Below are 57,671 nucleotides of genomic sequence, written 5' to 3'. Positions count from 1 at the left end.
TCATTTAAGTAAACATAATTATCGGTAACCACGTTACCATTTCTTAAAATAACATACCCTTTTTCCGAGTTTAATAAGTCCTTTCCAAGTACATAAGGTGCTTCCAAGTCCATTAGGTTGGCAATGGTAGGTAAAAGGTCAATACCTCCTCCTGTAATGCTTACCCTTTCTCCATTTTTAAGACCTGGATAATGTATTATACATGGTACTTTCTGGAGTTTGACCCATTGGACTTCACTATATTCAAGCCCTAAGAATTCCATCAATTCATCAGCTTTATGCTTGGGCACTCCCGAATGGTCCCCGTAAATAACAAGTAGAGAATTATCATAGAGTCCTCTCTCCTTTAATTGGTTAATAAACTCTCCTAAGCATTTATCTTCATAGTTAATGGCCTTTATAAAATTGCCAAGAAAAGTCCCTTGCCACTCTCCAACATCAAAGTCATAATCCTCAAAATATGTGAAGGGATAGTGGCTGGAAAGTGTTATAAAAAATGAATAGAAAGGTTTTGACATATCTATTTTATCAAAGGATTGCCTGAAAAACGACGAATCACTCAATGCACTTCCTTCCCAACCTGCAAATTCATCCATTACGTAATAATCTGCATCAATGAATTTGCAGAATCCCAGGGCTTTATACATTTCCGTCCTGTTCCAAAATTTTGCTGTAAATGCATGTAAGGCATAAGTGTTATATCCCTGGTTTTTTAGTATCTTCGGTAATGAATGGTACGTGTTTTCCGGATACCTAATATATACGGCTCCCTCTTTCACAGGGAATAAGGAAGTATTAAACACAAACTCGGCATCTGAAGTATTACCTCCTGCAACCTGGTAATATATATTATTGAAATACAGGCTTTCTTCCAGCAATCTATTTAAATTTGGGGTTATTTCTTTACCATTGACTTGGGCATTAATCATAAATTCTTGTAGCGCTTCCACCTGTACCACAATTAAGTTTTTTCCTTTTGCAATACCTCTGAACTTTCTGTCTGTTTTAGGTTTTTTACTGAAGTATTTTTGGATATAAGCCTTTTCTTTAGGTGTTAGTTCCTTATCCTCAAATATGCTTTCTTTTACGAATATTTTTGTGTTATCATAGTGGGAATAAATTACCCCAAGCTTTTTAGCTACATAATTACTGCTGTAAACAAATGCCTCCATATCTATCTTTCTATATACTGATAAAAATCCCGAAAATCCTATTAATAAGGATAGAAAAGAACCTATTGCCCTTTTAGCAAATTCTATTTTTTCTACTCCCTTTTTATGAAAATTTATAAACCACAAAAATAGAAAGGGAAGGTCCACAATATATACTATATCCTTTATGTTAAACAGGCTCATTATGCTCTGGTTAATAGAGCTCAAAAGCTTTAAATCAACCTGCAGGATTACAGGTACAGTCAATATACTGTAATAGTAACGGAAGAAGTTGGTGTCACTGGTAAGAAGTACGGATATAATAAAGTTACAAACAAGAAGGGCTGTCAACCGTCCTTTATTAAAAAATAGAATAATAGGTGAGGTTATAATAAGCAATATGAAAAACGATACAAGGAACATGGTAATATTTGTCGGTGAAAAAACCGGCTGGGTATTTATTTTGGTAGTAAATTGGAAATACATGCATTTTAGCATTATTGACAACATAAAGTATAGCCAATAGGCATATTCTTTTGTCAATAACTTCTCTGATACTTTTTTCTTACTATCATCATCAATAGCTTTTTTAAAAGCTAATTCCTCCATAAAAATTCCTCCTGAAACTATCAATCCAGTAATATTAATCCAGTAATATTATCTAAAGAAATAATAATATATTTTTGGTAGTTAATGCAAGACTTATTCCATAGTGTGCCTAAAAAGTATGTCTGAATATCCTTATTTCATTTGTATGTCCGGTTGTATTAAAAAAAAAAGAGAAGGATGCCTCCTCTTATTTTTACCAGGTAATTATACTATGCTGTTTTCTCAGTACTATTTTCCCGATATTCTCTCAAGCATCTTTAATATCAACTGTCCATGTTCATTTCTTTCAAAGCTAAACTTAACCTTTTCGTCGGTTTTAAAATTCTTGAAGTTTTTACTTTCGGGGTCAAAGTATTCTTTTATTTCTCCTTCAAGTCTGAAGGCAGTGGGCTTTCCTGCCTCATCAATGTCCATGTTTTTATCAACAAAAATTTCTATGGAGTTGCCGTCTATTTGCCCTACATATGTGCCGGTATACTCTTTTAAATCCTCGTCAAGGGAAATAAACTCAAACTTTTCTCCTTTTTCGTTAACAACCTCAAACTTTTCTTCTATGCCCTTTACTTTTATCACTGCGTAAGGATAGGTTATAACCTGTATTACTATATCGTCCTTTTTAGGAGATGTTTCTTCTACAATAATCTTAACTGTCCCTTCAACATCTTCTACCGAAACAATTGAAATACTATAACCTCCGGTGTTTTTCTCACCCATACTTATAAGTATAACATATTCATCCTCAATTTTGAAATAAGTGTATCCCCTTTTAACCTTAAGTTCCTCTATCTTTTCCTGTATATCCTGAGGAAGAGTACCTATATCTTCCACTGTTTCATACTCTACTTTTTCATATGAGGCCTCTTTATTACCGTCGTTTTCGGTATCATTATTTTCAGTATCTTCTGTATGATTATTTCCGGCATCCTTGTTTCCGGTTTTATTCTCATCTCCCGATTTATCTCCGGTGTTTACTGTACCTACATTACAAGCTGATAAAATAAAGAGAATAAAAGCACATATTATAAATAATATTAATGATTTAAATAATTTTTTCATCTAGCTCACTCCCGTAATTATTTTAATTATTAATGCGCAGCTGCTGTATATTATTAGACGACGAATATAATCTAAAGTTCCTTAAAAACTTCTTAAAAATTTATAAAAAAAGAATAGCTCAAGGAATTCCAGAAATTCCCCTTTAAGCTATTCTTTTTCAATTGCTTTATTTACATGGCGTCAGGTGAAAAATTGCCGACTTTCAGCCAATACCACTTCCTTGATTTTTCCTTTAGCTGAATTTACAGGCTTTAAGACTCATAGCGGCAGTCTTTGAATAGAACTAACACAATGAGTCAGCTAATGAGTCAGCTTAGGTACTTCTTCAATGTTTCTCTCACGGCATTTCTTCCTGAAACCATTTCCCTGAAATAATTCTCGATTTTTTCTCCAAGGCCGACTTCATAGAGGTCCAATCCAAACAACTCACTGTTTGACAATATGGGTCTTAACTTATCTCCCACACTTTCTGTGTCACCTAAGTTTATCCCGGCCAAATAAGGCTTTAATGTATCCAGCATCGGATCCGGACTTAAGCTCATTTCATTTCCGGAATCGTCAATTCCCATCAGGTACCTGCACCAGGCCGCAATCACCAGCGGTATGTATTTCAAGCCGGCAGGGTCAAGGTCCGGCCTCTCACGGTATAACCTGATTGTTTGGCCAAACCTTATTTTTAACTTTTGTGACGTATCAGTAGCAATTCTCTGGGGCGTATCAGGTATATACGGGTTTGGCAATCTTACTTCTATAACTTCCTTTGCAAAAGCTACGGGGTCAATAACACCCGGGTTGACAACAACCGGCATACCCTCTTCAAGTCCTACCTTTTCCACCAGTTTTCTTAAAAGGTCATCCTGCATTTCCCGGGCAATAGTCTCATATCCCAATAAACACCCAAATATTGCCAGGGCAGTGTGGAGAGGGTTCAAACAGGTGCCTACTTTCATTTTCTCTACTCTATCAACTGTTTGCCTGTCAGTAAATATTACACCTGACTTTTCAAGAGACGGGCGTCCATTGGGGAAACTGTCCTCAACTACCAGGTACTGGGGACCTTCAGCATTAACAAAGGGTGCAATAAATGTATTTTTATTTGTTTTGACAATATCCATCCCGTTAATCCCTGCATCATCCAACATTTTTTTTATTTCCTCGGAAGGCCTCGGGGTTATTTTGTCTATCATGGTCCACGGGAAGGATACTTTCCCAGGGTTACTCAGATAATAAATAAATTCTCTCTCCACCAGGCCTTTTTCAGCCCATGCGTTGGCTATAAATATAACCGACTCATAAAGCCTCTTCCCATTTTCAGCGCAATTATCCATACTTACAAAAGCTATGGGAAGTTCACCGCTCTTAAACCTGGTATACGCCAGTGAAGCTACTTTTGACATAACATTTGCAGGTTTTTCAGGACCTTCTTCCAAATCTTTCTCTACTTCCGGCAGCAAATCACCTGAAAGTTTTCGAATATTGTAACCCTTTTCTGTAATTGTAAAGCTTGCCATCTGCAAAGAAGGTTTTGAAAAAATTTCTTTTAATCTTTCCCAGTCTTTTTCCCTGGAAGGGTCTCCGACTAAAGCTTCAGATATACTTGCAACAATTTTTTTGGAAAAACTTCCATCAGGATAAAGGATTACCAAAAGGCCTAAATTATCGTAGGGTATGTAAATTTTATCGATAATTTCAAAATCATAGGTCTCAACTGCTATAATACCCTTTTCCGACTGCCCGGATTCAAGCAACTCCTGTTGGAGAACTGCTATAAAACCCCTAAAAATATTGCCGGCTCCAAAATGTACCCATATGGGGTTTTCTGCTGTATTGGAAATCATAGTATCCACATCAAAATTCGGTACTTTTACACCGGCTTTTTCAAATAACTTTTTATCTTTTAAGTTTTCCTTATTTAAACCAACCATTGTAAGCCTCCTGTCCACAATTTATTTTTTGGCATATTTTTATTATACACAATAATGCAACTTTTTCAAAATAATATTATATCATATTATGTAGCTATCTCGTAAATTGCCTGGGTACATATTTTCCCATGTCTCATCAGGTCTTCTATGGACACATGTTCATCAGGCTGGTGGGCTCCTGTCCCTGCTCCGCCAAAAGCTACTCCGTTATTTTTTAATGTCCTTGCATATGTCCCCCCTCCCATGGAAAGAAGATTTGCTTTTTCGCCTGTTATTTTTTCATAAGCAGTGCTTAATTTGATTATAAGGGGATGGGTTGCAGGTACATACAAGGGTGGTGAATGCCCTATTATCTCTACATGTATACCCTCTTTTTCAGCCTGTTCTTTTACAGCTTTAAGTATTTCTTCATGATTGCAGGTAACAGGATAACGTATATCCAACATGGCTCTCTTTTCGGCCTGGTTATATATTATTTTGCCCAGGTTTATTGTCAACGCTCCTGACTCTTCATCCTTTAAATCGATTCCTAATGAGTGTCCAGTAGTATCGGAACCTATTTTCTTCTCATAAAGAAATTTAAGATAGCTATCCAGGTAAACCCTATTTCGTACACTACCATTCTTTGCATTGTTATTTACAATACCGCCTATGCCGCTATTATTTCCCATGCTACCATTTTCTGCGTTGTATAGAAAACTCAGCAATTTGTAAATAGCATTGATCCCGCTTTGAGGGCTTGCTCCGTGAGCCGATTTGCCTTTTGAAAGTATAATAAGCCCCTTGCCTTCCTCAAATAATACTGCAATGTTTTCTCCGTCTATTTCTCGGGCCAGTTCCTGCAAATACAGAACTTCTCCAGGCTTTATTTTTTCAGCCGGAATATGCGCCCTGCACTCTGCCGGCACCATATTTACGGCTTCTCCGCCAAAAATTTCTTGTATCGGTAATCCGCACATATCCTTATGCCTGCACTCATCTTTACGTCCGCTTTCATCCTTATGTCCATATTCATTCACCCCATGCCCTAGTTTTACAAGAGCCAGGTGTAAAATTCCTTTTTCCCTGTTAGTTATGGGATATCCTGCATCAGGAGAAAACCCCATACCAGGTACAGGCTCCTTTGTAAAATAATATTTCATGTCCTGCATTCCGCTTTCCTCATTGGTCCCTAGTATAATCCTTACCTTTCTTTTGGGAATTATTCCCAAGTCCTTTAAGACTTTCAGCCCATAAACAGCAACTATTGCCGGACCCTTATCGTCAGACGCGCCTCTTCCGTATATTTTTCCCTCATGAATTACTCCCTCAAAGGGAGGGAAGGTCCATCCTATGCCCTCAGGCACAACATCCAGGTGGACAAGTACGCCTGCAATTTCATCTCCCTCACCATACTCGATATGACCTGCGTATCCGTCAACATTCTTTGCCTTCAGCCCCAGGCGTTCACCGAGGCCGAGTACATATTCAAGAGCCTGATTCACACCTTCGCCAAAAGGCTTTCCTTTACCTGGAGCGCCAGTAACACTCCTTATTTTTATTAGTTCACAAATCTCCCTTATAATATCTTCCCTATATTTTAGTATTTCATTACCGATTATCACCTTAATACCTACCTCCTCCTGGTAACCCTTAAGGCAACTATTAATACAACAACAAATTGTATTTAAGCCGGGGTCGCCGAACAACTTTATTTTAACAATCATTTTACCTAAATACAACCATTTAAATTTTGCACCTGTTTTTGCACCTGTGTTTTAATTTTATACATCGAGCGCTGCATGAATATTTAGAAAAGTATTAATTTTTTTAATAAATTATTGTTTACTCTTGTCGGTTATTATATGATGTTTTATATAATATTTTTAATATTTTTACATAATGTTGTTATATTATAATTACCACAGGTTATAGATGTTTTGGAGGAAAAACATGAAACATTTGTTTATTATAAATCCGGTTGCAGGAAAAGGTAAAACAGTGGAGTATATTCCTAAAATCAATGAATATTTTTCCGGTAGAAATGACATATACTTTATAGAAACTACAAGATACCCCGGGCATGGTGTTGAGTTAGTTAAACAGTATGTAAGCAGGGACACTTTCAGAGTTTATTCGGTAGGAGGGGACGGAACCCTTAACGAAGTCCTCAACGGGATAGTAGGAAGTAACAGTTCATTGGCTGTTATCCCTGCCGGCTCAGGAAATGATTTTTTCAAAAGCCTTACAAAATATTTTGTCAACAAGGATTTGTCAGGAAAGCAAGCTTTAAAAGATAAATTACTGGAAAGACTGGTTAACGGCAAAGAATTTATAGTTGACATGGGCAAAATAAACGGTAGATACTTTATAAATATATCTTCTTTAGGTTTTGATGCGGAAGTGGCCTATAAATCCCATAAAATAAAAAAACTTCCCTTTATATCCGGTTTATTTGCTTATATTTTAAGCGTTTTTGCAACACTGTTAAGTTATAAAAGCAACCAGTTAAAAATAACAATTGACGGTAAAACCATAGAAAAAGACACTCTCCTGGTGGCTGTTGCCAACGGGAAGTATTATGGCGGCGGGATGCAGCCTGCACCTTCAGCCGAGATAAACGACGGTTTTCTGAATATCTGCCTTATTGAATACGTAGGAAGACTAAAAATTTTAAAATTTCTCCCCAGGTTCATAAGGGGTAACCATGCAGAAATAAAAGAGGTTTCTTTCCACAGGGGTAAAAACGTAAATATTATCAGCAAGAACAAGGTTGCAATGAATGTTGACGGCGAAACCAGTATAATTGAAGGAAAAATTGATTTTGAAATAATACCTAGCGGTATAAAAATAATACTTCCTCTGTAGTGTCCGTGGTATCCGTAGTACCTTCATAGTCCCCTTCAAGATACCTGTACTGTTCGGTATAAAGCCTCCAGTATGCACCTTTTTTGGCTAGAAGCTCATCATGGGTTCCCTGTTCAATTATTTTGCCATTATCTATATACATGATTCTCGAAGCGTTTTTGATGGTAGACAGCCTGTGGGCAATAATAAAGGATGTTCTTCCCTCAAGAAGCTTTTCAAGTCCCTTTTGCAAGGCAATTTCCGTTTTCGTGTCAATGCTTGAAGTTGCTTCGTCCAGTATAAGAATTTTAGGATCGGCCAAGAGGGTCCTTGCAAATGAAATTAACTGCCTCTGTCCTGCAGACAGGGTTGAACCCCTTTCACTTACCTCGGCATAATACCCGCCTTCCATCTCCATAATAAAATCATGGGCCATTACCGCCTTTGCAGCTTTTATTACCTCCTCTTCTGTCGCATCAAGCTTCCCGTACTTAATATTATCAATAATATTGCCAGAGAAAATAAAAGTATCCTGGAGCATTATGCCCATTTGTTTTCTTAAAGATTTCAGAGTTACTTCCTCTATATTAATTCCGTCAATAAGGATTTCCCCTGAGTTGATATTATAAAACCTGCTTATTAGATTGACGATTGTAGTTTTACCGGCACCGGTAGGACCTACTAAAGCTATTGATTCGCCGGGATTTGCAGTAAAACTTACATTATCCAGAATCAACCTTCCGCCTTCTTCATAGCTGAAGCTCACATTTTTAAATTCCACTTTCCCTTTTATGGGAGGCATTTCATAAGCACCTGGAATATCAGCTACCGTCGGCTTCTCATCCATAGTTTCAAATACCCTTTCCAGGTACGCCATTGCAGTAACAATCTGGTTGTAAAAGTTACTGAGGTTGTTAATAGGCCCCCAGAACCTCCCGGTATAACTTGTAAATGCCACAATTACCCCTAATGATACGCCCCCTGCAATCCATGATATCCCTGCCATATATATTAAGCATGTAACCAACACCGATATGTTTTCTACAATGGGCCCCAGAATAAAGCTGCTGCTTACTGCCTTCATCCATGATGTTCTATACTTCTCACCCAGTTCCTTCAATATATTAAGATTCATATCCTCACGGATATAAGCCTGGGTAACCTTCACACCTGATATACTCTCATGAATATAGGCATTGAGGTTTGACTGCTTGGTACTGACATCCTGCCAGGCTCTCCTTTGCCTTCCTTTTATAAGGAAAACCGCAAGCAAAAGTACCGGAAGTCCAAGCAGGCTAAGAAGGGTTAGCCTGACATCAATAGAAAACATAATGACAACTATAAATGCCAGGCTTATAACATCTATAATTACCTGGATAAGCCCGTTGGAAAGCAAGTTTCCAATATTATTTACATAGTTTATAACCCTTACATATATCTTACCATGAGGCCTGCTGTCGTAATAAGAAAAGGGCAGTGTTTGCAAGTGGGAAAACAAATCCAGACGGATATCCCGTATAATGCTTTGACCCACATCATTAATAAGCTCAATTCTAAACCTTGAACATACCGCTATAATAACAAGTGTAAGGGTAAACAAAGCCGACAGCAATATAAGCCCCGGCACATCCTTCTGCGGTATTCTATTATCCAGGGCATCTTTTATTAGATATGGACCTAAAAGGGACGCCGAGGTGGTAAGTACCATAAGGAATAAAGTTAATACCATCTTTTTTTTATAAGGCTTAACATACCCCGAAATCCTTTTCAAGTAGTTTATATTAAATTCGCCTTCAAGCTTTTCATCAATATCATATTTATTTCTAGCCATTCCAACCTACCCTAACTTCACTAAAGAGTTATTTAAAGTTTCACTAGAGTTTCATTTAGAGTTTCACTTAAATTTTCGCTTATATTTTCATTTAGGTTTTCGTTTAGGTTTTCGCTTAAATTTTCGCTTAAAGCTTTGCTCTTTCCGCTTTGAATCATAAATACGCTATAGTAATACCCCTTCTTTTCCAGGAGTTCCCGGTGAGTTCCCTGCTCTATGATTTGTCCCTTATCCAGGACAAATACTATATCCGCATTCCTAACAGAAGATATCCTATGGGATATTATAAAGGTGGTCTTACCACTGTAAACAGATTTAAGAGACTCCTGGATCTTCTGTTCTGTTTCAACGTCCACACTGGAGGTAATATCGTCAAAAATCATAATAGGGGCATCTTTCAATAAAGCCCTTGCAAGAGATACCCTCTGGCGTTGGCCTCCAGAGAGTCCTACTCCGCGCTCTCCTACTATAGTGTCATACCCATCCGAAAGCTCCAATATAAAATGGTGCGCGCCTGCTGCAGCTGCCGCACGTTGGACGCTTTCAATTGCGGCATCCGGCACGCCGTATGCAATATTTCCTTCTATTGTATCCGAAAACAGGAATGTGTCTTGCATGGCAATTGCTATATTTCTTCTTAAACTCTTTTTTCGAATTTCCTTTATGTTTAAACCGTCAACTAATATTTCCCCTTCAGTGCAATCGTAAAACCTGCAAATCAGGTTAACCAGGGTAGACTTGCCTGAACCTGTAGGGCCTATAATACCCACAGTCTGTCCGGGTTTTACGTGCATATTAATATTTTTTAAGACTCTCTCCCCATTATAACTGAAAGACACATTTCTAAACTCTATTTCCCCTCTGTATTTTTCAAGCGCAATACTGTTTTCCGCATCTGCGATTTTGGGTTCGACAGTCATCAGCTCAATAATTTTTTCTCCTGATGCAAAAAACTTCTGCACCTGGTCACTTAACCAGTTTGCCATATTTATAGGCACGCTGAGAGTACCGGAAAGGCCGGTAAAGACAACCAGCTGACCATAGGAAAGCTTACCGTTTATTACAAGTATTCCACCCACCAGAATAATAACTACAGTCATCATACCGCCCAGAAAGTTTATAACGGGTAAATACTTTTTCCATATATCTACCCATTTTCCATACTCATTTTTGTAACCCTCGTTTTCCTTTGTAAATTTCCGTATCTCAAAATCCTCATTACAAAATGCCTTTACAACCCTGTTCCCGCTAATGTTTTCCTGCACAACAGAATTTAACCTGGTAACCTGTTCATGCCATTCGGAATTTAAAGGCTTTGTCTTCTTTGTCATATCGAAAGTAAAATACCCAATAAATGGAGTTACCGCCAATAGCAATATTGTGAACAAAAAATTCATCCTTACCATTAGTATCATAACAAATACAAAGCTGAACAAGCTTTCAAAAACTACAGTTGCGGAACCTGCTATAAAATTCCTGACTACCTGCAGGTCCCCGCTTATTCTTGTCATTATATCTCCTGTCTTGGTCCTATCAAAATAAGAAAAATCCATTTTTTGCATTCTTGAATACATTTCATTTCTTACATCAAACTGGAAGTCCTGTGTTGTTCTTTCTATCAACATAAGCGAAAAATAGCGAGCTATGGATTTGAATAAAACACCAGATAACAGTAACACCAATAGTTTAAGGAACAACTCTCTTTTTTTGTTAACAATAACCTCATCTACTATCATGCCGGAGATATAAGGAGTAACCAACCCCAGCAGTGCATTTACCATCATAAATACAAATATTGTCACTAAAAAAAACTTGTATTTTTTTAAATACCGCCAAAAAAATTTAAGCACTCTCATAATTTATCACCATAACATTAAAGGCATTGTATTATTATGAGTGATTATATTTTCTAATAAAATGTAGTTTTTTAACCTTATGATGTATATTCTTATACAAAATTTATCAGTTGCCAAGATATAATTAAATGGTATAAAATTAAGGTGTTATAGAGATGGGATGTGATTTGCTTGTACGATTTGGGTATAGATGAAGAAAATTTCAACCCCAGAGTATTATATATATTTAAAAGAAAATATGGCGAACGGAATAGTACCAAATATCATTGCCATGACTTTATTTCAATAATATATTTTCTTTCCGGAGATAGTACCTATAATATAAACGGTACTTTCTACCAATTGAAAAAGGGAGATTTGATTGTCATTAACCCGGGAGTATATCATTGCCGGTTAATGAATCCGGGGCAGGAATCAATGGAATTCCATGCAGGTTTTACCAATATATGTATAGAAGGTTTGCAAAAAGACTTTTTAATTCCTGAAAACATAAGCCCTGTATTTAAATTTGCCAGGTATGAACAGGATTTTCTAAGGTGCTGCAGTGAAATTATTGCAGAACAAGAAAAGGACGAACCGGGGTGTGGGCTTCTTTTAAAATCACTGTTAATGAAACTAATTATTATTTTCCTCAGGGAAACATCCATGATTGCCAAAGATGTTTCCCTGCGCGAGACTTATAATGAAAGTTACATGTTTAACTTTGAATCGTATGATAGAGTAAATATTGTCAATACAATTGTATCATATATTAATGAAAATTATATGAATGCAATATCTCTTGAAAAAATATCCAGGAATATGTACTTAAGTCCCGTATATATATCAAAAATATTTAAAGAAGAAATCGGAGAATCCCCGATTAATTATTTAATAAAAGTGCGCCTGTCAAAAGCACTAAAACTGCTTGAAGAGGGTAACCTACCTGTAAAAGCCGTAGCCAAAAGCGTAGGTTATGATGATGTTTATCATTTCAGCAAGCTTTTCAAAAAATACTACGGCAATCCACCCTCAAGGTTCAGAAAAAATAAACCGGAGAGTAATCCACAGGGTAATCCACAGGATGAGCCACAGGAACAGACCTCTTTAACTTGAGAATTTCAAAAGAACTGTTCCGAACAGTTCATAGAATTACCCGCCATTGAAACGACATAGCGCCTGCACTTCAGTACAGGCGCCGTTAAGATTGCCGTTAAGTTTTAAGTTTATATAAACTGTTCCAGGTGTTTTTTCCCCAGTATAAGACCTTCTTTTACTTTTTCAATACTTCCTTCGTATAACGGGTCCTCATGTTCAATACTTATAACACCATCATAACCCGCTCCCTTAAGTGTGCTGATAAATTTGCCCCAATCTACCTGCCCCAAGCCCGGCATACGGAACATCCAATATCCTTCACCATGTTTTTTGTTCAATTGTTTATTGAAGACACCATACCATTTCAGTTTATCTTCAAAAACCTGCGCATCCTTTGCATGTACGTGGAATATCCTATCAGCAAATTTTGATACCGGCGCATTATAATCTATCAATTGAAATAACAGATGCGATGGATCATAGTTGAGCCCGAAATTTTTACTTGGTATTCTTTTAAACATTTCTTCCCATAATTCCGGAGTAAAGGAGATAGTACCGGGAAGGCCGGGTACTTGCCACCCTTGCATTGGGCAGTTTTCAATTATTATCTTTATTCCCCTGTCTTCCGCATAACGCACCAGTTCCCCGAATACTTTTTCATACTCGTCAAAGTTATCCTGGATGCTTTTATCAATGTTTCTGCCTACAAAAGTACCTACCATTGAAGTTTCAAGCATTACTGCAGCATCAATACACTTTTTTACATGGTTATTGACAAAAGACCTTTTTTCCAAGTTATTGTGAAGGTTATTGTCATAGTAAGCCAACGATGAAATAGTAAGCCCGTATTCTTTAAAACATGCTTTTATCCTTTCAGCTTCCTTCTCGGTAAGATTTGCTACATCTATGTCGCTTGAAGAATAATCCCTGTCATTATCCTTTGGCCAACATGCAACTTCGAGTGTTTGAAAGCCGTTTTCGGCAGCCCACTTTACCTTTTCCTCGAGAGGCATATTTCCTAGACATACTGTTAAAAAGCCCAGTTTCATATTTAACTCAACTCCCTTATTAATTTACTAAACAAATTATAAACTTACTTGTTAAAATATACCGGCTCTCCTGTCTTTGAGGATGTATATATAGCCTCCAATATCTCTGTAACTACAAGGGCCTGTTCGGGTTTTACAACAGGCTCGGTATCGTTAAGGATGGATTCAACCCAAAGCCTTGCTTCTTTATCTGAAGCACTTTCAGCTTTTCCTTCATAAAAAGCAACTCCGCCGGCGCCAAGTTCCGGTTTCTTTGTGTAGAGACTGCTGAATTCCTCACCGTTTATCCTAAGGCCATCCCACATATCGGCTCCACCTTCAGTACCACACAGAGTTGTTTTAGCTTCACCTACTTGGAGAGTATTTAAAGCCCAACTGGATTCCAATATTATGGTTGCGCCGTCCTCCATTACAACAAACCCGAATGCGGAATCCTCAACGGTAAATTTCTCTGGGTCCCATGGCCCCCATGCATTTGCAGCATTCTTTCTCTTGCCCAATTTATGGTATGTAGTACCCATAACAATCCTTGGCCTATAATTATCCATCATCCATAATGTAAGGTCAAGGGCGTGGGTCCCGATATCGATTAGAGGTCCTCCCCCTTGCTCTTCCTCATTCAGGAACACTCCCCATGTAGGTACGGCACGCCTGCGGATTGCATGGGCCTTTGCAAAATAAATCTCTCCAAGGTCCCCTCTACGGCATACCTTGTAAAGATATTGAGCTTCGGGAGTAAAACGGTTTTGGTAACCAATGGTAAGTTTCTTACCCGTCCGCTTTGCAGCTTCCACCATCTTGCGCGCATCTTCGGCAGTTTTAGCCATAGGTTTTTCACACATCACATGCTTACCGGCTTCCAGTGCATCAACAGTAATAAATCCATGGGATTTGTTGGGAGTACATATATGTACTACATCAATGGACTTATCTTTCAGTAAATCCCTATAATCCGTACAAACAAAAGCATCACTGGTGCCGAACTTCTTTGCCGCCTCTTCGGCCCTTTCCTTTACAATGTCGCAAAACGCAACCATCTCTACGATATCCAGCTTTTTAAGACTGGGCATATGTTTACCGTTTGCTATGCCTCCGCAGCCGATAATCCCCACCTTAAGTTTTTTGTTGCTCTCAGTACATTTACAACATGTTGACATACAACAACCCCCTTATTTTTTATAGTGATTTTCAATATAATACTTATTTTTATATTTTAACAGCAACAGCCAGCTTCATAATATTTGGCCTATTGTGCCGGCTATTCTGTTATATTCCTAGTATTCTCCTGTTATTCACCTGTTACACTTCCTTACATTCTATTAGCCTCTTTACGTTCGGTTATGCTTCGCTCGGTTACGCTTCTTTATATTTAGTTACACTTCTTTATATTCCGTTAGCTTCCCCGTCATCCTTGTTAATACTGGAAACCTTTCCGGTAGATTCTCTAATTATTAGTTCATGTTCCAGTATCACATTTCGCGGTTCACTTACCTCCCTCCGTATATGCATTAACAAAAGCTTCATTGATTCACAGCCTAATTCGTACTGGGGCTGTGAAATGGTTGTAAGGGTTGGGTTATACATTTCAGCATAACTTATACCGTCAAATCCTATGACAGAAATATCATCAGGTACCTTAACGCCTTTTTCCTTAAAGCCCCTTATTGCTCCAATAGCCATAACATCGGATATGGCAAAAACTGCAGTAGGAATATTTCCGTGCATTAATAAAAACTGTTTTGCGGCCTTTATTCCACTCTTGAAACTATAATTGCCGTATTTGATCAAACTGGGGTCAAAAACAAGCCCTGCATCTTCTATTGCTTTTTTATAACCTGCTTTACGCTGGATTGTTGACACAAAGTTGTTTTTACAGGTTATCATTCCTATCCTTTTGTGCCCTAACCCTATAAGATGCCCAACAGCCTTATATGCTCCCCTAAAATTATCTATTGAAACCTGTGATACCGAAGCCCCTTCCTTATACTCACAGCATTGTACAACAGGGAAATTTCTGCTAATATCCGATAACTCCTCTGGTCCCAATTCCGGTGCCATGAAAATAACTCCATCCGCAAGCCTGTTCCGTAATATTTGAAGATATACTGACTCCCTTTCCGGTTTGGAATCCGTATTACATAACATGATATTATAACCGTTTTCACGGGCAACAGCCTCAATACCCTTAACTACCCTTGAATAGAAAGGATTAGATATACTTGGAAGAAGAACAAGTACCATTCTGGTTTCGGTCCGCCTTAAATTCCTTCCAAGGAGGTTTGGCCGGTAATCTAAAATTTTTATGGCTTTCATTACATTTTCCCGTGTTTTTTCAGATACCAGGGGACTATTGTTAAGCACCCTGGATACTGTAGCAACAGATACACCTGCCATTTTGGCCACATCCTGAATTGTTGCCATTGCTACCCCCTTATAATGTAACGGATTACATTAACTATTATAAAGGAAGTTTAGAAGAAAATCAAGTATAATTAATTACTCTAACGGCTCATAAGGGCGGCAATTACCATTATAACTCCCGTAAGCATGTAAACTTGAACTGTCCTTGCGTTGGCTTTTATCAAACGGGGTATATCATTATAATATATTTGCGCTGTTTTAACAGCCTGGAGCGCCAATGGTACAGTTGAGAAACCCAGAAGCCAGGACCAATTCCTCAAAATAATGCTTATTAGTGGAAAGAAGGCATATGCAAGTATAAATAGCAGTTTATATATCTTAAGGGCCTTTTTTTTGCCAAGGCGTACAACCCAGTTCATTTTTCCGCCTTGCAAATCCGCTTCATAATCCGGGTATTGGTTTATCCAGAGAACATTAGCTATTAAAAGGCCTATTGGAATAGAAACAACAATAGCTCTTAAATCTATACTTCCTGTCATTACCAGATAAATTCCGCACAATATTAACGGGCCGAAAGTAATCCCAACTGTTACCTCCCCAAGGCCGCGGTATGCAAGCTTGAAAGGCGGAATACTGTAAAACACGGAAATTAAAACACCCGTTATGCCTATCCAAAAAACAGAAAATTCCTTGAATAATATGATATAAAACCCTATAAGGCACGCCGCTCCCATGGTAAGGAGAGCAACTACCCCTGCTTCAAAAACAGTAAGTTTCCCGTCAATAATGGACTTTTTCCCGCCGCTGAAAGGAGTCCTTTTTTCCGGGGAGACATACCTGTCAACTCCCGACTTATAATCTACAACTTCATTTACCGCATTTTTTCCTATTTCAATAAGGTAAATCCCTACAAGAGAGACAATAAACCAGTATACACTGAATTTTCCGGTTATGCCATAGGCAAGAGCACCACCTACAGCCATGGGGACTGTTGATGCAATCCATATTTTAGGATCGGCAATTTGCCAGAACCCTCTCCATAGTCTTTTAATTTCCGTTTCTTTCACAAATTACCCTGCTTTCCCTTTCACTTTTCCTTTAAATTTTTTAATTTTTAATTTAACTTATACATATTATATACACTATATTATATACTACCATAGTTCAATACACTACAATTTTATGGGGTGCATTGGTGTATTTTTATATGAATCTTCATTTTCATCTCCATCTCTATACAAAACCATACCCGGCTTATAAAAGGATAAAAAGATAACGAAACCGGCAAATACAAATGAGGCTAAATAAAGCACCTGGAACTTGCTGATAGGAAAAGCAAGCCCGCTAAAATCAGGCATTACATTCATAAGTATCTTTCCTATAAAAGGCGCTAAAAGCACACTTATACCATATATTGCCTTAAACCATCCTTCATAAATAGACTTACCGCTCTCTGGCATTATTTCGAACCTGTATGCCATTATGGCAATGTTAAAGCCTCCATTTCCTATCCCTGATATAATTGAAGAAAAATACATTATGAAAAAAGTTTTTTCAGTTAAAAAGAAATATATTAAATAATCTAATATGGCAATAATCGCCGATATCTTAAGGACAAATACCGTCCCTTTCCTGCCCTGTACCTTCCCCCAAAATCTTGTAGATACTATCATCAATACATATGAAACGACATTTATTGTGGATATAAATCCGTAATCGAAGTCCAAATACCTTATCAGGTATATTGATGTAAAAGATGTGGAAATTGTGAGGCTTAAATAATATAAAAATATAAAAATAAGAAAATTTCTGAATTCAATACTCAAAAAGGGTTTAAGAAATGTTGCCATGCTGTTTTTTTCATTTTCCTGGACTTTATACTCCGGTTCTTCAACAAATAACAGTATAATAACATCTACTGTCGAAAGTATTAACGAAGTAATAAAGGCTATAAGAAACCCGGTATAGGTTTTTTTGTAGAAATCCAGTACATAACCCATTATTATTGTGGAGATTGTAAAAGCAATTCTTACAATAAACATCCTGAAATATATATAATCATTCTTTTTCCCCTGGGGTACCACCTCCATGTACCAGATCATCCAACCAACCTGGTAAAACCCCCATAAAAAATTGGCAGTTATCACCATTATAGTCAATAATACAATTATTAATTTTTCATCATTGAATATTAAAGGCAGAAAAACTATGGCACTGGATAAAAACCTTGATACAATATTTGATGAAATAAGGAGCTTTTTACGTGCCCTGATCCTCTCAAATATGAGAAAAGAAAACACAGTAAGGATGGAAGCCCAAATAACTGAATTATTTAATAAGGCTACTATAAAATCCGAGCCTTTGAGATGGATAACAAAACCCGATAAAAACACTCCACTTGTCAATACATAAGCCGCATTTATAAAAGCCGCATCTATAAGAAACAAAATCTGGCTTTTTCTATACTCTCCGCAACAAATTCTATTGTGAGGCATAAGCTTTCTTTTTAGCGCTTTTATGGCTGATCTCTCCTTATCCAATAATAAGATAATATATATCCCGATAACGCAATAAATCCCGCAAAAATAAAACCTCCCGGCAGTCCCCACACCTCATTGAAAAGTCCGGCAAAAAACGGCCCTCCAAATACTCCAAGGGCATACAGTGCCTGGAAAGCACCCATGGCTGCAGCTCGTTTATCCAAATTGTATTTGTCACCTGAAAATTGGACCTTTTTATAATTGAATTTTACCTCACTTTAAAAATACATTAGTGTATGTTACCATATCCCACGCAAGACTCGGTACACGGCTGCTGGCTAGGCATTGCCATGATGACTATCTCAAGTCACTTGTATCTCACCAACTTTCACGGCGCAATCTTCACACAATCTGACTGCTGCGTAATAAAAGCAATTCTTATACCTCGGTTTTTCTAATCAATCGAATCTTCAGTTCACGTAATCGTGTTCGACAATACATTTCAGCCTGCCCGAAATCAGTTTTCAGATTCATTCTACGTTTCCCGAACCCTGCTTATCCTTCGGTTTCTATAGTACAACGCCACATCTGTTACTACCATAATGCTGTTTAAAATATAAAGAAAAATAACTGCATCATAACTGTAGATGAATTTGTGCAGAATACCTGCAATATATCCTGTAAGGATAACAAACAAAAATACTATGCTTTTACCGGCGTTTTTACGCGATTTATATGATTTGTAGATCGAAAACGGCCAAGCTGCTCCGAAACAAATCAGCATTATGGATTCAAATATACTCATAACAGCATTCATTCCTTCCGTTTGTACCTTTTCACAACCGGATCTTTACCGGCAGTCTGCCATAAGCAGGCTCTCCGGACAGTACCTTTATGACACTGGATATTGAAAGTGGTGAATATTCATATGCAGCTATGCAGGTTTCAGTATCACGGATAAAGCTGATATCATAAGGGCTTTTCAGCAGTACAGCAATCACATTTTTGTTATTGCGCTGTATTGCATTGTGAAGCTCGATTTGGCCCGGATTCAATCTGCCGTTGTACACCCCGAAAATGATGAGATCCTTGTCCGCACTTTTCCGGCAGATTTCATCAATTATGCCTTTATCCGGGTTTTGAGGAATGACAATACCTTCTCCGCCCAGGGCTTCCGTAACCGAAGCGCAAAAGGAGACCTGCAGTTTTTTTCCGTCTTCTACATTGGTTGTTAATGCCGGTTCCGCAGATATCGAAAGGATATTCTTACTTTTTACGGGCAGCAAGGAATTTTTATCCGTTATAAGAGTAATGCTTTTCCGACTCACGTCTGCGGCAAATAAAGCTGACGACTCGTCGGAAAAAAGTCTCTCAAGCTTCCGGATGTCGAGGCACAGGTCTTGCATCAATCCGTATTTTTCTTTCAGCCGCAGGATCCGTCCTATCGATTCATCTATCCTTGATTCGCCTAATTCACCGCTTTTTACCGCATTTTTTATTGCTTCCAGACTTCTGATTTGAAAGTCAAGGGTATGGGATATGCAAATCATGTCAGCACCAGCTTTGATGGCTTCTACTGTTGTCTTTTCCACTCCGTAGTTGTCAAGCACAGCCTTCATTTCGATGCAATCAGTTATTATAATGCCCTGAAAGCCCATCTGTCCGCGCAGAAGCTCTGTCAGTATCGGGTATGACATAGTCGCCGGGCGATTTTCCCCATCGAGGGCCGGAAAAATTATATGTGCAGTCATAACAGCATCAACACCGGCCTCAATTGCCTTTTTAAAAGGATAGAGCTCAACTTTTTCAAGCCTGTCGCGTCCATGAGATACAATGGGTAGTCCAAGATGGGTATCAATATCCGTATCGCCATGTCCGGGGAAATGTTTGGCGGTAGCTACAACACCTTTGTGCTGCAGTCCCTCTATATACGCGCAGCCCAGTCTTGCTACTTCATCCGGATTATCTCCGTATGAACGTGCACCAATAATAGGATTTTCCGGATTGGTGTTTACATCCAGCACAGGTGCAATATTCAAATTAATCCCCATTGCCCTCAGCTTCTCTCCCGTAAATAAGCCCTGCCGCCTGGTGCTGTCGGGGATGTCGGCAGCTCCGAATGCCATATTGCACGGAAACATCAAAGAGCGGTCACGGATGCGTGAAACATTTCCGCCTTCCTGGTCAAGTCCTATGAATGCCGGAACCTGATTATATTTAATCATATTTGACTGTATCAGGCATAAGAGCTCGGCAGTCTCTCTGACAGATCCTATGTTTCGCGAAAAAAGGGCGATATTACCGACATGATATTCTTTGATCAGCTTTTCAATATGCGGATCAAAGCCCGCTGATGGAAATCCTGCTATAATCATCTGTCCGATCTTTTGTTCCAACGTAAGATTGCTTGCTTTCATTAAAAACCCCCCAATGATAAGAAATAATGCTTTTATGTATCCTTTTATGTATCACAGGAACCTTATTTTTTGCCTATATTTATCGATAAAGCTGCGATTGAATTCCTCACCTCCATCCAGGTTGCTACTTATAAATACCGGTGGAATTATGCCCTTTGCGAGCAGTTTTTCAACCGTATTTATCACAATGATATTAACTATTGTCAGATCGGCAATGGATGATGTGGGACCAACCTTCTGATTAAAACTATCAAACTGAATGACCGCATCACCTGGAATACCACAGTTGTCTATAACATAATCAGTGACTTCATATAGTTTTTTACCGCTTTTATGACGGGATTCCACCTCCCTTGAATGGCTAATGGATGTAATCGCTACAGTAGTTATCCCCATCTTTCGCGCTTCTATGGCAGCTTCTACTACTACACTATTTCGTCCGGAATTGGATACAAGAAATAATATATCGCCACTTTGAATGCCGCTTTCTTCCAGAAGTATTTCTGCCATGCCTTCAAGTCTTTCCATAAGGGTCCCCTTATAGGCGCCGCAATGGAGCATGAGCGACGGCTCAAGAATCGGATAGATTGGTACGAGTCCTCCTGCCCGGTAGAACGGCTCCTCGCACACCATGTGGGAATGTCCAGTCCCTAAAAAATATAAAAAATGATCTTCCATTATACTCTCTGCACACAGGGAAGAAACCTTTTCAAGCACTTCCGACTGCTGGTCCGCAATTTTGTCAAGAATACCTTTTACGATTTCTAGATATGTGAAATTCATCAAACCACTCCTTGTGTAATTTTTTGTATAATCCTTGCGACAAGCTCTGCTTTGAAAGATAAGCTATCCACAAGTATATATTCGCTTTCGGTATGAGAGTTTTCACCCTCGGGTCCAAGACCATCAAGCACGGGAATAGGATAAATTCCGGCAAAAGCTGCATCTCCACCTCCGCCTGTTTTTCTGGGATGAAGCTGTCGTCCAAGTATTTCAGCTTCCTGCCGTGCAATTTCAAAAAGACGTATACAGCCGTCGTTTGCCACTAATGGAGGCCTATCCGAGAAAATACACACCTCAGCTGATGTATAGAGAACATCTGCCGCGTTAACAATTTCCGAAAGACGGTTTAGAATTCTTGAACGGTCTTCTCGAGCAAAATACCTGATCTCACCTTCTATCTTTACGAGTGGTGCAACAATATTCCGTGCACTTCCTCCGTTTATCTTACCAATGTTTACTGTTATTTCTCTCTCATTGTCCCTTAGAGCATAAAGTTTTAGGATTTTATAAGCTGCTGCTTCTATTGCGCTGCTTCCAAGCATGTAATTAACACCGGAATGTGCGGCTATGCCGGTCACTTCCATATCGAAAGATATGATTCCCTTTCTTTCGGTGGTCAGCGTTGCAGGTTTTGCACCTTCAAAGCTCAGGACTGCCTCGGATGTTAAGGCATGTTCCTTGATGTATTTTTCACTGCACCTCGAACCGGTTTCTTCGTCAGAGTTCAGAAATGCGGTAACCCTGTACCCAGCGGGAATATCAGCCGCAATTCGTTTCATGACTTGCACAATAATACTCAATCCACCCTTCATATCCAGCACTCCAGGGCCATAAACACGGCTGCCGTCGCATCTGAAAGGCCTGTTTGCAGCGGTTCCGGCAGGGAAAACCGTATCCATATGTCCCAGAAGAAGAATTTTCTTTTGTCCGTGCCCTGCAGTGAGCTCCAGAAAATCTCCCACTGCATTCTGCCGGTGGCGTATAACTGTAAAACCGACCTCCCTGCATTCTTTTTCAATAACCTGTGAGAATCGGTCTACATCTGTCTTACAATAAGTGTTACTGTCAATGTTGGTGTAGATTTCCAACCTCTTCAGCAATTCATCTATATCTGCATTCAATATAAACACCTCATATTGCCTTTCCGGCTAAATATTCAAAAGCTTCAAGCAATTCATGCTCAGAGTCGGATTCGTACGGACATGCAATGCTTTCATAATCGTACTGACCGGTTTTTGCTCCTGCGATGTACCCTGAATATCCTCCGCAGTAACCGAAGATAAGAGACCTGCCTCCGCCTGGATCCACAATGGCCGAGATTTTCTGGCCGGTTTCGAGACTTATCTCAAGCGGCACACACGCAATAGAAAGACTGCCGACTTTAACAAGTCGGACTACCACTTCTTTATAACAGTCGTCTCCGGAAACAACGGTATTGGGCAGACTTTTGACATCTCTGTCCGGACGTTCGAGCACTAGAAGTGAAGATTCATAATTCCTTTTCAAAGGGCTGTCTCCGACTTTTGCGAGAAGTCTACGGATTTCACGTTTTTTAGCTTCCTTTTCATTGAATGAAAGATTTTTTTTATATCTCAATAAAACGCTCCTTTTTTCGGCGAAAAAGACCGGATTATGAATCAACTTAAAGGACAAACCGGCTTCAAGCACACTCCCGGCTATTATCCGTCCCAGCCTTTCTGCTTCTGCAAAGGTAGCAGCAGTCTTAAAATGACGGGTGGAGATATCTCCTGCCGCACCATTTATAAAAATGTGTCGTTCCATCCCTGCATCCTTTAATCCCAGCTCCAGGCCATATAACAGGTCTTTGGAGATAAAGAAATTATTTTCATCTAAAACCGTCGGATGACAGGGAAGATTTACAAGCATGACACATCCGTCATCACGCACAGCCTTAACGATACAGGCCTTGATTTTATATCCTGCAGGCTCCGGTACCTCATTCCTTACCGAAGCTAGATCTCCGATCTCCGTGCATGCCAATTGTAAAAATGCCGCTCTGGAATCTCTTTTCGCTGAAAAAAACGCTTCTTTACATGATTTAACAAGAAGATCAAAGTATTCCTTATTGAAATCAGCTCTTCCGGTAAATATCCCGGATGGACCGCTGTGATTGTGAGTGGCGCATACAAGCATCCTGTCGTCGGCAATCTTTTCTCCGCATGCCAACAATGCTTTTATAATCTCATCGGTAAGGTTCTCATCAATCCCCAATAAATCTAAAGAGAATATTGCAAGGTGTTCTCCACCGTCTTCCAACAGAAGGCATTTTGCATACAGGTCATCGTGAATGCCTTTGAACGGTATACATCTTTTATCGTAGCCCGCCATCGGCATGGTTGTAAACGGGGTTATAATTCTCTGTGCAAAACCGACCTGCATATCTCATCACCTCTCTTCATCGTGCGTCATCCGGCACTTGCATATGATTCTTTCAACGGAATTATTGTAGTTATTACCGTCGGGAACATTGTATGAAAGCAGCAGTGCGGCTGTAGCAGGGGAAACCTCAGGCCAGGTGATACGGAAATTGTGCGAACCGCCTTCAGTAAGTTTTCTTTTGACCAGTTTTGATATGCATTCGCACTTTTTCAAAACACTTCCCGAAAATACTACAACTGTTTCATCATCTGTAACATTCATAGCTTTATAAACCGCAACAATGGAAGCTACTATCGCATTTGCAGCATCCTCAAGTATTTCAGCTGCTATCCGGTTTCCTTCCGAATAAAGTGCAAATACGCAATTTGCGGCGGAGGCAATTCTGACTCTTGATAAAGACGGATCCGCGTAAATAATTTTTATAAGCTCCCTCATGGAGCTAATGGAGAAATGCTTTAGTACGGCGTTTTCAAACGGTTTGTTTTCTGCAATCCCGTCAAAGGATTTTACTGCAAGCCTGATTGCTTTGTTGCCAATACTATACCCGGAACCTTCATCTCCGATGAGATGACCCCAGCCATCAACTTTTACCCATGAGATATCCTCCCTAATGCCGTAGGCAACTGCCCCGGTGCCGGACACCATTACAATACCGGGTTTACCAAAGGTAGCGCCATAAAAAGCTATATATGCATCATTGTTAAAGCGTATGTATTTAGCAGGGACGCATCCTTCAAAAAAGGCCCGTACCTTTTGGCTTTCGGAAAAAAACTCCACCGCAGCCGAACCGAAATATGCGCTATAAAGTGTTTCGTCTTTAATACCGGCACAGGACAGCGCTTGTTTTGTACTCTCTTTTATAGAAGCTGATGCTATGGAAAAACCGCAAGAAAGAAAGTTCGAAGGACCTCCTGTACCCTTGGCCAGCACTCTTCCATATTCGTCGGCCAGTATGCATGTCGTCTTTGTGCCTCCGCAGTCGTATCCTGCAAATATCTTCATGTTTTTACCCCTTTACTGCGCCTACGGTCAGGCCACTCAAATAGTATTTCTGTAATGCGATGAATATGATAATCGGCGGCAGAATAGCTATGGTCATACCGGCCGACAGCAACCCCCACTGTGTCACATTAAGACCGCGGAACATGGTAAGTGCCAGCTGCAGTGTCTTCATTTTCAGTTCCGATATGATAATGAGGGGCCAGAAAAACTGGTTCCAGGCCCACATGGATTTTAATATGGCCATCGTTGCAAGAGCCGGCTTTGAAAGGGGGAGCATTACAGTGAAGTATATCCGGAAATTCGACGCTCCGTCTATCTTTGCCACTTCCTCAAGCTCTATAGGTAATGTTTCAAAATACTGCTTGAACATGTAAATACCCAATCCTGAGGATAAAAACGGGACTATCAACCCGGCATAAGTATTTGTCCAGTGGAGGCTTCTCACAATGATGAACATCGGTACAACAGTCACATATATCGGTATCATCAACGTTGAAAGCGCAAGATAAAAGAAAAGCTTTCTGCCTGGAAATTCTTTTCGCCCAATGACATAGCCTGCCATTGAATCAAACAGGAGGCCTGATATTGTTATGATAACGGTCGTAACGAGGCTGTTCTTGAAAAAGGTTCCCATAGTGACGCTCTTGTTGAATACCCTGGGGAAATTCCATGATTTTATGTAGTTATCCAGTGTAAGATTCTTAGGTATCAGACTGGATGACGTTATAATCGAATCATTCGTAAGTGAGGTGGAAAGTGTCCACAAAAGCGGAAGGAGCATAAAAACTCCTATTCCGATCAATGCTATATTAACAAGTACTTTCTTCACAACCTGCGCTTTGTCCAAAAATTTTCACTCCCTCCAAGTTATTTTTCGTCAAATCCCTGTAATATTTAACAGATAAACGATTCGGCAATGCTTTACTCATTCTGATTTAGATATTTTATTCTGAATCATCGTCAGAAGCAGAAGCATAACAAAAAGCACATAGGCTACTGCACTTGCGCTACCCATGTTATATTCCTCAAAACCTTTTTTGTATAGATAATTTACTATTGTCATCGTACTGTAGCCCGGTCCTCCGCCGGTCATGACATTGACGGGGGTAAAAACCTGGAAGGACGCAATAACTTGTGTGATCAGGAGGAATATGATGGTAGGCTTCAATAGGGGCAGTGTTATATAAATCAATTTCTTAAATGTGGAAATCGGGTCTAGTGCAGCAGCTTCGTATATCTCACCAGGAATGCTTGCAAGCCCTGAGAGGTATATTATCATAATATATCCTATTTCCTTCCAGATAACAAGAAGCATTACGGTGGGAAGCGCCAGTTTACTGTCGGAAATCCAGCCTAAAGGCTGCATGCCGGCTTTAATAAGCAAAGTGTTTATTAAACCGTTAGGAGTGGGATTGAATATTATTGTCCAGATAATTGAAACGGCAACCATCGAAGATACATATGGAATATAAAATCCTACTTTATAGACAGTTTTTAACCTGACGAAGCTGCTGTTTATTATCAAGGCTATTAATAAGCCCAGCACCATTTCAAACGGTATAGTGCCAATCACAAAATATACTGTATTAACGACACTGACGGTAAACACCTTGTCATGCAAGAGAGATAGGTAGTTTTGTATACCGTTAAACTGCGCCACTTTGATAGTCATCATATTGTACTTGAAAAAGGATAGATATAATGAATGAATAACCGGCCAGAAAATGAATACGGCGAATATGATATAAGCCGGGGCAAGAAATAGATAGTAACCCGCCTTTTCCTTCCTGGTACTGACAATCATGAATATCACCTCCTGTTAAAATATGTTTTCGGGTGTACTGTAATTGTACACCTAAATTGTACACCCGAAAACCATTCTGTTATTTACTGCTTGAGTGCATCGTTTATTGCCGTGTCAATATCCTGGAGGGCTTTATCAATAGTTTTTTGATTTGAAACTGCAGATTGAATCTCACCCCTCAGTATAGTAGTTATGGTGTTTGATTTTTCGGTTTTGACATAATACTTGCCATATGAAACAGCCTGGGTAAAAACCTTTTTGATTGGATCTTCAGTAAATGCGGGATTGGACGCTGCCGATTTGAGAGAGGGAATAAACCCTACAGTTTTGCAGTAGTCCACCTGATTGTCTGTACTCACCAAAAATCTGAGCAGTTGCGCTGCTTCGTCGGGATTTTTGGACAGAACCGGGATAACAAACACATCCGCTCCTGCAAAAGCCGTCTGCTTTTGTTCGTGAGGCATCTGACCGACTCCGATTTTGTCTTTCATAGCCGGGTCCTTCATGAGCTCCTTCACATAGTCCTGTGTTGTAACAAACATAGCCACCTCACCATTTGCAAACATTTTCTGTATATCAGCCAGATTAAGATTCACCGAACCGGGAGGAGTTATATTGTTATCAAAGAATTTTTTATAGTATTCGATAGCTGCCTTCCAGCTTGGCGTATTTACTGTTGACTTGGTCATATCCTCATTCAGGATTTCACCACCCAGATTCCAGACGAACGGCAGGTACTGGGAGGCATATCTCGCAGAGGTGCCGAAACCATAAACCTGAACGCCGTCAATCTTCTTTGTCAGTGCGGCGGCATTATTGTAAAACTCTTCGTGTGTCCACGAAGTGGTAGGCTCAGGGACACCTGCTTTCTGGAAGAGATCTTTGTTGTAAACTATGGTCCTAGCATCGCCGAAAAGGGGGACGGATATTAATTTCCCTTTGAGTTTTTCATTTTTGCCTGTATAAGTACATTCATTTACAAACTGCAAATCATTTTTGAATGTATCGTCTATGTACTTATCCAATGAAATGATTTGATCACTGTTGGCAAGTACAAAGTCAAAAGGTGATCCAACAATTAGCAAATCCGCAATATCATTTCCTACGATAGCTGCCTGAAACTTGGCATGTGGATCTTCAGCCCAAGAAATAGCTTGGTATTCAACAGTGATATTCGGGTATTTCTCCGTGAATTTGTTGATTAATTCGGACATTTTCTCCGAAGCCCCAGCTGTATCGCCTCCGGCCTGCCAAAATCTCAAGGTGACAGGTTTAGACGGCTTAGGGCTGGGAGTAGTGGGAGCAGTATTTTCCACTGTTGTTTTTTCTGTTGTTGACTTTGATGAGCCGGATGAACCGGTACAGCCTGATAACATTACTGTCGTTAAAATGATAGTTAGAAGAAGTGTAAATGCTTTTTTCATTTTGATATCCCCTTTCATGTTTTGTTTTTATATTTCCGCTTTTTAGAGCGGTTAAAGCTTTTAAAAATTTCATTTTATCTTCTTAAGGACAATATATTTATTTATTTTGCATATTAAAATTATAATTACTTGTACGAATGTTATTACCAGTTAGATAAAATAAAAAATAGTTATGTATCTCTCCCAAGCTTGACGTGGTAACGGAATTTGTCGCCGCGGACGATACTCTTTGTGTATTCGATGATCCTGTCGTTTTCATATGTAATTCTTTCTATTTTCATACCGGGAAGATTAGGCCCATAGTTTAAAAGCCTTGACTCCTCTTCTCTGATAAGTACCGGCTCGAAGCTTTCCTCCGCATGGGTCAGCTGTGCCCCGAATTTTTCCGTAAATACAAGGTACATGGAATTATGCTCAAGGTCTTTTTTTTCCAAGCCGAGAAACCGGTCATACAATACAAAGTTGTTTTCAATCATAATCGGCTCTGAATTTATCAGCCTCAGACGTTTAAAGTTATATATTTTTGTACCTGTCTCGACCCGGAACTTTTTTGCTATTTTTTCATCACAAGCTGTTTCCCTAAATTCCAGCACAACTGAAGTCGGATTTTTCCCCAGCTGTTTCATATCTTCCGTAAAGCTGTAAATCTTACTGAGATACTGGTTGTACTTCTTTGGTGCTACAAAGGTTCCCTTGCCCTGGCACCTGTAGATATAACCTTCTTTTTCAAGCTCCTGTATAGCCTGGCGAACAGTCGAACGGCTCACTCCATACATATTGCACAGTTCACGCTCCGAGGGAAGCTTATCATTTTCCAAAAAATACCCGGATTCTATTTTATTCTGGATTATATCGCTCAATTGGTAATACAATGCAACTCTGCTGCTTCTCTTTATGCCAGCGCCTTCTGACATTTTGACATCCTCTTGTCTATTATAATTTTAAAAGTGGTACGTACCATCCTTATTAAGTATATTATATTTGTTTTATAATGTCAATAGAAAAGTATTTAGATTTTACATTTTTTCTTATAGACTTAGCTGATTCAGATCATTGATGTCGGATACCTTTTCCCTGCCTACAAGTCCTACAAGGGCATACATCTTGGAAATAGGGTTATATCTCAATTCCTTGATAAGCTGAAAATTTTCAATATCTCCGGTGTTTTTAACGAGGATCCTGGGACCAGTACAGGGGTATATGGTATCTCCGTCTATGAGGATATGATTCTCGTCATGATAGCAAATATCGATTTCACGGTTGATAATCGCCTTAACTCTGTTTTCGAGGTCATAAATATCTATATCGGGTTTTTCCGCAAATTCCAGCACAAAACCGTGTTTTACATCACTGTGCACAATTGAGTGAGAAAAGTGAAAATCCTTCTCCAACACCATACAGGTCAGATCTTCGGCTGTGTGTACCATTTTTCTATACTTGATGGATTTGAAAACAATGTCGGCGATATCTTTGGGCTGTGGTCCGAATATATTGGGACGTGTAACAATTACTTCCTCACCGATGCCCACAAGAATTTCTGCGTTCAACCCAAGAATCCGGCAAATGAGGTCGAAGTGTTCGACGATGACGCTTTTGTCCTGGTCGATAGCCCTTTTTATCGCATATGCCATCACATGCATCTGGGTAAAAGCAGATTCGAACCTTACATCTATATGATATGTGTGGCTGCTAAAGAAGCCCGAGTCAATATTTTTTAAAAGGGGCAACGGCCTTATATTGATGCCCTCATCATCATTGGAAAGCTCCAATCCCGGAAACATTCCCTTGATCAGCAGAGATTTCCCGGCGCCTGCGTCTTCGATAAAGCCTATCAATCTGTCCATCGCGCTCAAATGATGTTGAGCGAGCTGATGTCCCAGGTTTAGGAACCTCTGCTCTTTCCGTCTCCTGTTTATACTCCACCTGCGTAATGTCCCGGATGCCTCCCGGACCGGGAAGGACGTAAGAGTTTGATTTTTCGTAGAGAGTGTGCGCCGCTACCGACAGTGTAGTACATTTCCGGGCTGGATTCATGGGTTCTACACCAAAACAGTCTTCCGACAGGTACCCCATCATGCAGTCGCTTCCGCTTCCGGGAACTGCTGCGATGCACGCGCATTCGAGAATCTTTCCCATATGTACCGCAAGTCCCGCATCATAGCCCATTTTAATGGCCATTGCTGCAAAAACGGCAGGATCGTAAGCCCTTCCCGCAACAATTACCTGTGCACCTTCTTCAAGCGCTTTAATAAAAGGTTCAACTCCCATTTGGCCTACAATTCTGACCGATTTGTCCAATTCCCCGGCTGTCAGCTGAGGAACGGGCCCGAGCGGGGAAATTTTACCCTGTGCAAGCTTTTCAGCGACAATACTTTTGGGTATTTCGGCATGGATTACCGCCATTTTGAAATTAAGGTTCAGCTCGCGGCTAATTTCCTTGATTATATCCACATTCCACTTCAGATGAGGTTCCCCTCCGCAGCCTCCGGCTGAACCTATAATTACGGGTATACCCTATTCCAAAGCTGCGGAAATCATTATTTTCAGGTCCCTTTTGACAGCCAGCCTTTCGGTAAAGGATACCCCGGCTCCAAGGTAGTAAGGCCCGGGGTCTGTCGAACCCGCATCTACGGCTATAACATGCGGGTGCCTTTTTAATCCTTCCTCGAAGGACTTCAAAGGAAATCCGTATCCTAGTATGGCAGTGGGGGATATCACGCGCAGTTCTTCCAAGTTCATTCCTCCTTTTAAATAGAGCTGTTTTTCTTTTCATAAAAGCCAGGATCCTCTGCATTTCGTTATAAACGATCATGAATCCTTCATCTCTTTATCTGTATCATATGTCCGGCCCTGTTGTCGGCAAAGTATTTTATATCTTCCAGGGTGTTGCACCATTCGTCGGCAACTATCTGGACGCCAAGACCCTTTTCGTCAACCAGGCAGGTCAATTCCTTCAATGCAAGCATCTGCTTTTCACGTTCTTCAACGTCAACGTGACCTTCTATCCTCAGCTTCAAAGGACGGGTAGCCTTTTCAAGCTCCTGCAGATATTCTGTAATCCGGGCATAATCACTGCCGAAAGCCAGTCCCAACGTACCGTATACATCCAGATGAAGTACCGGTTTATAGTCGCTACGGGGCTTAAGCTCGTCAATCCTTTTAACAAGCCACCTGACATATTCCAAGAGCAACTCGCCCCTTTCGCCAAGCTTGCTCTTGACGTTGTTGATAAGACCATGAGGCAGGAACTGGGCACCTTTTATTATCATCTTATCCATGGTATGAAGCTCCGTCAGGCACGGCATTCTTCTTAATAGCCCTCTGGTCGTCGAAAAAAAAGTCCGTCCTTCCTTTTGAACAAATCAGGTCTATTATTTTCATTTTCCCACACTCCTATTTTGGCCTTCCTACAAGTCTTTCCTTGCTGATTGCATAGATGTCGTCTATAACCATCTGGAAGCTTATATCCTGCTTTTCATACCTTGCCCGCTCTTGCATCTTCCGCCGGTGAAAGTCCTTTATTTCCTCATTGAACGGAAGATCGCCGAAATCCAGAAAACGTACGGCTCCCGTATTATCCCTGGCCGGAAGGGTCTTGCCCTTGTTGTATATGCTAGGAGCAAAGGGCACGTCGATCACACCCGCTTCAAATGCTCTAACCGCACCTAAGGCAATGTCCTCGTCCCCCAGTTCGAAGGGTTTATCAAGTATGCTCCTCGTTTCCGCATATATTATTTTCATCTCGTTATCAAGCTCGTTGGTCAGCGGCATGCATTGATCACGGAGCATGGTTGCCAGCTGCTTCGTAGCCTTCAATCCCTGGGCATTTGCTTCCTTGGTGGGAATTCCTATGGCTTCGTGAGGTGTTTTGACTATTACTTTTGTTGCTCCTGCCAGTGAAGCAGCTGCAGCACCCCAGGATATGACTGCGAAGGCTTTCGATTCATCCTGGGGGAAGCCACCCATCCACTGGTGCAGTACCATTGTTACAACCACATCGTCATGCCCGGATTTTTTCAGATATTCCTCTGTCAGGACTTCCAGTGTCCGTATTGCAGAGATGTCCTGGAGCAGATTTCCGCACTGGCCGTAGCCTACGGTTATACTTTGAAGGACGTAAAGCCTCCAGCAATGGTAATCTCCGCCAGAAGCCTTGCATCGGGTGTGCCGTGTCTTATCTGCACAGGGGCCTTTACCGATTCATTGACGCGCCTGCAGACCTGAACACCGTAGTTAACCGCCGGAAAACCGTTCAGCATCGACCTGCCTGTTTCAATGCTTTCCTTGATTCCGGCCTCTGCCTCTTCATATCTGTTGTGCCTCGTATAGCTGTCAATTGTAGTAGGAAGCAAATCGGCCTCTTCTTCATCCGGCGGCACTGCTGCAGGCAAACTTTTCTTCAATCACAATTGGCCCCAGCTGCTGCCGCAGTTTTTTTTACAGCATTGTCCAGGCCTTCGTTCACATCGGTTTGGAGGGTGGTCGATGCGTTTGCACAGCCCAAAACTACCTTTTTTCTAATGTCGATGGCCGTTATTTTTGTAAAGGTGCTTCCTATATCTATCAAAAGAATGCAGGGCATGTCTATTCAACTCCCAGGTCTTTTTTCAGATCCGCAATGGCCACCTCGGGAGGCGTGCCGGGAGGGTATACCCTGCTGAAGCCCATCGCTTTGAATTTTGCTTCTACCTCTTCAAAAGGGGTTTTACCTACGACCAGATTGCCAACAACATATAGCGGTACATCTCCGAGCCCTGCTTCGTCGCACTTTCCCCTCAGCACCCTGCAGTCAATCTCTCCATGCCCATAAAGTGAGGAAACGACAATGGCATTGGCAGCAGTTTCTACCGCAGCTTTTACGAACTCTTCCTGCGAAACCATGACTCCGAGGTTTACCACATGAAAACCTGCCTGGGTAAATGCATATGCCAGTATCCTGTTGCCTGCTGCGCGAACATCTGCCCCGATGACCCCAATCACAAGCGTTTTTTTATTCATTACCAAAACCACCCTTATATAAAATTACAATTGCAGATTTATCCTTTTCATATCGTATTTGATATCTGTTCTTCTATATACATCATCGAACCTCTTTCAATCTGGTATTCAAACAGTATGATTCTGCCTCCTCCGGCACTGAATAAGTCAAATAACGGCTTTTGCACAGAACCGGCTTCCCTGATGAAATCGGGTGAAATGATAAATGTCTGCTTCAGAAAAGCATCAAGATTCAGTTCAGGCCCTTCAAAAGCATATTTTACTTTATCTGTATCTATCTCCAGTGATTTAAGGCTGTTCATGATTATTTCGAGGAACTTTCTGCTGCGGCATATTATCCCTATGGTACTGCCCTGAGCAATAGTTACCAGGTCAATGATAGTCTGCCTGTTGGGTGATACCGTCGCTTGTATTATTCTGTCCCTGAGTGTCGAATGCAAGCCTGTCAACTTACCGTAATGGGTCGAAGTGGTCAATATGATGCCAAACTCGGTGAAAATATTTTCGGGACTTGAGCTGGAATCGACTTCATCCAGCAAAAATATGAAAATTTCTACATTGGATATATACGAAAGCTGTTTTTTAAAGATTGACAGGGCCTCGGGATTGCAGTCCACCGCCGCAATCCGAACCTTTTTCTGAATTTTTTCTCTCTCCAGCATCCTGATTTCGAACAATGTATGGATCTCTTTTGACTTAAGCCTGAGAATTTCAAGCTCATCAATAACGCGGTTAATCAGCTCGACAGCCTTTCCCTTACAACCTTCCTCCAGTATGTCCTGCCTTTTTGAGACAAATGTACCCCCGCCCTGAACGGTTTCCAGGATGCGGTTTTTTTCAAGTTCTACGTAAGCTTTGTTAATAGTCCCTCGGGCAATATTCATCATTCTGGCGAGTTCCCTTTCCGGAAGAAGCCGGTCTCCAGGTTTGAGAATGCCTTTTTCAATCAAAAGCGTGATCTGTTCTATTATCTGCTTATATATAGGGGTAGTACTCTTTTATCGATTTTTATGTTCGGATTCATATCGTTCTATTTATATTTATCACGTAATAATTTGCCATAAAATACAGCGGAATGCAACTGTTTTTCAAGTTTTTTTCCGTTTCCTGTTGAATCTATTTATTCTATTGCCTTTCAAGACTACCCTTTCTTATAGCAACTTTTCAGGACATGTGTGTGATTATTCTGTGATAATTTAAATACATCAAAGAAGCTCTTTGAATTTACCATTCTTAATTCATGCTTTTGTTGCGTCCAAATAATTATCCTAGTTTGAAGTTAACCAATTGCAAATTGGATTAAAAATAAAGAATAAATCCAGTTTAATTTTTTTTGTGTTACATAAAAAATTTATAAAATAAGCTAAATAATTTAAGTTGAGATATAATTATAGTTTAAAATCTATGTTAATTCACAACAACTATTTAAATTGTTTTTTCAATATTGTAAAATAATACATGATAAATCTTCCGAAAGAGGTCGAATATGGAATATGGACAGTATTGATATCAGAATATTAAAGCTCCTTCAGAAGAATGCGCGGATTACTGCATCTGATATAGGCAGCGAAATAGGCCTTTCTGTTCCTGCTGTGAGCGACAGGCTTAAAAAGTTAGAAGCCTCAGGTATAATCCAGCAGTACACTACCATTATAAACCCTAAAAATCTGAAAAAAGAACTGACAGCTATTATGTTTATAAGCCTTGAAAGGCCAAAATTTACGGAGCGTTTTGTCGATTATGTCAAAGGTGAGGATGAAATTCTTGAATGCCATTATCTTGCAGGTGATTTCGATTATGCCCTTAAAATCGTTACAGAGAACACTTCCACTCTCGAAAGCCTGCTCAACAGGATCAAGAATGTGCAAGGTGTCCAGAAGACACGGACCATAGTAGTGCTTTCAACCGTTAAGAACAATTATTCGGTTATACCTGAAGATATTACAGGAGGTTGTTGATATGGTGATAGGTATTCCAAAGGAAATCAAGAACAATGAAAACAGGGTGGCCGTCACTGCGGCCGGCGTTCATGCACTCGTAAAACACGGACACAGGGTAGTCATAGAAAGGTCTGCCGGTGTCGGAAGCGGTATACCTGATAGTGAATATGAATCCGCAGGTGCCGTATTGGTTAATAATAATACCGATGTTTATGAAGAAGCCGATATGATTGTAAAAGTTAAAGAACCGCTTGAGTGCGAATATGACCTTTTAAAGGAAGGCCAGGTGCTGTTTACCTATTTGCATCTGGCTGCAAATCCTTTACTTGTCGAGGCCTTGTTAAGGAAAAAAGTCACTGGTATCGCTTACGAAACAGTTCAGCTGGCAAATGGCTCGCTCCCGCTTCTTGCCCCCATGAGCGAAGTTGCCGGAAGGATGTCTGTACAGATTGGTGCGACGTTGCTTCAAAAGAATAATGGTGGCCTTGGGGTTCTGTTGGGAGGAGTTCCTGGGGTACCGCCGGCAGAAGTTCTTATCATCGGCGGCGGAGTTGTGGGAACTAATGCTGCAAAAATGGCGGCAGGCCTGGGTGCAAAGGTTACCGTAATGGACATAAGTAAAAGCAGGTTATCATACCTAGATGATATATTTGCAGGCAGAATTTCAACATTAATATATAACGAATATGTAGCTGCTGAAATGCTACAGGAATGCGATCTTTTGATAGGAGCCGTACTGGTTCCCGGTGCCAAGGCCCCCAAAACCGTAACCGAAGAGATGGTTAAAACAATGAAGAAGGGTTCTGTTATCGTGGATGTTGCAATTGACCAGGGCGGCTCAGTTGAGACAATAGACAGGGTTACCACCCATGACAGTCCATGTTATGAGAAACATGGAGTCATACATTATTCAGTTGCAAACATGCCAGGAGCAGTTCCCCGGACTTCCACCTTTGCGCTCGCCGGTGTAACGCTGCCCTATCTCCTGGAAATCGCCGACAAGGGTGCTGAAAAGGCACTAAAAGAGAATTCAGCACTCATGCATGGTTTAAATACATATAATGGTTGTGTAACCTGTAAAGGAGTTGCTGACACCGTCAATCTTGAATACGTATCAGCCGATAAATGTCTTTCTGCTTTTTCATAAATATGATTTTCCATATGAATTCATAAGAAGCTTTGTCTTATTAGCAATTTCAGACGTAATCCATTGCTGATTAATTTTTAATTTTCAATATAAATTTTCAAGATAAATCCTCCTCCAGTCTGTATTTCACTCTAATACTTCTCTACAGATGGTACCGGCAATATACCTTGAACCACCTTCCTCGTCAAAATAATAATATGTAATTAATATATCTCCATTATTTAGTAATACGGAACTTGTATAGCCTATATCAGTCCCAAGTCCGTCATCCCTTAAAATAATATCCTTTGCCTGGTCAAAATTACTGCATTCACCATTGAGTAAAAATGCCCTTAGGCCAAAAGGTTTATATCTGTATCCATAGGTTACAATGACATTTCCGCTTTTAAGTCTTAATGCATGGAATGGACTTGGTGAATAGAATTTTCTTATAACTGGCTGGGTCCATGTATTTCCATTGTCATAAGATTCACTGGTAATTAGTGGAGCCGCCTCTATATTTTCGGGATCATAGACACTTTTATCGCCTCTCTTATGGGATCTGATAAATGTAACTAGTTTTCCAGATTCGGTTCTGTATAAATTTGGTTCAAAAAAGCTATAATCCGGAAGGCCTGGGACGGTAGAGATTTTGTTCCAGGTCCTGCCTAGATCATATGTTTTTAAAAATACTACTTTGCTAGGTTCATCTATATTACTGTCCCCATAAGCAGGCAGTAAAATTGCACCATCATCTAATACTACAATATTTCCACGTACAGCTATAGGCAGGTACCCAGGGTATTGAATTGGAATCGGTTCATCCCATGTTATTCCTCCGTCAAAAGATCGAATTGAGTATGCCTCATCGCGTCTTCCTATCCATTTTTCATCAATAATTCTGTCCGATGGAAGGATTTCTTTCACGTCTTCCTTTTTAAATACTTTCCACATAAAAAATGTACAGAATATTGTCCCATCATTTAAGAGATTTAGGCATGGGTCCTGTACACCATATACAAAATCATCATACAATTCATTAGCTTTCGTATCCCATGTTGCACCATCATCCTTTGATGTTATGTAAACTGCTTTTGAAGCTGCATCAATATGTGTAACTTTTCCAAAATTTTTGTTGGTTCCGTTAATATTTTTTCTTTGCCAGTCAGGCGCCTGTCTGAAACCTACAATAATGGTTCCATCCTGTTTTTTTATAACATTTGGAAAAGTATTATAATTTTCATCCTTAAAAATAATTAAGTCTTTTACCTTCTCCAGTCTGCTCATCATATATCCCTCCAAATCCTTTTTAGATTTATTTTCCATTTTCATTATTCATTTATTATTATTAATTTTATCTTTATCAAAGAATTACTACATTTTTAAACATTCTGCAAAAGCAAAAATAATCATTATAGTCAACTTTAAGTTACATAAAGTTCCAATATTATATTTTATGTTATCATAAATTGAATAATGTTTCAATTATAAAGTACCCCCTGGGCGCATTTTCAAATTTTGAAGAAAATGCTGGAAGTAACATTTTTGCCCCAAAGTGAATTTACAGGCTCTTAAGACTTGGAGCATTTAGTTACTGGAAGTATTTTCTTCATAAAAATAAAATGCGCCCTTCCCAGTTTTTTTCTGTACCCTTCTCAATAATGTTCCATATTAAGATGCTCAAGTATTCTCTTTGCATACAGTGAAGGTTTTGATGTTGATAATACATGTTTTCCGCTGCAGTCTTTGCAGTCTTTATAGTATTCCGAGAGAAAATAGCATATACTCATATCCAGCATAATTTAGCTGATTCTGCCTTTACTATTAGCTAATATTTAGTTATAATATAATTATATTAATTATGCATCATAAGATATAGGAAAGGAGGATGGCGTTCTCCCTCATGACTAAAGTCACGAATGTTCGAACGCAAACTTTATGAAGGTTAAAGCAACAGAAATTAAGAATCATTTGGGCAAATATTTGAAAATGTGTGCTGAAGAAGATATCTATATCACAAAGAATGATAAAATAATCGCAAAGCTTGTAAAATATAATGATGTTTCAGAGGGGCATGTACTGGTTACAGAAAAAGGAGCTGCATACAGCTATTCCGGTAATAAAATCTCTTATGAAGAGTTTCTCAAGATCACTGAGGGCAACGAAGAACGGTACGAATATATTGACGGTAAGGTTTTCCTCCTGGCATCACCTGGAATGATACATCAGATAATCCATTCAAACCTCTATAAAAAACTCATATTGTGGTTTGAAGGTAAAAAATGCCGTGTTTTCTCCGCTCCATTTGATGTAACACTTTATAATGAAGAAACAAAATCCAAAAATGTTGTGCAGCCGGACCTGCTTGTAACCTGTGATCACAAAGAGTCAACAAACAGCAAAGACAGATACATGGGAATCCCGTCACTTGTAATCGAAATCCAGTCACCACAAACAAGAAGCAGGGATATGGTGAAAAAGCTTAATGTTTATCTTGAAGGCGGAGTTAACGAATACTGGATCGTTGATCCTCAGGAGCGACAGGTAATACAGTACCATTTTACAGAAAAACAACCCTGCCGGATTATTGTGAACCAGTATACGGATACAATTAAATCACTGCATTTTAAAGGCCTTGAGATTGCCGTTGCAGATATTTTTGAGGAAGCCGGAATATAGAATTTTGAAGTAAAAATAATACAAAGTAGGAAGGTGAATTTACCGGTCCATTTTATTTTTCTACCCCATCCGGGTAGAACACTGTCTTAAGTCCGGAATTCCCAAACATTATGTTCTCAAAAAGACCTGGTGCATCATCTATCAAAAGCCTTTTATCCACGAGGTCCATCAGATTTATTTTCCCATTTCTGGCAAGAGCAAGTGCCTTACCAAAGGTCTTCTTGAGTGCAAAAGTACCTACAATTCTGAGTTCACGCTTAAACACCTCGTAAGGGTTTATTTTTATAGTACTGTTGTTAGGACAAACACCAAAGAAAAGTATAGCACCTGAATCCTTTACATATTTCACACCAGCCTCCACTACCTTTGGAACACCTGTGCAGTCAATGACAACCTCATAGGAATTAATAAGCCCTTGCTTTTCAAATTCTTTTGGTGTATATACCTGGTCTGCCCCCAATCTTTTTGCAAGAGCAAGCTTATCCTCAAAAAGGTCTACAACTGTAACGTTTGCAGCCCCATTAATACACGAAAGCTGCGTATGCATAAGACCAATCGGTCCCGCACCGAATATGAGCACTGATGCCCCCAGCGGTATACCAACTTTTTCCTGCCCATAAACCACACATGCAAGAGGTTCCACAAGCGCACCTGCAGTAAAGGAAAGTCCTGTAATATCAAATACGCAGCGTTCTGGGACTGTTAAAAACTGTGCAAAAGCACCATGCCTGGTAACACCTACTGCCTGCATATCCTTACAAAAGTTCTGACGGTTTTCTTTACAGGCATCACAAGCTTCACAAAATATATTAGGGTCTGCTGAAACATGTTGTCCAACTTTGAATTTTGTAACCTTTTCTCCAATAGCTTCTACGATTCCCGAAAACTCATGCCCGGGAATCCTGGGATATCCACCAAAATACTCACCTTTAAATATATGCACATCCGTGCCACATACCCCTACTGCCATTACTTTTAGAAGGATTTCATCCTCTTTGGGTACTGGAATTTCAGTTTCCCTCACTTGTGAATTCATAGGGCTATTGATAAAAAAAGCCTTCATCTTACTTTATCAACTCCTTTACCGCTGTGTTTCCTAAATCTTCAGCAATTCTTTCAAATTTTTATACATTATTTTCTCTTTATCCTCATTTCCCAATTTTGTATACTGAAGCTTTACAAGCTGGGTTTCGATATACTGCAAAGGCATAACTGAGCCAAATACTACATTTTCATTCCCTATGGCTTGTACGAAATTATCAAAAGCAGAATTCAATATATCAAGGCGGGCGAAATCATAATATATCCTACCCTGCCTATTTGCTGCTACAGGTTGAAGGTATCCCGAAATGTCCCAGGATGGACCATTGGTTATAATGAAGTCTGTTTCAGGGCATAGTGGCAATACCTGTTTTAATTCCTCCCGTGACAAATCTTCTTTGATATCAAGCCAGTGCCGCTGTCTTATATTTTCAATGGCACAAGGCAGATGTACCGGGATTTTTTTCTCTGCAGCCATATTAAGAATCTCTATAACATTACCGTCAGTCAATTTATATTTATGGTAACAGGGATACAACTCCAGGCCCTTCATACCTAAATTGTCTATACAATATAAAAAGTCCTTTTTCCATCCAGGATATGCAGGATTGATTATTGCAAAAGGTATAAAGCGCTCTTTATGGGGCTTTATTTGCTCCACCAATTCAATATTCCCTTCTAGGACATCTCTATAAAATATCGAATTTATATTAGATACGCAAGCCATATCTATTCCAGCTTTATCCATTAGCTTTAAAAGCTTTTCAGCAGAGTCAGTCTTGATTTGCCTGAAAGGCCAGTGTCCTATATATGTGTTTACATCAATAATCATTAATGCATCCCCCTTTCCAGATACTTCTCAAATCTTGGATTATTTAATATTATTATTTTATCTTCTTCGGAGATATCAGCACCTAAAAGTTTTCCAATACTTGAAGCAAATGAGCCATCGGTAGCAAATAAAATCCTGTCTGCCCCCATCGCCTGTACAGTTTTTTCTATTATACCTGCATCGTAGACACTACCGCTTATATCAGTAAAAATATTAGGGCAGTTTGCCATACCCTTAAGAGACCATTGCCAGTCTCCGCCTCCACCGATATGGCCATGGATAATTACCGCTTCCGGGTATTCTTCGGCAATTTTCGCGAAGTGCACGCCATTGGACAAAAAAGGTTGGGATTCGGGATTTACAGTTAGTTTTCCGGCATGGTGAAGAATAGGTATATCAAGATCGATACATTTTTCTATTATTGGCCGTACAACAGGATCAGATACAAAATAATGATTGTAAAGCTTTATGCCAATCATTCCCAATTCATTTACACACCTGTCAATTTCATCCAGTGCCTCCCTGGTATATCCCGGATTTATAAAAGCCATTCCTCTAATCATTTTTGGGTGTCGTTTCATTGCTATTGCAACAGTATCGTTACACTGCTTTATATCATCCGGCCCGGGTGTCCCTCCAGGAATAGGCAAGGAACAAACAAGACAGTCCATATAGGTTAAATATGCCATTTCCACCAACCGGTCACAACCTTCTTCATTCAATTCCCTTGTACCAGGTTTAAACCATACGTGCTCGTGCCAGTTAACTACTCTGTTATTTTTGAAAAGACCCATTTTTTCTTTAAATTGTGTCAAGGCATTTACCCCCTTATCCCTTACTTATTATAATAAACTTGTGAAATTAATAGCGATATTATACCACACTTACTCAAGTATCAACAAGCACTAAGAGATAATATTCAGTGAATCTTCCTATCTCAAATTCTGAATATACACTACAATCAACTTAAATAGGAAGGTTGCTTTTTTATTCCTTCCACAAAATATGTAGCTTTACAAAAGTCGTATATTAACCTATTATTATAATTGAGAAGCGTGACATGGCAGAGGTTAAAATTTGTTTCACTACTAAACTAAATAACTAAATATGAGAATTGCTTCTATATTACATAAATAGGGAGTTAATAATTATGTATATAGAAAAGAAGAAAATTATAGATAATAGCATGGATATCAGTATGAACGCAGATAACTATGTAAAAACTCTGGCGAGAGAACAGGAACGCAAGTATTCATTTCAAGCTGTGAACTCTACATTACATTGGTAATGGTGGACACCGGTATTACAAAGAAAGGGTTTGGGATTTTGTTAAAAAATGGTTTTCAGTACTGTCCATTACCAATTGACACTCAAACAACAAAGTGCTAAACTAAATTACAAAGGGCGTGGTTTTTATAAAAAAGAAAATTTGTATTATAGGATTGGGATACATTGGATTGCCTACTGCCGCCATGTTTGCTACCCATGGCCATGAAATAGTGGGTGTTGATATAAACAAGAAGGTAGTGGATGCCCTCAATCAAGGGAAAATAACAATTTACGAACCATACCTGGATATTTTGGTACAGGCGGCAGTAACTTCGGGGAACTTAAGAGGTAGCACTCTGCCCGAAGAAGCCGATGCATTTATTATAGCTGTACCTACTCCAATAACTGAAGAAAAAAATGCGGACATGTCATATGTAAAAACGGCCGCAGAATCCATTGTACCATATTTAAGAAAAGGCAACCTGGTTATCCTTGAATCCACATCGCCTCCAGGAACAGTAAACAATCTCCTTTTACCCATACTTGAAAAATCAGGTTTGAAAATTGGAGATGAACTCTTAGTAGCTCATTCTCCTGAAAGGGTTTTGCCGGGAAAAATCCTCATAGAGCTTGTAGAGAACCCAAGAATAGTAGGAGGGATAAACCAAAAATCGGCAGAAGCAGTAAGGGATCTATACCGTACCTTTGTAAAAGGAGATATCTACTTGACCGATGCTACTACTGCCGAAATGTGCAAGCTTATGGAAAATACATACCGCGATATAAATATAGCCCTGGCCAACGAACTTGCCATTCTTTGCGAAAACTTAGGTATAAGTGCATGGGAAGTTATTCAACTGGCTAATAAACACCCGAGGGTAAATATCCACCAGCCCGGTCCCGGGGTAGGCGGACACTGCATAGCGGTAGACCCCTGGTTTATTGTTGAAAAGGCTCCCGATACTGCCAGGCTGATTAAACTAGGCAGGATAATTAACGACAGCATGCCCATGTATGTATTCCAGAAAGCGAAAATCATATTGTCACAAACTCCTGAAGTAGCCGGCAGGAAAAAAGTAACCATATTAGGTATTTCATATAAACCGAATGTTGATGATACCAGGGAAAGTCCCATAATTGAACTTATTAACCTGTTCGAAGAAGAAGGCAACTATGAATTAAGTATATTTGATCCTCATGTCCAGGGCTATAATTATATGAATAAGGACATATATTCTGCGGCGGAGGGTAGCCATCTGCTTATATTGGGTGTTAATCATGATGCCTTTAACAAGGTTGATTTTGAGCTACTTTACAAGAAAATGACATTACCAAACATCCTGGATACCAGAAACTTCTGGGATAGAAAAGTTCTCTGTCAACTTGGATTTAATTATTATCTTCTGGGTGACGGGAGGATCTCATGAAAAAGGTGCTTATGATTGCCTATTCCTTCCCGCCTGCGGGAGGTCCTGGCGTTCAAAGGACTTCAAAGTTTGTAAAATATTTGAGTCGCTATGGCTGGGAACCGGTAATACTTACCAGGGATACCTTGAATATGCCGTTAAAGGATGAATCCCTTATTAAAGATATACCGGATGGTGTAAACATTATACGTACCAAAGCCTGGGATTTAACTTGTGGCAAAGGTATTACCGGCCTTATAGGAAAATTCATCAGCCGTAAACTTTTAATCCCTGATAGTGAAAGACTTTGGGAAATATTTTCAAGGAAAGTGGCTGAGAAGGCTATTGAAAACCAAAATATCCGGTTAATATATACTACTTCCCTACCCTATAGTTCTCATCTTATGGGAATTTATCTGAAAAAAAAGTACCCGCAAATTTCCTGGGTTGCAGATTTCAGGGATGAATGGACCAACAACCCATATATTCTCGACAACCCTTACAACCCGGTCAGGATGAGTATTGAGCGAAAGATGGAAAAAAACGTTCTTAAAACTGCCGATTGCCTTATTACAAACACACCGGTTATGCTTAAGAATTTTATAGAAAAAAATTCCTATATAGACAACCTTAAGGAAAAATTTTTTGTAATTCCGAATGGATACGATACTGATGATTTCAAGCATATAAATATTAAATTTTTTTCTTCTGAAACAAAACATGAAAAAAAGGGTGCTACCTTAAAAAATAACAAGTTTACAATTACTTATACCGGTTCATTTTACGGAAGGAGAAAACCTGATATATTTTTTAGTGCCCTTGCCCAACTTATAGGAGAAAATAGAATTAATAAGGATAAAATATATGTAAAACTCATCGGAAATTTTAAAGCAGATCAAATAAAACAGCTCTTAGAAAAGCACAATCTGGAAGGTTTGGTAGATATCCTCCCGTACATGGATCATGATGAATGCATTAGGAACATGGCTGCTTCTGACTGCCTTCTTCTCATAGAAGGATCAGGTCCCGGGGCTGAAGCTTTTTATACCGGCAAAGTGTTTGAATACATGGTCACAGGAAGACCAATTCTGGCCATAATCCCTGAAAATGGAGCAGCAGCCCAACTTATAAGGGAGACCTCTACAGGCTTAATATCCGACTGTTCAGACCTGGAAGCCGCTAAGAGAAATATCGAAAAGCTTTATACAGCATGGCTCAAAGGTATAAATGTCTATTTCCCCAACAAGGGAGAAATAAAGAAGTATGAAAGAAACACCCTTACCATGGAACTGGCAAAGGTGTTTGACAAGGCTTTGGAGAAGCCTTCTTGTCAATAATCCTAAGTTTCAAAAAGTCTCTCTTCTCACTATTTTTATTTTTCTTACACTTCTACCCTTACTTATTTTTCTGCCCTTACGCATCTATTCTATTCTCCGTTAAATTAATAGAGGCAAGCAATAACCCTATTACCACCCAAAAAATAACCATTACCCTGGGATAATACCACACATATTCAGCCGCACCTACAGTAAGGATTCCTGCAAGTGAAGATATTCCGGCAATAATATTATACTTAATGTATTTGTCACTCTGCATTTTTATTGTCTTAATTCCCTTCTTTACAGTGCTTATCAAGAAACCAATAAATGACAGCGCACCGATAAGCCCTGTTTCAATCCATACTTGTATGTATAGATTATGGGTATGGGGAGGTATTACTCTCGTATGAAGTGGATAATTTTGTACCACCTTCATAAAAACATCACTTCCCAACCCCGTCCCGGTTAACCAATAGTCTTCAAACACGGGTTGAATTGTTTTGTAGATTAAAAACCTGTAACTTACGGAACTGTCCCTGGGGTCCCAAATTGTAAGAATCCTATTATATACTGTCCTCGGCAAAAAAGGTACCATTGCAAAGCCTGCAAAAACAAACAACGGAACAAGCCGCCAGTTTATTAAAAGCACAAACACAAAGAAGGCCACAACAAAACCAATCCATGAGGACCTGGAATATGTTAAGATAAGCGCTACTAGTGGTGGTAAACCCATTCCAAATATAATAAACCTTTTGATAAAGGAATTGGAAGCAAGTATAATAGCAACATAAAATGGTATAAGCATAATTAATACCTGACCTAAGTTATTTGGGTTCTCCATGGTTGAATAAACTCTCCCCGGCATATCCGGATTTAGACTTAAATCAGTCTGCGCAGGATTTACCGGAATACCCCTGATACTCTGCACTATGGCATACATCCCCACGAATGTTATTCCAATCAGTATACTTTCTACAACAGTAGAAAGCCGTTCTTTAGTATTAATTGAGTTCACCAGTATTAAAACCAAAACAAGACAATTTAAGTGAAAAACCAGGAACCTTAAGCTAAGACTGGGGAATAGCGAAAATATTTGGGCAAGAAAAATAGAAATTACGAATATTGTAAGGTAAAAACTCACATATCTAAAATTCAGTCCGCTATTCTTATCTGTTACCGTTTTTATAAAGAGTAATGCCAGCAGGCCGAAAGCAATCATCGATGTAAAAATATTATACCAGAAACGGTGTGGGGTTATAACCATAATAAAAAGCGATAATGATACCAGTACATGCAAATTATCGGCAGCAAATATTAAAAATTTATATACACAGCTCCCGGTAAAAACATTCTGCCTCTTTTCATACAATTTTCTGCTCAAGTTTATCGAAGAGTGCAGTATGGAGGCAAATAAACCATATGTTTTACTGGACTTCCAAATCTTCGGAATAACACTATCCCTTTTTATTATTTCCAGTAAGATGCTGGAACCGAATATCCATCTAAACCATTCAGCTAATCTTTTCAATAGCACATAAATAATACTATTTTTAAAAGTTGCAAAAAGGTACTCTGCAATAATATAAAGTCTTCTAATTACTACACTTTGAGTTTCCAAGGGATGTTATTCCTCCTCCACTCTTTTTATATCCATGACACGTGTCCATATAACGCCATTTCCTGCTCTCAACTCAAGAGACCTTCCCACATAATAGTCGGCATTATTAAATATAATACCTGTATCGGTAAATATTCCTTTACCTCGTACATAAAGTTTCATTGATACATAACCGGGTCTTGTAGTCTGCACTAATTGACCCTGTTCATTGGCAGCAAAAACCACAGACTTGTCTATTTCCTTTGCCACTACTTCACCGAATACCGTATTTTTAACTGAATCCTTAACCTTATCTCCAACTTTTATTGCATCAGCTACAAATTGAGATAAATCCTCATTATAGAAAACTATTTCTATCATCTCTGTCTTCTTAAAGAGCATGGAGGAGGAAGAAAGCAGTTTGTAAGCAGCACCCGCTATTCCAAGGACAATTACCGCTACAACAATAAAATCCACAACATTTATTTTCCCAAATAGCCTTCCTTTTTCATCAATTAGCATTTTAAGTCATCCATCCTTTCAAAGTATTTTGTTTAAAGTATTCTTACGTTCTTATGTTATTTCCTGATACTATCCACGTATAAATTATAAGTTTTTTCTACTACTTTATCAAGACTAAATCTTTCTTTAACAGCTTTCAACGCATTTTCCCTGAGTTTTTGCCTCAATATCCCATCTTCCATAACTTTAAGGATTGCTTCAGCCATTTCTTTTGCATTATCATATTCTACCAATATTCCGCAGTTTGTTTCAGCATTAATAATATCACTGTTGCCTCCCATATTGGTGGCAATTACCGGAAGCCCTGATGCAAGGGATTCTATAATTAAAAAACTTAACGCCTCATGTTCTGATGAATTTACATACAGGTCGCTTCCGTAAAAAAGGTTTTTTACATCGCTGCGGAAACCGGTAAAGATAATTTCATTATTAAGGCCAAGATTGGATACCTGTTCTTTTACCTCAGGGAGGAGAGGGCCATCGCCTGCAAGGATACACCTGAATTTCCTACCAGTCATTTTCTTTAATTCATTGATAGAGTTGACAAGAAATTTATGGCCTTTATCATGGGCAAACCTTGATGCACAAAGTATAACAAATTCGTCTTCCCCAATAGCGAATTCCTCTCTCACGGTAGACTCAAGAGGTTCTCCCCAATAGGAAGGGTCTATACCGTTAAAAACTACCTTGATTTTTGAAGCTTTGTTACCATTAGCTATAAGCATTTCCCTGCCTTTATTACAGACAGCGATAATATTTGCTTCAAAAGGAGTTAAAACTCTATTAAAGAATTTTTGGATTGAATTATTTGGCAGAATAAAGTGATTGGTATATATCACCCTGACTTTAGAATTAAGAATACGGGAAAATATGGCAATATAATTTTCCCTTAAAAATTGGGTATGTATCAGGTCAATTTCTAGTTTTTTACATAGTTTGCTTAAATCCCATATTGCTTTAATATCAAATGGATTTCGCATCCTTATTTGAAAAGTTTCAACACCGATTGTTTTTAGTCTTTCCACCAGTAATCCTTCTTCATTGTAGGCAAAATATGCTTTTATTTTTTTGTTATTAAGCTTTTCAATCAATGAGTAAACATACCTCTCAGTACCTGCCTTCCCGGCATGGTTTAAAAGATATAATACTTTTAAAATATACCCCACCTCCTTAAGAGTTCTCCTGTGTGCCTTCTTTGATTCCTTTGTCTTCTTTATTCCTGAATTTGATAACCCTTGCCGGATTTCCCACTACCACTGCATAATCAGGCACATCTTTTGTTACTACTGCCCCTGCACCAATAATTACACCTTTTCCTATTTTTTTTCCGGGAAGAATAATAACTCTGGCTCCAATCCATACATCGTCCCCAATAAAAACCGGTTCTTTAGGTGCAGTCTGTAATCTCATGGGAATATCAAGCCTGCCTGTCTCATGATTCTGGGTAAATATCATAACATCCGGGCCCATCATTACATCATCTCCTATTTTTAAAGGACCGTAAACCCTGCAATTGAAACCTAGCCCGGAATTATTACCTATTTCTATATCCCTTCCCGAGCCAAAGTAAGCTCCATGTTCAATATTGATATTCTTACCTGCTTTTTTAAATATCCTCCTGCATAAAAATCCTCTTATACTCTTAGCCCCCATACTATAGGGCATGTCAGAAGCAGGTAAATGCCGCGCTATTAAATAGTAAAGCGCCAGGCAAGCATACCGTATAAATTCCTTCATAAATCTCTCCAAAAATTTATGTATCAAAGTATATTTTTGCTATATAATAATTTATTAATAATTTTATCACAGATATCGATATTTTAACAGATTATATCAAAATTTTGGTGCATTTAATTAATGGTTCCCATTGCCAAGCCCATAGCGGACTCTCACTGACAGATTAATGCCCATGCCGGTCGAACCTAACAAAAAAAGCGGGGGGGAATTCCCGCTTTTCTAAGTAATATAACAATTGTTTTATCCTATTCAACATCTATTGTACGTTTCTTTCCTTTTATTTCATCAGCCTTTGGTAAAGTTATTGTTAGGACTCCGTTATTGTATTTTGCTTTTACCCCTTCGTGTTTAATGTCCGGTACATAGAAGCTTCTGCTGCATGAGCCATATCTTCTTTCCCTTCTGATATAATCGCTTCTCTCTTCTTTTACTTCCTCATTTCTTTCAATGCAGATATTGAGGATATCATCTTTCAGCTCAAGTTTTATATCCTCTTTCCTTGCACCTGGAACCTCAACGTCAATTATATACTCATTTTCTGTCTCTTTAACGTCAGCTCTCATAGGATTTATCGGGGTAAAAAATGTTGGTATAAGTGAATCATTAAAGAAATCTTCAATCAAGCTTCCAATATCCCAGAAGCTGTCTCTCTTTCTTAAACCTGAACTCCTCCTATATGGAATTAGTCCGAACATATACAACACCTCCAAATAATTCTTATTTGTTTTTGTCCTTGACTTTCTTTGACCTTCTATTTATTGTTTATCATACAATATAAATATATGCAATGTCAATTTTTAGTTATATTTTACCTTTATTTGTTAACATTCTTATATATAATTAATTTTCTCTCTTTTTCTTAATCTTTTTATAATTTACAATTTTAATTACCAACTTAAACCAGTATTGTCACTTCTCACTTCCTTCTTCTCGTTTCTTACCTCTTTAAGCCAATCATTTTAAATATTTGTTCTTTTTCAAATGCTCCTATTGCTACCATAAGCAATGCACCTATAATAATACTCCCAGCCACCGAAAATGCTGTAATTAGTATTGTATATTCAAAAAATATAGTAAAAAAACTGCGGATATATTTCCCCGCTAACAACATAAATATGCCGACAACACCGGGTTTTAGTATCCAATTCCTTATATCAATGGACATTCCTGTTGTCTTTATTACTGCCGACAGGTTTAATATGCACATAAGGAAGGAGCTTGCAAAAATAGCTGTAATATAACTCTTAATGCCGTAGACAGGCAGGCAGAAATATACAAACCCTATTCTGATTATATAGCCTATTATGGAATTTCTTAAAGATACACCCTGTTTGCCTAATCCGTTAAGTATTCCCGTCAATGTCTGTTGAAAGTAGATAAATATACAGGTATATGATAACAGGTAAAGAAGTTCTCCTATATTTTCCCTTCTGAATATACTATTACTGATTTCATTGGGATAACACATAAATACTGCAGAAAAAAGGAATCCTAACACAAAGGTTATTTGTATGGATTTAGAAATTCTATGAATTACAGTTTTAAAATTTTTTAATGATAATGCCTCTGAGATAGCAGGGACAAGAGTAATTGCAAGGGATGATGTGACCAGAGAGGGAAAATATATAAGAGGCATAGCCATACCCGTCAGCTTCCCATACAATTCAATACTTGCCTGGTAATCCATCCCCCCTGCAAGAAGCCTCCTTGGTATAAGTATCAGTTCTACGGCAGACATGGCTGATGTAATAAACCTGTTTGATGATACCGGTAAAGAAATCTTTAATATTTCAAGTAATATTGTGCGTTTTCTCATTAGACCCTTTTTAGACTTATCTTTCGTATATTTTTTTATCCCCTGTTTATACATAATGTAAAGCACTAATAAGCTTGCTATTTCACCTATAACCATGGATGCCGTTGCAAAACCGCATGCATACTCCAAGCCTGCATTTATAAACTGTTTTGCAGCAAATAGCACAAGACCGATTCTTATAACTTGCTCCGTAATTTGAGACCAGGCAGTTGGTATTACCTCCTGGACTCCGTAGAAATAGCCTTTTAAAGTAGAAGAAAGGGTAATTACCGGTATGCATGGAATAAGTAATAATATAGAATAGTAAGTCCTGGGTTCTTTCAATATTTTATCTGCAATAAATTTGGCATTTATTAATAGAAAAAGAGAGATGGCTACACCAGCAATAAATACCGATAATAATGCAATTAAAGTTATTCTTCTTAAGTTAACAAAATGTCTTCTGGCCATTTCTTGGGCTACCATCTTGGATATAGCTATGGATACCCCCGACGTAAGAGTTAATATAATAAGGGAATAGACTGGAGATATTAGCTGAAAAATGCCCATTCCCTCTGAACCCAGCAGATTTGAAATATATATCCTGTAAACAAAGCCCAGTAAGCGGACAATTAATCCTGAAACCATTAAAACTACAGCACCACTAATAAACGATTTTTTAGCAGACATCATGACTCCTTTAAAATTATGTGTCATGATATAAATATTAATTACCGGGCATACTTATGACGAAAAATCTCAATTATTTTTACATTTTTCTTCTCTCCAGCCTTTCATTACGTCTCTGTTCAGCCTCCACATAATCCCTTTTTTCTTCTTCAGTTTCGGGAATGAGAGGCGGTACTAAAGTCGGCTTTCCTTCATGGTCAAGAGCAACATATGTTATGTAGGCTTTATTTGTTTGGATAATAGCTCCGGTTTTAAAGTTTTCTGCGAATACTCTTACAGTTACTTCCATTGATGTCCTCCCCACCCAAGTCAGTTTTGCTTTTAATATTACAAGCTCACCCACCCGAACCGGGTGCCTGAAATCCAGACTGTCAAGAGCAACAGTAGCTACTACCTTGTTTGAATGTCTTGAAGCCGCCATAGCTCCTGCTATGTCTATCCAATGCATCAGCCGCCCACCCAGCAGATTGCCAAGCAAGTTTGTATCATTCGGTAGCACAAGCTCCGTCATTTCAACCTGCGATTCCGAGGGAGTTTTCCCTTTCATTTCCCCCGTATTTTCTGTGCTTTTTGTACTCTTCGAATATTTAACCGTATCATCATGCATCTTTCATATTCCCAGCCTTTCTCTTCAATCTTTCCAACCTTTTTTTCAGCTCAAACCTATATATGTTGTTAATTATTCCCATCTTTAAGGATAGTTGGATCGCCTTTTCCGTCATCTCTATAGCCTTAGCGATGTTTTTTGACCTATGTTCATGGTATTTTGCCAATTCCACCAAAGAAAATATACTGAAAAAATCCTGGTTATGCATCATGTTTTCCCAGTGCTTGACTGCCTCCTTGTAATTCCCCTCTCGTTTATATATTTGGGAAAGCTTTTTTAAGGCTATATCTTTAACAAGTGGGTCTTCTAATTCCATGCATTTTTCAAAGCAGTCAACAACTGCATCATACTCACCGATGGACTCAAGCATTTTCCCAAGGCCAATAAGTTCATGCCCGCAATCCGCTTCAGAAAGAGGGTCTTCAAGCATATTATTTATTTTATAAAGCAGGGACACCATCGACAGTATATCCAGTTCATTGTGCTTCATAACCCTTTTAATTTCTCTTGCATCCCTGTCAATAACGTATTTAAAGTAAACTTGAGGGATTAATGCTCCCGGTATATCATCAGTCCTGAATTCCCCCAGGATATTTTCTTCCAGTGAAGAAAGGGCACAGCTTTCAAGCTTTCCTTTCCAAATCCTACGGGAAAGTAACAGCAAGTCTATATGTTTTGTATCCTCTTCCGTAAACTTGAGTCTAATTCTGTTATAAGTGTACCGCGTCCGGATTATGTTCCAATCAAAAGCTTTTCCATTAAAAGTAACAAGACCGTTATATGATTGGATCAACATGTTTAATGCATTAAGCATGGCTATCTCTTCATCATAGTCCCTCATAAAATGCTGCCTTACTACAAAGCTGTCATTCTCAAAGAACCCCGTACCTACCAGGAAAGCTACAGTCCCTACTCCTCCTGATAAACCGGTAGTCTCTACATCAAGAAACAAAAAGTTGCGGAGGGTTTCAGCATCCCCAATATCGGGGCACAGTCGCCTTAAAGAGCGGCTATTAATGTTCAGAACATCTCCTAGGCAACAGCCACCATATAGATACGATAAAGGGTACCTGTTTTCGATTATAAAACAACGACCGTCTTCATCCTGGTATATATCTCCTTCTGCAATATTCTCTATGTCTAATCCTCCAGCCATACCTACACAATTTTTGTTTTGCATATGAACTACCATTCCACTGCCTTTTTCCACAACATCCTTCTTTTCAGTCTGCCGCCCGTAATGCTTTAGCCTGTTAATAACATCCCAATCCATAAAGTTTCCACCTATATGTTGATTTTATCTTCTATTTTTTCGTACTTCTATTTTTTCGTAATAATATCAATGAGTTTTAGTGTTGTCTCTTTCGGGTTGCCGCTTCCCGAAAACTCATCCAAGGGACCTACACATGAAGGGCATCCCGACTCGCAAGTACAATTATTTATCATTCTTTTCGCTGTTTCAAATATTTCTTCGTGAATTTCATAGAGTTTGTCACTGAAGCCCACCCCTCCCGGATAATTATCGTAAATGTAGATGGTAGGTCTTTGAGTAAATGTTGACTTAACCTGGTATACTACACTTATGTCCCGTGGGTCGCACATAAGGTATATGGTAGAGGCATTTGCCAATATATTGGATAATCCGAGCAATCCGTTTTGCATATCGGTTTGAGTCATGCCTTCAGGTAGTTTTTCAGGAAAACTTACCCAGTATGATGTGGTATGCATGCTGGTTTCCGGGAGGTTTACCGGCCCTGAACCAATGTTTTCATGGGTATAAAATTTAATCTTCTTAAACATGGTAACAAGTGATGATACCATTACTTCTCCAATACTCTTTAATATATCATTGCGGGCTTCTTCCCTGAAAACATCAATCACTTTCAAGTCAACGGCAAGGTTCGCATCCGTGTAATAATCCACGTCCACCATTTTTACATAAGCCTTCTTTTCTTCAAAGTCCAGCTTTTCCACCTGGTACTGCTGCCCTTCATGGATGTATATGGCTTCCTCGTGGAGGAGCATGGGAGCACTGAACCTGCAGCACTCGCCGATAACACGCCTGTCAGGGGAGGTTATGTCTACGATAATGAAGTTTTCGTTAGAGGCGCTTCTTAAACTGATTTCGTCTGCCGGAAATACATCGGACATCCAATACCACCTGTTGCCTACATGCCTTAATATTCTCGCTTCCTCCATGTATGCCAATACCTCCCTTGTTGTCTCTACCCCAAATTTTTCATCATCGGTAAAAGGAAGCTCAAAAGCCGCACACTTCATATGGCTATATAAAATTACAAGGTTATCCGGGTTTATAAGGCCATTTTCGGGGCTTTTTTCAAAGAAATAACCAGGATTGTTTATGATATACTGGTCAATAGGATTACTGCTGGCCACAAGGACAGCAGCAGATATGCTGTTCTTTCTTCCCGCCCTGCCTGCCTGCTGCCACGTGCTGGATATAGTTCCGGGGTAGCCGCACATAATACAGGTTTCAAGACTGCCTATGTCAATCCCTAGCTCAAGGGCATTGGTTGCAACAATTCCGGTTATTTCCCCATTTCTCATCCCTCTTTCAATCTCCCGCCTCTGGTTAGGCAAGTAACCGCCCCTGTATCCCCTTACACAATTGCTGCCCCTTACGCTTTTGCTGAAAATATCTTTAAGGTAAGTAACAAGTACCTCAACATTTAATCTACTCCTGGTAAATACGATGGTCTGAATATTGTTTCTTATAAAAATCTCAGCCAGGTACCTGGCTTCAAGGGCGCTGCTCCTCCGTATTCCCAGCTCTCTATTTACTAGGGGAGGATTATAAAAAATTATGTGCTTTTCTCCGGATGGCGCACCATTATTATCTATAACCGAAACCTCCATCCCTGTTATCCTGCCGGCCAGTTCTCCTGGATTGGCTATTGTGGCGGAACAGCAAATAAATTGAGGTTTAGAACCATAAAAATCACAAACGCGTTTTAACCTGCGCATGACATTGGCCATGTGGCTTCCAAATACTCCCCTGTAATGATGGATTTCATCAATAATGACGTATTTTAAGTTTTCAAAAAGCTTTGTCCACTTTGTGTGATGAGGAAGTATGCCGCTGTGGAGCATATCCGGGTTGGTAACTACAATATGGCCTGCCTGCCTTATTGCTTTTCTTGCAGACTGAGGTGTATCGCCGTCATATGTGTATGTTTTTATTTCCACCCCTGCTTCAGTTATAAGCTCATGGAGCTCGGCCAACTGGTCCTGGGCAAGGGCTTTTGTAGGAAAAATAAATAACGCCCGGGCTTCTTTATCCTTGATTATTGCGTCAAGCACCGGAATATTATAACACATTGTTTTACCTGATGCAGTAGGTGTTACAACAACGATGTTTTTTCCGCTGCACACTTCGGATATTGCTGTTGCCTGATGAGAGTAAAGGCGGTATATACCCTTTCGTCTCAGAGCATCTTTAATCCTTAGGTCAATATCCTCGGGAAATTCATCATACACCGCTTCCCTTGAAGGTATTTTAGCCCAATACGTAATGTTTTTGGCAATCCGTTCATTGTGTTTTATTTGTTCAAGTACCTGCTCCAGATTCATATTTCAACAACCCCGATTTTATTAGCTTTCTTTTATGATTATCGAACGTACATTCTAGAATTTAATACAATTTTATTATATATTATTTATCAGAATTGTAAAGACTTCGGGGACGCATTTTCTTCCCATGACCCATTATATTCCTATGATTTCAAATACTCTTCCAACACCTTTACAACTTCATCCCGGCAAAAAAGCCGGAAAACTTTCTGTTTTACATGGTTGGAGTTCCGCATCCCTTTTATGTACCAGGCAATATGTTTTCTCATTTCGCTGACCCCTCCAGGCTCTCCTTTTTGCTTTATCAGCATATCCATATGTCGAATAATCATTTCAAGTTTTTCTTCATTGGAAGGCTCAGGTAAGAGTTGACCGGTTTTAAGGTAATGGAGTACCCTTTTGAAAATCCAGGGGTTCCCCTGTGCTCCTCTTCCTATCATTACAGCATCGCAATTTGTCTTAGTGAGCATTTCCTTAGCATCTTCAGGAGTAAAAATATCCCCATTTCCTATTACAGGAATGGATACAGCTTCCTTGACCTTTGCAATTACATCCAAATCAGCCTTCCCGCCGTAAAACTGATCTCTTGTCCTTCCATGTATCGCTACTGCCTTTACACCGTTTTCCTCAGCAATCTTAGCAAATTCTACAGCGTTTACATGGGATTGGTCCCAGCCTTTCCTGAACTTAACAGTCACAGGTTTATTAGTAACCTTAACAACCTCTCTAATTATTTCACCGGCAAGGGATGGGTTTAACATGAGGGCGCACCCTTCTCCGTTTTTCGTTATTTTAGGTGTGGGACAGCCCATATTTATATCAATTATATCGGCATTAGAATTGTTTAATTCTTCAGCCACTTTGGCCATCACATAAGGTTCTGACCCGAATATCTGGACAGCGGCAGGTTTTTCTTTTTCATTAATTTCAGCAAGTTTCCTGCTTTTATCATCTTCATAATACATCCCCTTTGCACTTACCATTTCCGTATACACAAGACCGCACCCCTGCTCCTTGCATAAAAGCCTGAAAGGCATATCGGTAACGCCGGCCATAGGCGCAAGGAATATGTTATTGCCAAGTTTCACATTTCCAATATACATAAAAACCTCCCGATAATGATTTCAGTGCAACAGAATCAATAATAGTATAACATGAACCTGCTTTTTTAAATATCGGAATGTGAAAGAATTTTCTTATAGTTAGTAATTAGACCTGGCATGATTATGATACATCTGATTAGGCTGGGTATGATTAGGTTAGATCAGTATGATTAGGCGAAATTTTATTTACGCGAAAAAATTATTGGCGCCCCGGGCAGGAATCGAACCCGCATTGGTGGATCCGGAATCCACAGCCTTATCCATTAGGCCACCGGGACGCGTATTTTGACTATTATTTATATTTTGTCTAATTATTTATATTATACGCCAATACTATTGAATTGGCAATATGCCGCAAGCAAATTATAAATTATTTCCGTTAAGCAAACGCTCTGCTTATTAAATTTGTACATACTATGCTGCACATTGCCACTTCACACCCTAAATAATGCCAAAATCCAATTATCTATCATATATGAAAAGGCATATACCAGCAAATGGTTCCATACAAGTATTGCTAAAAATGCTAACCTTTTAAAAAGAGGGCTGAAATTATACAGCACATTTACACCGCGGGATATTGCAGCACTGAACCATATCGGTATAAGCAAATCAATTATAGCAGCAAGATAAATAAAAACTGTATTAATCTCATTGTTTAAATTATAGTATATATAAAAAATAAGTATTTCGGCAGGCAATATTAAAAAATGGGCCACAATATAAACTTTTATTAGCCTTATTAAAAGCCCCCTATCTATTTTCATATTTCCGTCTTTCTTAAAACGCTTGAATAAGTCAAATAAAGGGATTGAAAAAAAGAACACATCTATTATACCCAAACCGAAAATAAAAATAATTGATAGAATTATGTTAAAAATCAAATCGCCTTGAGTTTTGTCAACAAATAACTTGTTATAATTTATAAATAAAACAAACACAATATCTACCAGGCCCACAAATATTATTCCCCCATAAAGGCCGGGTTTTTTATCTGTAATCCGCTTATATAAATCCTTAGGAAATAATAATACATCCAGTAATTTACCCATATCTCATTTCTCCATATCGTCATATATACTTTTTTATAAATATTTTTATAAATAGCATAATTTTTACACAAATTTTCTGTATACAAATCTGCATTGTATCTTAATTTTTTTCTGCTTTTTATATAATACAACTTATACAAGGTAAAATCAATGCATAAGATTATAAGAGGGCGCATTTTATTTTTATGAACTCAATTGCAAAAGTAAATTCCACCCCTACGATATCCGACAGTGGAAATTACTCTTACAAATTTAAGGGTGGAATTTAACAGTGCAAACTTTAACAGTGCAAACTTTATCAGTGGAAATGTCAGAA

50 protein-coding genes, 1 tRNA gene and 3 pseudogenes (1 of these 54 running past the window's edge) are annotated in these 57,671 nt (G+C 39.1%); 8 read left to right on the top strand and 46 right to left on the bottom strand.

Features of this window, described 5'->3' with window-relative positions; genetic code table 11:
* From HPY74_01965 to pepV, 4 genes are all read right to left on the bottom strand, one after another.
* Nucleotides 1–1,760 carry the 5' portion of an LTA synthase family protein gene (locus tag HPY74_01965; protein ID NSW89441.1) on the bottom strand. The gene continues 139 nt to the left of window position 1, outside the view, so 1,760 of the gene's 1,899 nt are visible here — the first part of the coding sequence; its start codon is at nucleotides 1,758–1,760; the stop codon falls past the left edge of the window.
* A gap of 228 nt (nucleotides 1,761–1,988) precedes the next feature.
* The gene (locus tag HPY74_01960) at nucleotides 1,989–2,816 is read right to left on the bottom strand and encodes a protease complex subunit PrcB family protein (GenBank protein NSW89440.1); all 828 of its coding nucleotides are present in this window, start codon (nucleotides 2,814–2,816) and stop codon (nucleotides 1,989–1,991) included.
* A 308-nt stretch (nucleotides 2,817–3,124) separates the two neighbouring features.
* Nucleotides 3,125–4,741, bottom strand: a complete 1,617-nt coding sequence (locus tag HPY74_01955) for a mannitol dehydrogenase family protein (GenBank protein ID NSW89439.1) — start codon at nucleotides 4,739–4,741, stop codon at nucleotides 3,125–3,127.
* Nucleotides 4,742–4,827: 86 nt separating this feature from the next.
* The gene (gene pepV / locus HPY74_01950; GenBank protein ID NSW89438.1) at nucleotides 4,828–6,345 is read right to left on the bottom strand and encodes a dipeptidase PepV; all 1,518 of its coding nucleotides are present in this window, start codon (nucleotides 6,343–6,345) and stop codon (nucleotides 4,828–4,830) included.
* Between the two features lie 328 nt (nucleotides 6,346–6,673).
* Here pepV and HPY74_01945 point away from each other — a divergent pair, with 328 nt between their 5' ends.
* Entirely contained in the window at nucleotides 6,674–7,588 is a 915-nt protein-coding gene (locus HPY74_01945) for a diacylglycerol kinase family lipid kinase (GenBank protein ID NSW89437.1), read from the top strand.
* On the opposite strand, the gene HPY74_01940 is transcribed toward HPY74_01945, so the two are convergent.
* Complete coding sequence (locus HPY74_01940) at nucleotides 7,557–9,398, bottom strand: ABC transporter ATP-binding protein (GenBank protein ID NSW89436.1); 1,842 nt, start codon at nucleotides 9,396–9,398, stop codon at nucleotides 7,557–7,559. The genes HPY74_01945 and HPY74_01940 overlap by 32 nt on opposite strands.
* Nucleotides 9,399–9,430: 32 nt before the next feature.
* Nucleotides 9,431–11,254 carry an ABC transporter ATP-binding protein gene (locus HPY74_01935; GenBank protein NSW89435.1) on the bottom strand — a complete coding sequence of 608 codons (1,824 nt, stop codon included), beginning with the start codon at nucleotides 11,252–11,254 and terminating at the stop codon, nucleotides 9,431–9,433.
* A 171-nt stretch (nucleotides 11,255–11,425) separates the two neighbouring features.
* Between HPY74_01935 and HPY74_01930 the strand changes: the two genes are divergently transcribed.
* Nucleotides 11,426–12,349, top strand: a complete 924-nt coding sequence (locus HPY74_01930) for a helix-turn-helix transcriptional regulator (GenBank protein ID NSW89434.1) — start codon at nucleotides 11,426–11,428, stop codon at nucleotides 12,347–12,349.
* A 110-nt stretch (nucleotides 12,350–12,459) separates the two neighbouring features.
* On the opposite strand, the gene HPY74_01925 is transcribed toward HPY74_01930, so the two are convergent.
* The 24 genes and pseudogenes from HPY74_01925 to HPY74_01810 form a co-directional block, all read right to left on the bottom strand.
* On the bottom strand, nucleotides 12,460–13,380 hold the full coding sequence (locus HPY74_01925) for a sugar phosphate isomerase/epimerase (protein NSW89433.1): 921 nt from the start codon (nucleotides 13,378–13,380) through the stop codon (nucleotides 12,460–12,462).
* A gap of 44 nt (nucleotides 13,381–13,424) precedes the next feature.
* Nucleotides 13,425–14,537, bottom strand: coding sequence for a Gfo/Idh/MocA family oxidoreductase (locus tag HPY74_01920; protein ID NSW89432.1), 1,113 nt, complete (start codon nucleotides 14,535–14,537; stop codon nucleotides 13,425–13,427).
* Nucleotides 14,538–14,763: 226 nt separating this feature from the next.
* Nucleotides 14,764–15,801 carry a LacI family DNA-binding transcriptional regulator gene (locus HPY74_01915; GenBank protein NSW89431.1) on the bottom strand — a complete coding sequence of 346 codons (1,038 nt, stop codon included), beginning with the start codon at nucleotides 15,799–15,801 and terminating at the stop codon, nucleotides 14,764–14,766.
* A gap of 80 nt (nucleotides 15,802–15,881) precedes the next feature.
* Nucleotides 15,882–16,808, bottom strand: a complete 927-nt coding sequence (locus HPY74_01910; protein ID NSW89430.1) for a prenyltransferase — start codon at nucleotides 16,806–16,808, stop codon at nucleotides 15,882–15,884.
* Nucleotides 16,809–16,913: 105 nt separating this feature from the next.
* The gene (locus HPY74_01905; protein ID NSW89429.1) at nucleotides 16,914–18,236 is read right to left on the bottom strand and encodes an MFS transporter; all 1,323 of its coding nucleotides are present in this window, start codon (nucleotides 18,234–18,236) and stop codon (nucleotides 16,914–16,916) included.
* A gap of 20 nt (nucleotides 18,237–18,256) precedes the next feature.
* Nucleotides 18,257–18,445, bottom strand: coding sequence for a hypothetical protein (locus HPY74_01900; protein ID NSW89428.1), 189 nt, complete (start codon nucleotides 18,443–18,445; stop codon nucleotides 18,257–18,259).
* Between the two features lie 311 nt (nucleotides 18,446–18,756).
* The gene (locus HPY74_01895) at nucleotides 18,757–19,026 is read right to left on the bottom strand and encodes a hypothetical protein (GenBank protein ID NSW89427.1); all 270 of its coding nucleotides are present in this window, start codon (nucleotides 19,024–19,026) and stop codon (nucleotides 18,757–18,759) included.
* Nucleotides 19,027–19,057: 31 nt separating this feature from the next.
* The gene (locus tag HPY74_01890; GenBank protein NSW89426.1) at nucleotides 19,058–20,638 is read right to left on the bottom strand and encodes a glycoside hydrolase family 3 protein; all 1,581 of its coding nucleotides are present in this window, start codon (nucleotides 20,636–20,638) and stop codon (nucleotides 19,058–19,060) included.
* Nucleotides 20,639–20,689: 51 nt separating this feature from the next.
* Nucleotides 20,690–21,421, bottom strand: coding sequence for an SIS domain-containing protein (locus HPY74_01885; protein NSW89425.1), 732 nt, complete (start codon nucleotides 21,419–21,421; stop codon nucleotides 20,690–20,692).
* On the bottom strand, nucleotides 21,421–22,542 hold the full coding sequence (locus tag HPY74_01880; GenBank protein ID NSW89424.1) for a M20/M25/M40 family metallo-hydrolase: 1,122 nt from the start codon (nucleotides 22,540–22,542) through the stop codon (nucleotides 21,421–21,423). The genes HPY74_01885 and HPY74_01880 overlap by 1 nt, the downstream gene beginning before the upstream one ends.
* 10 nt (nucleotides 22,543–22,552) lie before the next feature.
* Nucleotides 22,553–23,821 (bottom strand): neutral/alkaline non-lysosomal ceramidase N-terminal domain-containing protein, encoded by a 1,269-nt coding sequence (locus HPY74_01875; GenBank protein NSW89423.1) that lies wholly within the window; start codon nucleotides 23,819–23,821, stop codon nucleotides 22,553–22,555.
* A 6-nt stretch (nucleotides 23,822–23,827) separates the two neighbouring features.
* Nucleotides 23,828–24,823, bottom strand: a complete 996-nt coding sequence (locus HPY74_01870) for a hypothetical protein (protein ID NSW89422.1) — start codon at nucleotides 24,821–24,823, stop codon at nucleotides 23,828–23,830.
* 4 nt (nucleotides 24,824–24,827) lie between these two features.
* Entirely contained in the window at nucleotides 24,828–25,670 is an 843-nt protein-coding gene (locus tag HPY74_01865; protein NSW89421.1) for a carbohydrate ABC transporter permease, read from the bottom strand.
* Nucleotides 25,671–25,748: 78 nt separating this feature from the next.
* A complete protein-coding gene (locus HPY74_01860) occupies nucleotides 25,749–26,627 on the bottom strand; it encodes a sugar ABC transporter permease (GenBank protein NSW89420.1) in 879 nt (292 codons plus the stop codon).
* A gap of 83 nt (nucleotides 26,628–26,710) precedes the next feature.
* Nucleotides 26,711–28,051, bottom strand: a complete 1,341-nt coding sequence (locus HPY74_01855; GenBank protein NSW89419.1) for an extracellular solute-binding protein — start codon at nucleotides 28,049–28,051, stop codon at nucleotides 26,711–26,713.
* A gap of 170 nt (nucleotides 28,052–28,221) precedes the next feature.
* Nucleotides 28,222–28,965: a GntR family transcriptional regulator gene (locus HPY74_01850; GenBank protein ID NSW89418.1), complete on the bottom strand. Its 744-nt coding sequence runs from the start codon at nucleotides 28,963–28,965 to the stop codon at nucleotides 28,222–28,224.
* Nucleotides 28,966–29,079: 114 nt separating this feature from the next.
* Nucleotides 29,080–29,895: an alanine-tRNA synthetase second additional domain-containing protein gene (locus tag HPY74_01845; protein ID NSW89417.1), complete on the bottom strand. Its 816-nt coding sequence runs from the start codon at nucleotides 29,893–29,895 to the stop codon at nucleotides 29,080–29,082.
* Nucleotides 29,804–30,784 (bottom strand): annotated as a pseudogene (locus HPY74_01840) (acyclic terpene utilization AtuA family protein). Before HPY74_01840 ends, HPY74_01845 begins: the two are co-directional and overlap by 92 nt.
* Before the next feature lie 43 nt (nucleotides 30,785–30,827).
* Nucleotides 30,828–31,356 (bottom strand): annotated as a pseudogene (locus HPY74_01835) (hypothetical protein).
* Nucleotides 31,322–31,432: a hypothetical protein gene (locus HPY74_01830; GenBank protein NSW89416.1), complete on the bottom strand. Its 111-nt coding sequence runs from the start codon at nucleotides 31,430–31,432 to the stop codon at nucleotides 31,322–31,324. Before HPY74_01830 ends, HPY74_01835 begins: the two are co-directional and overlap by 35 nt.
* A gap of 12 nt (nucleotides 31,433–31,444) precedes the next feature.
* A pseudogene (locus tag HPY74_01825) lies at nucleotides 31,445–32,454 on the bottom strand (hypothetical protein).
* Complete coding sequence (locus HPY74_01820; GenBank protein NSW89415.1) at nucleotides 32,451–32,633, bottom strand: glutamate mutase L; 183 nt, start codon at nucleotides 32,631–32,633, stop codon at nucleotides 32,451–32,453. The pseudogene HPY74_01825 and the gene HPY74_01820 overlap by 4 nt, the downstream one beginning before the upstream one ends.
* Nucleotides 32,634–32,635: 2 nt before the next feature.
* Entirely contained in the window at nucleotides 32,636–33,049 is a 414-nt protein-coding gene (locus tag HPY74_01815; GenBank protein ID NSW89414.1) for a methylaspartate mutase subunit S, read from the bottom strand.
* 47 nt (nucleotides 33,050–33,096) lie between these two features.
* Nucleotides 33,097–33,999 (bottom strand): GntR family transcriptional regulator, encoded by a 903-nt coding sequence (locus HPY74_01810; protein ID NSW89413.1) that lies wholly within the window; start codon nucleotides 33,997–33,999, stop codon nucleotides 33,097–33,099.
* 543 nt (nucleotides 34,000–34,542) lie between these two features.
* On the opposite strand from HPY74_01810, the gene HPY74_01805 reads away from it, so the two are divergent.
* Entirely contained in the window at nucleotides 34,543–35,007 is a 465-nt protein-coding gene (locus tag HPY74_01805) for an Lrp/AsnC family transcriptional regulator (GenBank protein NSW89412.1), read from the top strand.
* Nucleotide 35,008: 1 nt separating this feature from the next.
* Nucleotides 35,009–36,136, top strand: a complete 1,128-nt coding sequence (gene ald / locus HPY74_01800; GenBank protein ID NSW89411.1) for an alanine dehydrogenase — start codon at nucleotides 35,009–35,011, stop codon at nucleotides 36,134–36,136.
* 126 nt (nucleotides 36,137–36,262) lie between these two features.
* Here ald and HPY74_01795 read toward each other — a convergent pair whose 3' ends face one another.
* Nucleotides 36,263–37,441, bottom strand: coding sequence for an exo-alpha-sialidase (locus HPY74_01795; GenBank protein NSW89410.1), 1,179 nt, complete (start codon nucleotides 37,439–37,441; stop codon nucleotides 36,263–36,265).
* 612 nt (nucleotides 37,442–38,053) lie between these two features.
* Here HPY74_01795 and HPY74_01790 point away from each other — a divergent pair.
* On the top strand, nucleotides 38,054–38,794 hold the full coding sequence (locus HPY74_01790) for a Uma2 family endonuclease (protein NSW89409.1): 741 nt from the start codon (nucleotides 38,054–38,056) through the stop codon (nucleotides 38,792–38,794).
* 52 nt (nucleotides 38,795–38,846) lie between these two features.
* Here the strand turns inward: HPY74_01790 and HPY74_01785 are convergent, their stop codons facing one another.
* The 3 genes from HPY74_01785 to HPY74_01775 are packed head-to-tail and all read right to left on the bottom strand — an operon-like array spanning nucleotide 38,847 to nucleotide 41,482.
* Nucleotides 38,847–39,857: a zinc-dependent alcohol dehydrogenase family protein gene (locus HPY74_01785; protein ID NSW89408.1), complete on the bottom strand. Its 1,011-nt coding sequence runs from the start codon at nucleotides 39,855–39,857 to the stop codon at nucleotides 38,847–38,849.
* A 33-nt stretch (nucleotides 39,858–39,890) separates the two neighbouring features.
* A complete protein-coding gene (locus HPY74_01780) occupies nucleotides 39,891–40,667 on the bottom strand; it encodes a hypothetical protein (protein ID NSW89407.1) in 777 nt (258 codons plus the stop codon).
* On the bottom strand, nucleotides 40,667–41,482 hold the full coding sequence (locus HPY74_01775; GenBank protein NSW89406.1) for an amidohydrolase: 816 nt from the start codon (nucleotides 41,480–41,482) through the stop codon (nucleotides 40,667–40,669). Before HPY74_01775 ends, HPY74_01780 begins: the two co-directional genes overlap by 1 nt.
* 335 nt (nucleotides 41,483–41,817) lie before the next feature.
* Here HPY74_01775 and HPY74_01770 point away from each other — a divergent pair, with 335 nt between their 5' ends.
* From HPY74_01770 to HPY74_01760, 3 genes are all read left to right on the top strand, one after another.
* Complete coding sequence (locus HPY74_01770) at nucleotides 41,818–41,955, top strand: hypothetical protein (protein NSW89405.1); 138 nt, start codon at nucleotides 41,818–41,820, stop codon at nucleotides 41,953–41,955.
* 127 nt (nucleotides 41,956–42,082) lie between these two features.
* A complete protein-coding gene (gene wecC, locus HPY74_01765; protein ID NSW89404.1) occupies nucleotides 42,083–43,363 on the top strand; it encodes a UDP-N-acetyl-D-mannosamine dehydrogenase in 1,281 nt (426 codons plus the stop codon).
* The gene (locus HPY74_01760; GenBank protein NSW89403.1) at nucleotides 43,360–44,679 is read left to right on the top strand and encodes a glycosyltransferase family 4 protein; all 1,320 of its coding nucleotides are present in this window, start codon (nucleotides 43,360–43,362) and stop codon (nucleotides 44,677–44,679) included. The genes wecC and HPY74_01760 overlap by 4 nt, the downstream gene beginning before the upstream one ends.
* A 76-nt stretch (nucleotides 44,680–44,755) precedes the next feature.
* On the opposite strand, the gene HPY74_01755 is transcribed toward HPY74_01760, so the two are convergent.
* The 12 genes from HPY74_01755 to HPY74_01700 all read right to left on the bottom strand — a co-directional run bounded on the left by HPY74_01755 (nucleotide 44,756) and on the right by HPY74_01700 (nucleotide 57,355).
* Nucleotides 44,756–46,279, bottom strand: coding sequence for an O-antigen ligase family protein (locus HPY74_01755; GenBank protein ID NSW89402.1), 1,524 nt, complete (start codon nucleotides 46,277–46,279; stop codon nucleotides 44,756–44,758).
* A 6-nt stretch (nucleotides 46,280–46,285) separates the two neighbouring features.
* Nucleotides 46,286–46,780 carry a DUF4330 domain-containing protein gene (locus tag HPY74_01750; GenBank protein NSW89401.1) on the bottom strand — a complete coding sequence of 165 codons (495 nt, stop codon included), beginning with the start codon at nucleotides 46,778–46,780 and terminating at the stop codon, nucleotides 46,286–46,288.
* 56 nt (nucleotides 46,781–46,836) lie between these two features.
* Nucleotides 46,837–47,937: a glycosyltransferase gene (locus tag HPY74_01745; protein ID NSW89400.1), complete on the bottom strand. Its 1,101-nt coding sequence runs from the start codon at nucleotides 47,935–47,937 to the stop codon at nucleotides 46,837–46,839.
* Nucleotides 47,938–47,950: 13 nt separating this feature from the next.
* Nucleotides 47,951–48,517, bottom strand: coding sequence for an acetyltransferase (locus HPY74_01740; GenBank protein ID NSW89399.1), 567 nt, complete (start codon nucleotides 48,515–48,517; stop codon nucleotides 47,951–47,953).
* 245 nt (nucleotides 48,518–48,762) lie between these two features.
* Nucleotides 48,763–49,212 (bottom strand): Hsp20/alpha crystallin family protein, encoded by a 450-nt coding sequence (locus tag HPY74_01735; protein NSW89398.1) that lies wholly within the window; start codon nucleotides 49,210–49,212, stop codon nucleotides 48,763–48,765.
* 242 nt (nucleotides 49,213–49,454) lie between these two features.
* Nucleotides 49,455–51,002, bottom strand: a complete 1,548-nt coding sequence (gene spoVB, locus HPY74_01730; GenBank protein ID NSW89397.1) for a stage V sporulation protein B — start codon at nucleotides 51,000–51,002, stop codon at nucleotides 49,455–49,457.
* A 79-nt stretch (nucleotides 51,003–51,081) separates the two neighbouring features.
* Nucleotides 51,082–51,549: an acyl-CoA thioesterase gene (locus tag HPY74_01725; protein ID NSW89396.1), complete on the bottom strand. Its 468-nt coding sequence runs from the start codon at nucleotides 51,547–51,549 to the stop codon at nucleotides 51,082–51,084.
* A 52-nt stretch (nucleotides 51,550–51,601) separates the two neighbouring features.
* Nucleotides 51,602–52,882 carry a ribonuclease H-like domain-containing protein gene (locus HPY74_01720; GenBank protein ID NSW89395.1) on the bottom strand — a complete coding sequence of 427 codons (1,281 nt, stop codon included), beginning with the start codon at nucleotides 52,880–52,882 and terminating at the stop codon, nucleotides 51,602–51,604.
* Between the two features lie 47 nt (nucleotides 52,883–52,929).
* Entirely contained in the window at nucleotides 52,930–55,200 is a 2,271-nt protein-coding gene (locus HPY74_01715; GenBank protein NSW89394.1) for a DEAD/DEAH box helicase, read from the bottom strand.
* Nucleotides 55,201–55,343: 143 nt separating this feature from the next.
* Nucleotides 55,344–56,303 (bottom strand): tRNA dihydrouridine synthase DusB, encoded by a 960-nt coding sequence (gene dusB / locus HPY74_01710; GenBank protein ID NSW89393.1) that lies wholly within the window; start codon nucleotides 56,301–56,303, stop codon nucleotides 55,344–55,346.
* 203 nt (nucleotides 56,304–56,506) lie between these two features.
* Nucleotides 56,507–56,581: transfer RNA gene (locus HPY74_01705), tRNA-Arg, on the bottom strand.
* 156 nt (nucleotides 56,582–56,737) lie between these two features.
* Nucleotides 56,738–57,355 carry a hypothetical protein gene (locus tag HPY74_01700; GenBank protein NSW89392.1) on the bottom strand — a complete coding sequence of 206 codons (618 nt, stop codon included), beginning with the start codon at nucleotides 57,353–57,355 and terminating at the stop codon, nucleotides 56,738–56,740.
* Nucleotides 57,356–57,671 lie beyond the last annotated feature (316 nt).

This window comes from Bacillota bacterium, assembly GCA_013314855.1.
Lineage (GTDB): Bacteria > Bacillota > Clostridia > Acetivibrionales > DUMC01 > Ch48.
The sequence above is the reverse complement of the archived record's forward strand: the minus strand, read 5'-3'. Positions and strand labels throughout refer to the sequence as shown.

Bases quoted from the DNA above. Each gene is read 5' to 3' on its own strand.
- HPY74_01960 (NSW89440.1), bottom strand. From the start codon at position 2,816: ATGAAAAAATTATTTAAATCATTAATATTATTTATAATATGTGCTTTT.
- HPY74_01955 (NSW89439.1), bottom strand. From the start codon at position 4,741: ATGGTTGGTTTAAATAAGGAAAACTTAAAAGATAAAAAGTTATTTGAA.
- HPY74_01945 (NSW89437.1), top strand. From the start codon at position 6,674: ATGAAACATTTGTTTATTATAAATCCGGTTGCAGGAAAAGGTAAAACA.
- HPY74_01940 (NSW89436.1), bottom strand. From the start codon at position 9,398: ATGGCTAGAAATAAATATGATATTGATGAAAAGCTTGAAGGCGAATTT.
- HPY74_01935 (NSW89435.1), bottom strand. From the start codon at position 11,254: ATGAGAGTGCTTAAATTTTTTTGGCGGTATTTAAAAAAATACAAGTTT.
- HPY74_01925 (NSW89433.1), bottom strand. From the start codon at position 13,380: ATGAAACTGGGCTTTTTAACAGTATGTCTAGGAAATATGCCTCTCGAG.
- HPY74_01920 (NSW89432.1), bottom strand. From the start codon at position 14,537: ATGTCAACATGTTGTAAATGTACTGAGAGCAACAAAAAACTTAAGGTG.
- HPY74_01915 (NSW89431.1), bottom strand. From the start codon at position 15,801: ATGGCAACAATTCAGGATGTGGCCAAAATGGCAGGTGTATCTGTTGCT.
- HPY74_01905 (NSW89429.1), bottom strand. From the start codon at position 18,236: ATGCCTCACAATAGAATTTGTTGCGGAGAGTATAGAAAAAGCCAGATT.
- HPY74_01895 (NSW89427.1), bottom strand. From the start codon at position 19,026: ATGAGTATATTTGAATCCATAATGCTGATTTGTTTCGGAGCAGCTTGG.
- HPY74_01890 (NSW89426.1), bottom strand. From the start codon at position 20,638: ATGAAAGCAAGCAATCTTACGTTGGAACAAAAGATCGGACAGATGATT.
- HPY74_01885 (NSW89425.1), bottom strand. From the start codon at position 21,421: ATGAATTTCACATATCTAGAAATCGTAAAAGGTATTCTTGACAAAATT.
- HPY74_01875 (NSW89423.1), bottom strand. From the start codon at position 23,821: ATGCAGGTCGGTTTTGCACAGAGAATTATAACCCCGTTTACAACCATG.
- HPY74_01870 (NSW89422.1), bottom strand. From the start codon at position 24,823: ATGAAGATATTTGCAGGATACGACTGCGGAGGCACAAAGACGACATGC.
- HPY74_01860 (NSW89420.1), bottom strand. From the start codon at position 26,627: ATGATTGTCAGTACCAGGAAGGAAAAGGCGGGTTACTATCTATTTCTT.
- HPY74_01855 (NSW89419.1), bottom strand. From the start codon at position 28,051: ATGAAAAAAGCATTTACACTTCTTCTAACTATCATTTTAACGACAGTA.
- HPY74_01850 (NSW89418.1), bottom strand. From the start codon at position 28,965: ATGTCAGAAGGCGCTGGCATAAAGAGAAGCAGCAGAGTTGCATTGTAT.
- HPY74_01845 (NSW89417.1), bottom strand. From the start codon at position 29,895: ATGGACAGATTGATAGGCTTTATCGAAGACGCAGGCGCCGGGAAATCT.
- HPY74_01830 (NSW89416.1), bottom strand. From the start codon at position 31,432: ATGAAAATAATAGACCTGATTTGTTCAAAAGGAAGGACGGACTTTTTT.
- HPY74_01820 (NSW89415.1), bottom strand. From the start codon at position 32,633: ATGCCCTGCATTCTTTTGATAGATATAGGAAGCACCTTTACAAAAATA.
- HPY74_01815 (NSW89414.1), bottom strand. From the start codon at position 33,049: ATGAATAAAAAAACGCTTGTGATTGGGGTCATCGGGGCAGATGTTCGC.
- HPY74_01805 (NSW89412.1), top strand. From the start codon at position 34,543: ATGGACAGTATTGATATCAGAATATTAAAGCTCCTTCAGAAGAATGCG.
- ald (NSW89411.1), top strand. From the start codon at position 35,009: ATGGTGATAGGTATTCCAAAGGAAATCAAGAACAATGAAAACAGGGTG.
- HPY74_01795 (NSW89410.1), bottom strand. From the start codon at position 37,441: ATGGAAAATAAATCTAAAAAGGATTTGGAGGGATATATGATGAGCAGA.
- HPY74_01790 (NSW89409.1), top strand. From the start codon at position 38,054: ATGAAGGTTAAAGCAACAGAAATTAAGAATCATTTGGGCAAATATTTG.
- HPY74_01785 (NSW89408.1), bottom strand. From the start codon at position 39,857: ATGAAGGCTTTTTTTATCAATAGCCCTATGAATTCACAAGTGAGGGAA.
- HPY74_01780 (NSW89407.1), bottom strand. From the start codon at position 40,667: ATGATTATTGATGTAAACACATATATAGGACACTGGCCTTTCAGGCAA.
- HPY74_01770 (NSW89405.1), top strand. From the start codon at position 41,818: ATGTATATAGAAAAGAAGAAAATTATAGATAATAGCATGGATATCAGT.
- HPY74_01760 (NSW89403.1), top strand. From the start codon at position 43,360: ATGAAAAAGGTGCTTATGATTGCCTATTCCTTCCCGCCTGCGGGAGGT.
- HPY74_01750 (NSW89401.1), bottom strand. From the start codon at position 46,780: ATGCTAATTGATGAAAAAGGAAGGCTATTTGGGAAAATAAATGTTGTG.
- HPY74_01740 (NSW89399.1), bottom strand. From the start codon at position 48,517: ATGAAGGAATTTATACGGTATGCTTGCCTGGCGCTTTACTATTTAATA.
- HPY74_01735 (NSW89398.1), bottom strand. From the start codon at position 49,212: ATGTTCGGACTAATTCCATATAGGAGGAGTTCAGGTTTAAGAAAGAGA.
- spoVB (NSW89397.1), bottom strand. From the start codon at position 51,002: ATGTCTGCTAAAAAATCGTTTATTAGTGGTGCTGTAGTTTTAATGGTT.
- HPY74_01725 (NSW89396.1), bottom strand. From the start codon at position 51,549: ATGAAAGGGAAAACTCCCTCGGAATCGCAGGTTGAAATGACGGAGCTT.
- HPY74_01720 (NSW89395.1), bottom strand. From the start codon at position 52,882: ATGGATTGGGATGTTATTAACAGGCTAAAGCATTACGGGCGGCAGACT.
- HPY74_01715 (NSW89394.1), bottom strand. From the start codon at position 55,200: ATGAATCTGGAGCAGGTACTTGAACAAATAAAACACAATGAACGGATT.
- dusB (NSW89393.1), bottom strand. From the start codon at position 56,303: ATGTATATTGGAAATGTGAAACTTGGCAATAACATATTCCTTGCGCCT.
- HPY74_01700 (NSW89392.1), bottom strand. From the start codon at position 57,355: ATGGGTAAATTACTGGATGTATTATTATTTCCTAAGGATTTATATAAG.